The sequence below is a fragment of the Uruburuella suis genome, assembly GCF_004341385.1.
GTDB lineage: Bacteria > Pseudomonadota > Gammaproteobacteria > Burkholderiales > Neisseriaceae > Neisseria > Neisseria suis.
The window spans coordinates 2,943-60,613 of the sequence record NZ_SLXE01000013.1; the positions used below are offsets into that span (position 1 = coordinate 2,943).

Sequence of the window (57,671 nt, forward strand, 5' to 3'; positions counted from 1 at the left end):
TCTGAAGGTTTGGCCGTCTGAAGGTTTGGCCGTCTGAAGGTTTGGCCGTCTGAAGGTTTGGCCGTCTGAAGGTTTGGCCGTCTGAAGGTTTGGCCGTCTGAAGGTTTGGCCGTCTGAAAACGCGCGTTGCTTGTTTTCAGACGGCCGAGAAAAAAGCACGGTTGCCCGTGCTTTTTGCGATAAGGCGGCTGCCTTATTTGTTTTTTTGTCCGCGAATATAATCCAGCGTTTTGAGTTGGGCGATGGCGGCGGCCAGTGCTGCTTGGGCTTTGGCCAATGCTTCATCGTCCTGTGCTTGGGAAATGCGGGCTTCTGCGGCTTTTTTGGCTTCTTCGGCGCGCGCCTGATCCATCTCGGCGCTGCGCACGGCCACGTCGGCCAGCAGGGTAAGCTTATCGGGCTGCACTTCCAAAACACCGCCGGATACGGCCACCAGCACTTCTTCGGCAGAATCGGGCGTGGTCAAACGCAACACACCCGGTCGCACCAAACTCATAATCGGCTCATGTCGCGGATAAATACCGAGCTCGCCCATTTGGGTCGGCACCACCACAAAGCTGGCTTCGCCCGAAAAAATGTGCTGCTCGTTACTGACCACTTCAACTTGCATGATGTCCATGCTGGCCTCCTTAGTTTACGGTTTTCGCTTTCTCTACCGCTTCTTCGATACCGCCAACCATATAGAACGCCTGCTCGGGCAGATGATCGTATTCGCCGTTCAAAATCGCTTTAAAGCCGGCAATGGTGTCGCGCAGTGAAACGTATTTGCCCGGCGAGCCGGTAAACACTTCTGCCACGTGGAAGGGCTGCGACAGGAAGCGCTGGATTTTACGCGCACGCATCACGGTCATTTTGTCTTCGTCAGACAATTCATCCATACCCAAAATGGCGATAATGTCGCGCAATTCTTTGTATTTCTGCAAAGTAGATTGCACGCCGCGTGCCACATCGTAATGCTCTTGACCCAACACCATCGGGTCGAGCTGGCGCGAGGTTGAATCCAGCGGATCCACGGCCGGGTAAATACCCAAAGAGGCGATATCGCGGCTCAACACCACGGTGGCGTCCAAGTGGGCAAATGTGGTAGCAGGCGACGGGTCAGTCAAGTCATCCGCAGGTACATACACGGCTTGGATGGAAGTAATCGAACCGGTTTGGGTCGAGGTAATACGCTCTTGCAAACGACCCATTTCTTCGGCCAAAGTCGGCTGATAGCCTACAGCTGAGGGCATACGACCCAACAGCGCAGACACTTCAGTACCGGCAAGGGTATAGCGGTAGATATTGTCCACAAAAAACAACACGTCGCGGCCTTTGCCGTTTTCGTCTTTTTCATCGCGGAAATATTCGGCCATGGTCAAGCCGGTGAGCGCCACGCGCAGGCGGTTGCCCGGCGGTTCGTTCATCTGGCCGTATACCATCGCCACTTTATCCAACACGTTGGAATCTTTCATCTCGTGGTAAAAGTCGTTACCTTCACGGGTACGCTCGCCCACACCGGCAAACACAGACAAACCGCTGTGCGCTTTGGCGATGTTGTTGATCAATTCCATCATGTTAACGGTTTTGCCCACACCGGCGCCGCCAAACAAGCCCACTTTACCGCCTTTGGCAAACGGGCAGAGCAAGTCAATCACTTTAATGCCGGTTTCCAGCAATTCCGTGGCCGCAGAGAGCTCGTCGAATTTCGGCGCGGGTTGGTGAATGGCGCGGCTGTGTTTGGCACCGACCGGGCCTGCTTCATCCACCGGATTGCCCAACACGTCCATGATGCGGCCGAGAGTTTCCGTGCCCACCGGCACAGTAATTGCCGCACCGGTGTTGATCACGCTCATGCCGCGTTTGAGGCCGTCTGAACTGCCCATCGCGATGGTACGCACCACACCGTCGCCCAGAAGTTGTTGCACTTCCAGCGTCAGGTCGGTATCAACCAGTTTCAGGGCGTCATACACGTGCGGCAGGGTATCGCGCGGAAATTCCACGTCGACCACCGCACCAATGATTTGTACGATTTTGCCTTGGCTCATTTCGTATCCTATTTTAACGTGCACATGCGCAGCCTTATACGGCTGCGGCACCTGCTACAATTTCTGACAACTCTGTGGTAATCGCGGCTTGGCGTGATTTGTTGTAAACCAAACGCAGCTCTTTGATGGCATTGCCGGCATTATCGGTAGCAGCTTTCATCGCTACCATGCGCGCGGCTTGTTCGGATGCCATGTTGTCGCTCAACGCCTGATACACCACAGACTCTAAATAACGGCGGACTAAGTATTCCAATACAGCGGTGGGGCTGGGCTCATAGCGGTAATCCCAGCTATAGTCGCTGCTTTCACTCACGCCTTCCAATGCACTTTCACCAATCGGCAACAAAGTTTCCAAACGCGGTTCTTGACGCATGGTGTTGACGAAGCCGGAATAAACCAAATGAATCACATCCAGCTGGTGCTTTTGATAGCTTTGGAAAAGCTCGGTCAAAGGGCCTACCAAGGTTTCCAGCCTGGGCGTGTCGCCCAGATTGGTGGCACTGGCAACCACATTCAAACCGATGCGCTGGCAAGCGGCCAAACCTTTGCTGCCCAAACACACCACGTCCACCTCAATGCCTTGGCTTCGATATTCCTGCACCTGCGCCAGGAATTTTTTCAAAACGTTGGCATTCAAACCGCCGCACAAGCCTTTGTCGGTGGTCATCAAAATAAAGCCGGCACGCCGCACGCTGCGGTGCGGCTCCAGCAATTTGATGCCGTGGTCGGAATGGGTTTGCGCCAGATGGCTCATCACCAAACGCACTTTTTCGGCGTACGGACGCGCCAGGCGCATCCGCTCTTGAGTCTTCCGCATTTTAGAGGTTGACACCATCTGCATCGCTTTAGTGATCTTTTGGGTATTCTGAACACTGCGGATTTTGGTGAGAATCTCTTTTCCTACTGCCATTTCAGACTCCTTGCTCTCTCACGCTTACGCTTGGTAGCTGTAAGAAGATTTAAAGGACTTCATCGCTGCGGCCAGTGCCTGCTCGTTTTCATCAGACATGGCGCCCGAAGCGTTGATGGCATCCAAAACGGCCGGCAGTTGCGTGCGCACATGACCCAAGAATTCGTGCTCGAAAGCCAGCGCTTTCGATACCGGCACGTCTTCGTAAGAGCCGTTGTTGATCGCCCACAACGTCAGCGCCATTTCGGCGGTGTTCAGCGTGCTGAATTGCTTTTGCTTCATCAATTCGGTAACCACTTCGCCGTGTTGCAGCTGCTTACGGGTGGCTTCATCCAAATCGGAAGCAAATTGCGAGAAAGCCGCCAGCTCACGATATTGCGCCAATGCCAAACGGATACCGCCGCCAAGCTTTTTAATCACCTTGGTTTGCGCCGCACCACCTACGCGCGATACGGAAATACCGGCGTTGATTGCAGGGCGGATACCGGAGTTGAAGAGGTCGGTTTCCAAGAAGATTTGGCCATCGGTAATCGAAATCACGTTGGTCGGTACGAATGCAGATACGTCGCCGGCTTGGGTTTCGATAATCGGCAGAGCGGTTAATGAGCCGGTTTTGCCTTTTACTTCGCCATTGGTCAGCTTTTCTACTTCATGAGCATTCACACGGGCGGCACGTTCCAACAGGCGGCTGTGCAAATAGAATACATCACCCGGGTAGGCTTCGCGGCCGGGCGGGCGGCGCAGCAGCAGGGAAATCTGACGGTAAGCCACGGCTTGTTTGGACAAGTCGTCATACACAATCAGCGCATCTTCACCGCGGTCGCGGAAAAATTCACCCATGGTGCAGCCGGCATAAGGCGCGATATATTGCAGTGCCGCTGCTTCTGATGCGGTGGCTGCCACCACAATGGTGTGATCCATTGCGCCGTGCTCTTCCAGCTTGCGCACCACGTTGGCAATCGATGATGCTTTTTGGCCGACAGCAACGTAGATACAAACCACGCCGGTGTCTTTTTGGTTGACAATCGCATCCAACGCCACTGCGGTTTTACCGGTTTGGCGGTCACCAATAATCAGCTCACGCTGACCGCGGCCGATCGGCACCATAGAGTCGATCGCTTTCAAGCCGGTTTGCATCGGTTGATCCACCGATTGGCGGGCAATCACGCCGGGCGCGATTTTTTCGATCGGCGCAGTAGTGGTAGCGTTGATGGGGCCTTTGCCGTCAATCGGACGACCCAGCGAATCCACCACGCGGCCAATCAGCTCGCGGCCGACCGGCACTTCCAAAATGCGGCCGGTACAGGTAACGGTGTCACCTTCTTTAATGTGTTCGTATTCACCCAACACCACGGCGCCCACGGAGTCACGCTCCAAGTTCATGGCCAAGCCGAATGTGTTGCCGGGGAATTCGAGCATTTCACCTTGCATTACGTCTGACAAGCCGTGAATGCGAACAATACCGTCGGTTACGGAAATCACGGTACCACGGGTACGGACTTCTGCATCTACCGACAGATTCTCGATCTTGGCTTTAATCAAATCGCTAATTTCAGCAGGATTAAGCTGCATGAAAACTCTCCTAATTTGTCATGGCCGCATACAAAGCATTTAATTTGCCTTGCAGCGACAAGTCCAATACCTGGTCACCGATTTCTACTTTTACGCCGCCGATCAAATCGGGGTCGACTTCGGTGCGAATCTCCAACGTGCTGCCAAAGCGCTGTTGCAGCTCTGCAGTCAAATCGGCCAATTGCGCCGCATTGAGTGCATAAGCGCTGCGGATCAGGGCTCGTTTGGTATGATTCAATGCCAGGGTTAAGTCTTGGTATTGCGCATAAATTTCAGGCAAAACCAAAAGGCGCTTCTGCTCGGCCAATATCGACACGAAATTTTTCAATTTCGCATCACCCAAACCGACCAATTCAATCAGCATGAGGGCTTTTTCGGCAGAAGTGCTTTCGGGTTGCTCAATCAGCGCAGCCACTTTGGGTTGCTGCACTGCCGTTGCCAGTTGTTTCAGTCCGCCCAACCAAGACTCAATTTGGTTTTGCTCTTGCGCCACACCGAATAATGCTTTCGCATACGGTCTGGCAATGGTTGCGAACTCTGCCATAAGATTACAGCTCCTGTTTCAGGGCGCTGAGCATTTGTGCGTGTTTTTCAGCATTCACTTCGCTGCGCAAAATAGACTCCGCACCTTTTACCGCCAAAGCTGCCACTTGTTCGCGCAAAGCTTCGCGGGCGCGATTGGCTTCTTGCTCAACATCGGCTTTGGCTTGTGCCGTAATACGGGCAGCCTCGGTGGAAGCCTGTGTTTTGGCTTCTTCAACGATTTGCGCTGCACGTTTTTCTGCGTTGGCCACCATTTCGGTAACCTGATGACGTCCTTCGGCTAAGAGTTCTGCAACTTTCTTTTCAGCCTGTTCAAAATCGTTTTTACCGCGCTCGGCCGCAGCCAAGCCTTCGGCGATTTTGTCGGCGCGCTCGTCAAGTGCTTTTGCAATCGGCGGCCACACGAATCGCATGGTGAACCACACCAGAATGAAAAAGACGATTAACTGCGCAAATAGGGTCGCATTTAAATTCACTTTACTTAACCTTCGTATTAGGGTTAATCAAACAAACGACGTTTCGTTTGGTTAGACTTAGCCTGCAAACGGGTTAACGAAAGCGAACAGCAGAGCGATGGCCACACCGATCAAGAATGCGGCATCAATCAAACCGGCAATCAAGAACAATTTGGTTTGCAGCGGGCCGATCAGCTCAGGTTGACGGGCAGAAGATTCCAGATATTTAGAACCTACCATGCCGATACCGATAGCAGCACCCATCGCACCGAAAGCGACGATCAAACCACAAGCGATAGCAATTAAACCACCCATTTCAAAACTCCTTAAATTAAAAACAAAGGTTAAAGAACTACAGTTAAAAACAAACTACTCAAAAACTTTTAGTGATGATCATGTGCCTGGCCGATATAAACAAACGCCAGCGCCATGAAGATAAAGGCTTGCAGGGTAATAATCAGAATATGGAAAATCGCCCATGCCACACCTGCCAGAATATGCAGGACAAACAAAATCGGATCCATCACGCCGATGCTGCCGGAAGCCGCCCAAGCGCCACCCAAAAGGGCAATCAGCAAGAACACCAGCTCGCCCGCATACATATTGCCGAACAGCCGCATGCCGTGCGATACGGTTTTCGACAGGAATTCGAGAATATTCATAATGAAGTTGAAAGGTGCCAGCATCGGGCCGAACGGCGCGCTGAACATTTCATGCATCCAGCCGCCCAAGCCTTTGATTTTCACGCTGTAATAAAGGCAAATCAGCAGCACACCGATGGCCAAAGCCAGCGAAGTATTCAAATCGGCGGTGGGCACGACACGCAGTAAAGCATGATGGTCACCGGTGACGGCCTGCCAAGTCATCGGCAGCAAATCCACCGGCAGCAAGTCCATCGCATTCATCAGGAAAATCCACACAAACACAGTCAAACCCAAAGGGGCGACTGCTTTGCGCGACTGCTCGTTGTGCACGATGCTTTTGCACATATCATCTACGAATTCAAACAGCAACTCCACCGCAGCCTGAAAGCGACCGGGCACACCCGGCGTGGCTTTGCGGGCGGCACGCCACAGCAGGAAGCTGCCCAGCGCACCCAGCAACACCGCGAAGAAAACGGCATCTAGGTTGATATAAGAGAAATCGGCGATGTTTTTCAGGCCTTGGCCTTGGGTGACATCCGACAGACTGGTCAAGCTTTGTAAGTGGTGCTTGATGTAGTCGGCAGCGCTCATTGCTTCACTACTTGCCATAATGTTGAACTCTCAAAAATGCTAAAAAAACCAGATGACTGACTGTAAACAACCCCAATAAAAACGGGATAAACACCAATGTTTCGTGCCAGATGGCAAACACCACCAGCATCAACACCAGCGACAGCATGACTTTTAAACCTTCTCCGAGCAAAAAGCCTTTACCTGCCCAAGCAGGATGCGGCTTGAAAAGCCTTAAAAGTAATACCGCAGCGGCCGAGGGCAACAAATAACACAATCCGCCCAGCCATGCCGACCAAAACGCGGGCAAACCGCTCACCAGCAAACACAACAGCGCCACCACTGCCAGCGCCGCCAACTGTAAAATCAGAATCTTCGTCATACAACACGCAGCTACAGACAATTTAAGCCAAGCCACTATAATAAAGATGCGTTTACGCGTCAAGATAATTTGTTAATCTTTGTGAATGGGCAGGTTTTATCAAAGGGGCTTTTTATGCTTGCAAACAGCCCTATTCTCACTTATTTGAGTGCTTTTTACGCTCAAATATCCCAATTCAATGCTTTTTTTTCGGCTCTTTTCCGGCGAAGCCCGCACTACACACTACTACACGACTTACAAAATAAAGCGCCCGATTCGTTGCATTATCCGTCGCAATCTTCACTTGCCATTGTAATATATCGCCGTTTTTTTTGAAAACCCGAGGCCGTCTGAAACTGTTTCAGACGGCCTTTTCAGGCACGATTAATTTTAATTCGGCAAATCCACACCGAGCTGCTTGAGCAAAGCTTCGAGCGTTTCGGGTGAATCGAAATGCAGCACGATTCTGCCTTTTTTCTGATTACTGCTGTGCACTTCGGCGTTAACGCCCAGCGTTTCGGTGAGCGCTTCGCTCAGGCGGCGGATGTCGGGATTGTCGCGCTTGGGCGCTTCGGCAGGCTTGCCTTGCTGCGCCATTTGGCTGCGCCGCTCCACTTCGCGCACCGACCAGCCGTTTTTCACGGCTTTTTGTGCCAGCTCCAGCTGCGTGACCACGGGCAGAGTGAGCAGCGCGCGGGCATGCCCCATTTCGAGGCGGCGGGCATAAAGCATTTCCTGCACGGGCTCGGGCAAGGCGAGCAGGCGCAGGCTGTTGGAAATGGCGCTGCGGCTTTTGCCGACGGCTTTGGCAATGGTTTCGTGGGTGAGGCTGAATTCATCGGCCAGGCGCTTCAAGCCGCGTGCTTCTTCAATCGGGTTGAGGTTTTCGCGTTGCAGGTTTTCAATCAAGCCCATGGCCAGCGCGGTTTCATCGCTGATGCTTTTCACCACCACCGGCATTTCGGTGAGGCCGGCCAATTGGCTGGCGCGCCAGCGGCGCTCGCCGGCAATCAATTCGTAGCCGTTGAGGCCTTGTTCGCGCACAATCACCGGCTGGATGACGCCTTGCGCCTTGATGGATTCGGCCAGCTCCTGCAAGGCTTCGTCATCCATCTGCACGCGCGGCTGATAGCGCCCGGGGCGGATATCGCCGATCGGCACGGTGGTGAGGCGGTCGTTGCCGCCGTCGTCCAGATTATGGGAAATCAGTGAATCCAGGCCGCGGCCGAGGCCGCCTTTGGGTTTTGCCATATCGTTACTTTCTGAAGCGCGCAAAAAATCAGCGCTTATTTTATCGGATTTTCAGACGGCATGCTGGCTTTTAGAGCCTGTTTACGCTCTTTTTTGCAGCCGGCTTACGCAGCCATAGGGTTTCATACCAATTCAAAAAAGTAAGCTAACAAGGCGGCGAGCCGCAGACAGTACAGATAGTACGGCAAGGCGAGACAACGAAGTTAGGTTATTTTTTTGGATTGGTATCAGACGGCCTTGCGCTACAATAAGGCTTTTCAATTGCCCGGGCGGCTTGATGACAACTTTTTTCGATACCGTGATAATCGGCGCCGGGGCGGCCGGCATGATGTGCGCCGCCCGCATAGGCCAAAAAGGGCAAAGCGTGGCGCTGCTTGACCATGCGGCCAAAATCGGCGAAAAAATCCGCATTTCGGGCGGCGGCCGCTGCAATTTCACCAACCGCCATCTCAACGGCCACGATGGCGCGCCTTATTTTGTGTCGCAGCAGCCGCGTTTTGTGCGCCATGCTTTATCGCGCTACACCAGCACCGATTTCACCGCTCTGCTCGAGCACCACGGCATACCCTATCACGAAAAGCACAAAGGCCAGCTTTTTTGCGACCGCAGCGCGCAAGACATTATTAATATGCTGCAAAACGAATGCGCAAAAGGCCGTGTGCAATGGCACACCGAATGCGTGATTGAAAGTGTAGAGCCCATTCAGACGGCCTCTGCTGCGCGCTTTGAACTGCGCACCAACCAAGGCCGCTTTTCCTGCCGCAACCTGGTGGTGGCCACCGGCGGCTTGGCGGTGCCTGCCATCGGCGCCAGCCCGTTTGGCTACGAATTGGCCAAACAGTTCGGCCACAGCATCGTTACGCCTGCCGCCGCGCTGGTGCCGCTGCGCTTCGAGCATTGGGCGGAATCGGGCTACGATGCGCTCGCCGGCATCGCCCTGCCCGTGCGCATTGCCACCGGCAGCGGCAAAGCAGCCATGCAGTTTGACGAAGATTTATTGTTTCGCCACAAAGGTTTGAGCGGGCCTGCGATTTTGCAGATTTCCAGTTATTGGCAGCCCGGGCAGGCCATTATCATTAATTTGGCACCCGATGCCGAGCTGCCCCATGCTTTATGCAGCGGCAAACACGGCCAAAAAATCCAGCTCAACACCGCACTCGCACAGCTTTGCCCGCACCTGCCCTCGCGGCTGCTGGATTTTTGGCTGGCACAACCCGAATGGGCGCCGCTTGCCGCACACAAATGGGCCGACACGCCCGATGCCGCTTTGGCCGCTTTGGGGCAGAGCCTTAATCAATGGGCGCTGCTGCCCAGCGGTTCAGACGGCCACAAAAAAGCCGAAGCCACCCGCGGCGGCGTGGATGTGCGCGAAATCGATGCCAAAACCATGCAGAGCAAGCTCGCGCCCGGGCTTTATTTTATCGGCGAAGTGATGGACATCACCGGCTGGCTCGGCGGCTATAATTTCCAATGGGCATGGGCTTCGGCGGTGTGTGCGGCCGCAGCCATAACAGATGGGGCGACACAACAGGCCGTCTGAAACGGCGCGGCTTCAGACGACCTGTTGCTTTCAAACGGCCTTGATTTCTATTTATTATATTGATTTCAAAAGAAATGGCTTAAAGCCTGTTGATGCGCTCAATAGCAGCGCCATAAAATATGGTAAACAGGCTTTTGAAATGGAAAGGCCGTCTGAAAGATTACCTTTCGCAACTTTTCTTTGCCTGTCACAAAAGCAAATAAGCTAGACCTGCCTCCGCTTTCTCACTAAGATAGGCCTGCATCGTGCTTGCCGCGGCAACGTTTTGCCGCCCTGCTCCGCAGGCCTTCCGCACTTATCAAACCACACAATCACAATAATTCCTGCACACATTCAAGGACAACGCCAACCTAAACCCACAAGGAGCGTATGCAATATGCAGGCCCATCAAACCCAACATATCCGGGACGTGCTGGCGCATGTTTACGGCAGCACCCGCCGACCGGCTGCTGCTTTCGAGCCTAAAATCATCGAATCGTGGCAGCGCTGCGTGCATCAACACGGCCTCAATCCCGAAGTGATGCAGGAGGCGCTGATTCTGCCGCAACACAATCTGGCCGAGCACGTGGACGCCATGGACGGCCTCAACGCCGTGGCCCGCCACGGCTTGCAGGTGCTGGCCAGGCAAATCCGCGACATGGGCTATGTGGTGCTGCTGGCCGATGCACACGGTGTGGTGGTGGAAGCATTTGGCGCTGAAAATCAGGTGCGCGATTTCAGGCAGGCGGGGCTGCACACCGGCGCGCTGTGGTGCGAGCGTGCCAACGGCACCAGCGCCGTGGCCGTGGTAGCGGCCACCGGCCAGGCCGCCATCGTGCACCGCACCGACCATTTCGACGCCACCCACATCGGCCTGACCTGCACCGCCGCACCGGTGTTTGATTCGCAAAACCGCCTGCGTGCCGTGCTTGATGTGTCTGCCCTCGCCCCCTTGCCCGAGCGGCAAAGCCAATACGGCGTGTTGCATTTGGTACAGCATTTTGCCACGCTGATTGAAACCGCCGCGCTGATTCAGGCGCACCGCCGCCATTGGCTGGTGCGTTTGGGGCAAGCGGCGGCTTTTTTGGATGTAACCCCCGAATTCATTATTGCCGTTGACGATGCCGGCAAAATTGCCGGTGCCAATCATGCTTTTCACCAATGGGCGGCGCAACAGCTCGAATTGCCCGAGCGCGATTTAACCGGCTGCCTGTTTGAGCCACTTTTCGGCCAGAGCCTGCTCAGTGTGTACAGCGCCACGCGCGCCAAACCGGCCGTGCTGATAGGCGGCCGGCATTTGTTTGCCTCTGTGTCGCCGCCGGCCGACCAACACGCCGCACCACCGACCGGCAGCCTGCCGCTGCCGCCCGAGCTCGACAAACTCTACAGCCCCAAAAGCCGCCAACGCCGCAGCCTGCAACGCATCGCCGTGCTGGCCGACACGCAAGTGCCGGTGCTGATCAACGGCGAAACCGGCTCGGGCAAAGAATTTCTCGCCCGCGCCATTCATCTTTCAGGCAGCCGCGCCGATGCACCTTTTATTGCGGTAAACTGCGCCGCCATTCCCGAAAATCTGATTGAAAGCGAGCTTTACGGCTATGCCCCGGGCAGCTTTTCCGGCGCCGAGCGCAAAGGCAAAATCGGCCTGATTCAGGCGGCCGACGGCGGCACGCTTTTTCTCGATGAAATCGGCGATATGCCGCTTTATCTGCAATCGCGGCTCTTGCGCGTGCTCTCCGAGCGCGAAGTGTTGCCGGTGGGCAGCACCCGCGCGGTGAAAGTGGATATCCGCATTATTTCGGCCACCCATTTCGATTTGCAGGCGCGCATCGCCGAGGGCAAATTCCGCGAAGATCTGTATTACCGCCTCAACGGCATTCAGGCGCTGCTGCCGCCTGTGCGCGAGCGTGATGATTTCGACTATATCGTGCGCGTTTTGCTGCAACGGGCGGCCGAGAAAACCGCCATGCCGGTGAAAGCGCTCTCAGCGCACGCGCTCGACATTCTGCGCGCCTATGGCTGGCCGGGCAATTTGCGCCAGCTGGCCAACGTGCTCGAAGTGGCGCTGCTCACCGCCAACGATGCGCGCATCGAGGCCGATGATCTGCCCGACTACATCAAAACCGCCGCGCGCCCTTTTTTCAGCCCGCACACCGCCGAGCCTGCCGCCTGTGGCAAATCGGTGTTGGCCGATGCGCAGCAATTGCAAGCCGCACTGCAATCGCACCGGGGCAATGTGTCGGCTTTTGCCAAAGCCATCGGCGTGAGCCGCATGACGGTTTACCGTTATTTGAAAAAATACAATCTGCCCGATTAAAAACCTGCCCGCATTTCATCTGGCCGTCTGAAAAATCAAGCTTTCAGACGGCCTTAATTTTTCCCTAATCTTTCGGCCGCAACCGCGCAGCTCGTCGGTCGGATTCTTGAATCCGACATTTGGCCATCGGCCAAAGCGATGTGTGTGCCTTGTTCTACGAACAAGTGTCGGATTCAAGAATCCGACCTACTGCTGTCCGCATTTCATCTGGCCATCTGAAAAATCAAGGTTTCAGACGGCCTGAGGCTTTGCAAACTTGTGACAGCTGTCACATGCGGCTGTCACACCGTATCGTTACACAGTGTTACATCCGTCATACCACCCAGGCCGTCTGAAAAAATTTTCTCTTATTATTCAATCATTAATATTAAAATCCAACCATTAGCACAATGTTTGCTAGGCATCCAACAACCCTTTCCGCTTCTGGAGCGCCGCCATGTCTGCCCCGATTCGCGTCGGCATTATTGCCAATCCCGTTTCCGCCCGCGATATCCGCCGCGTGATGTCGCATGCGGCCGGTTTGCCGCTGGCCGAGCGCGCCAATATGGTGTTGCGCATTGTGCAGGCGCTGGCCGCTTGCGGTGTGGATGAAGTGTGGCTGATGCCGGAAACAGAGGGCTTGCGCACGCATTTGGCGCGCCTGCTGCCTGCTGCGGCGGCCGAATCGGCTTATCCGCTGCCCGAATTGGTGTGGGCCGATATGCCGGTGCGCAGCTGCACGCAAGATTCCACCCGCACCGCCGAAATCATGCATGCCGCCGGTGTGCGCGCCATTATCGTGCTCGGCGGCGACGGCACTCATCGCGCGGTGGTGAAAGGCTGCGGCCGCACACCCATCGCCGGCATTTCCACCGGCACCAACAATGCGTTTCCGCCGATGCGCGAAGCAACGGTAACAGCATTTGCCACCGGCCTTTATGCCGTCGGCAAAATTCCCGCCGCCACGGCGCTGGCCGCCAACAAATGCCTACACATCCGCCGCCTGAATGCCGCAGGCGATTTGGTGCAGCAAGACATCGCGCTGATTGATGCGGCCATACTCAACGAGCGCATACTCGGCGCCAAAGCCATCGGCGATGCCGACACCTTGCGCACAATTATCGTGACCCAAGCTTCGGTGGAAGCGGTCGGCTTATCGGCCATTGCCGCCATGTTGCAGCCTGTGCCGCGCCATGCCGAAGGCGGCTTGCTGGTGGAATTGGTGCCACTTGAGGGTGCGCATGCTCCGCGCGCCGATGCCGCCTGCCGCCTGCAAGCGGTGATGGCGCCGGGCACGGTGGCCAGCGTGAACATAGCCGCTTACCGGCGTTTGTTTTCAGACGGCCTCTACACTTTAAGCGGCCAAAACGGCCTGATTGCGCTCGACGGCGAACGCGAAATCGCGTTTCGCACGGGCGACAGCATTGAAATCAGCTTGCAAGAGCAGGCTTTTTACACGGTTGACGTGGGCGCCGCGCTGCAATATGCCGCCGAGCACCACCTCACCGCCCACCCCGTTTCACAAGGAGAAACATCATGAGCCAAACCGCATTAAACAAAAACGAGCTGCTCGACGTTTACCGCAAGATGAAAACCATCCGCGAATTCGAAGAACGGCTGCACATCGACTTTTCACGCGGCGACATTCCCGGCTTTGTGCACCTTTATGCCGGTGAAGAAGCCACCGCCGTGGGCGTGATGCAAAGCCTCAGCGACAACGACCGCATCGCCAGCACCCACCGCGGCCACGGCCACTGCATCGCCAAAGGCGTGGATGTGATCGGCATGATGAAAGAGATTTACGGCCGCCAAGACGGCGTGTGCCACGGCAAAGGCGGCTCGATGCACATTGCCGATTTATCCAAAGGCATGATGGGCGCCAACGGCATTCTCGGCGCGGGCGCACCGCTGATTTGCGGCGCGGCGCTGGCGGCCAAATATCGTGGCGACGGCGGCGTGGCCGTAACTTTCTGCGGCGACGGCGGCGCCAACCAAGGCACGGTGCTCGAAAGCCTCAACTTGGCGGCGGTGTGGAATCTGCCGGTGATTTTTGTGATTGAAAACAACGGCTATGCCGAATCCACCGGCCGCGATTATGCCACCGCTTCCAGCAGCTATGTCGACCGCGGCATCGGCTTCGGCGTGCCTGGGGTAACGGTGGACGGCAACGACTTTTTCGCCGTGTATGAAGCGGCCGGCGAAGTGATCCGCCGCGCCCGCAACGGCGGCGGCCCGGCGCTGCTCGAATGCAAAACCAATCGCTTCTACGGCCACTTTGAGGGCGACGCGCAAACCTACCGCCCCGCCGGCGAAGTGGAAAACCTGCGCGCCCACCACGATTGCCTGAAAATCTTCCGCCAGCGCGTAACGGAAGCCGGCATGCTCACCGATGCCGAATTGGATGCCGTGGACAGCGATGTGGCCGAATTAATCGAGCGTTCGGTGCAAGAGGCCAAAGCCGCGCCGCAGCCGCCGGTGGAAGCGCTGCTTGCCGATGTGTATGTGTCTTATTGATTAAAGGCCGTCTGAAAAAATAAACAAATAAACGAAGGAGCAACATCATGGAACGAAGAATCACCTTAAAGCAGGCCATCAACGAGGCCATCGATTTGGAAATGGCGCGTGATGAGCGCGTGATTATGATTGGTGAAGACATCGTCGGCGGCTTCGGTGCCGATGGCGAAAAAGATGCCTGGGGCGGCGTGCTCGGCGCCACCAAAGGTTTGTATGGCAAATACGGCGACCGCCTGCTCGATGCGCCGCTCTCGGAAGCCGCCTATGTGGGCGCGGCCATCGGCGCGGCCACTTGCGGCATGCGCCCGATTGCCGAATTGATGTTTATCGACTTTGTGGGCGTGTGTTTCGACCAAATTTTGAACCAAGCCGCCAAATTCCGCTATATGTTCGGCGGCAAAGCCGAAACGCCGGTGGTGATCCGCGCGCTGGTGGGCGCAGGCTTCAGCGCCGCCGCCCAGCACAGCCAAATGCTCACGCCGATGTTTACCCACATTCCGGGCCTGAAAGTGGTGTGTCCTTCCACCCCTGCCGATGCCAAAGGCCTGCTCGCCCAAGCCGTGCGCGACAACGACCCGGTGATTTTCTGCGAACACAAAGCGCTCTACAGCGTGAAAGGCGAAGTGCCCGAAGGTGAATATGTGATTCCGTTCGGCCAGGCCAATATCGTGCGCGAAGGCAAAGACGCCACCATCGTGACCTACGGCATGATGGTGCACCGCAGCCTCGAAGCGGCCAAACTGCTGGAAAAAGAAGGCGTGGATGTGGAAGTAATCGATTTGCGCACGCTCTCGCCGCTCGACATCAACACTGTGTTCCGATCGGTGGAAAAAACCGGCCGCCTGGTGGTGGTGGACGAAGCCAGCCCGCGCTGCAACATCGCCACCGACATTTCGGCGCAAGTGTGCCAAGAAATGTTTGGCAAGCTGAAATCCGGCATCCGCATGGTTTCCCCGCCGCACACGCCCGTGCCGTTTTCAGCGCCGCTGGAAAAAGCCTACCTGCCCAACGGCAAAGGCATTGCCGAAACTGTGCGCCAAACACTTTAATGAAATAAAAAGGAGAACAACATGAGCAAAATCACCCCGATTATCATGCCCAAATGGGGCCTCACCATGGAAGAAGGCACCGTCGGCGCTTGGCTGGTGGAAGTCGGCACCCAAATCGAAGTGGGCATGCCGATTCTGGATGTGGAAACCGAAAAGCTCACCAACGCGGTGGAAGCCACCGATGCCGGCCTGCTGCGCCGCCAATTTGCCCAAGCCGGCGAAACCCTGCCGGTGAAATCGCTGCTGGGCATTATGGCCGATGAGGGCGTGAGCGATGCCGAAATCGAGCAATTTATCGCCAACTGGGTGCCGCCCTCCGCCGATGAGCTGGACGATTAAATACCCGCCGCCCGCAAACAAAAATTTGCGGGCGGTTTTGATGGTTGTTTGATACCAATTCAAAAAAGTAAGCGAACAAGGCGGCGAGCCGCAGACAGTACAACTAGTGCGTAGGTACGATTAGCGCAGCGTAATCGTACGCATGCGAAAGGCCGTCTGAACACCATTAAGCACATCGCCAACCAATTGGTTTTCAAATATATTTACCACATATTCCGCATATATTCCTAGGGTCTGTTCACAATTCATCCGCGAGTAAGATTTTGAGCGCGAAAGCGTGGCTACAAGGCGAAAAGCACAGCAAGGTTGAACACCTTGCGAGCATTTTCAACGCAGCAGCGCGTAGGTACGATTAGCGCAGCGTAATCGTACGCATGCGAAAGGTCGTCTGAACACCATTAAGCACATCGCCAACTAATTGGTTTCAAACGAAATTTACCGCACATTCCGCATATATTCCCAGCAGAACACACCCCGCCTTTGCCCACAGAAAGCCGCCATGCCCGCCCTTTTGCCGCCCTTCACCCTCATGCCCGCCGACACCTTCGATTTATCCGCCCGCTCTTGGGCCGACAACGAACGCGCCTTGCTGGCCGCTATCCCCGCCGCCGAACAAGGCATTGCGCTAATACACGAAGGCGGCGACGGCATCGTGGTGCCGCGCAGCTACCAACAAGGCAAACCCGCTTTTCAAACGGCCTGCCAAACGCTGGCTGCCGAAGGTTTGCAGGTGCATGTGCGCCTCTCCGGCGGCGGCGTGGTGCCGCAAGGCGCAGGCGTGGTGAACCTGCATTTGGGCTACATCGTCGACACGTCCAACCCGCTCTTGGTGGCCGAAGCGCATTATCAGGCGCTGTGCGGCTTATTGACTGATTTGTTTGAACATTTCGGCATTCGCACCAGCGCCCAAACCGTGCAAGGCTCGTTTTGCGACGGCCGCTACAATCTGGCCGCCGCCGGCCGCAAAATCGCCGGCACCGCCCAACATTGGCAACGCGACCCAAGCGCGCCCAACCGCTACCGCGTGCTCTCGCATGCCGTGATTCTCGCCGCCGACCCCGCCACGCTCACCGAGCGCGCCAACCGCTTCGAGCAGGCGCTGGGCAGCGACACCCGCTACCGTGCCGACAAAACCACTTCGCTGCTGGAATTGGCCGGCGCAAACGGCGCAGCAAGCTTGGCCGCCTTGCAGGCCATCATCAAAACGCATTGCACAATCAATTAACTTGGCAACAGATGTTTTTCTAAAAAGGCCGTCTGAAAGGTTTCAGACGGCCTTTGTGCACCATGCGTACGATTACGCTTTGTTTGCACAAAGCTAATCGTACCTACGCCGGTTTTCAGACGGCCTATCTCATCATTCGATAAACATTTCAACGGCTTGAATCATTGCTAACAAAGGCCGTCTGAAAAAAAGGCCGTCTGAAAGGTTTCAGACGGCATCTGTGCGCCATGCGTACGATTACGCTTTGCTTACACAAAACTAATCGTACCTACGTTGGTTTTCAGACGGCCTATCCCATCATTCGATAAAAATTTCAATGGCTTAAATAATAAAAGCACCAATCCGCCCGGCTCCGCCGCAACGCCGCATGCGCCCGCTGCCGCTTTGATGGTTGCCCTAGAGCAATAAATCCAGTATGTTAGGCTACAAGACACTACATCCGCCACAAGGCCGCATCAATAAACCAAGCCCGGCAAAGTAGTGCGCACATAATAGCGAAAACCGAACAATCCATAACAGGAAAATTCCATCATGAGCCCCATCGACGCCTTAATCAATCAATTGCAACAATTGGCCGAAAACCAAGGCCTGCCTGCCGGCTTTGCCCAATTTCTGCAATATTATTATGAAGATGCCGATATCGACGATTTAAACCATTATGCCTTGCCGCAGCTTTTGGCCGGCGCGCTGAGCCATTATCACTTTGCCGGCGAGCCGCGCCGGCGCGGGCAGGCGCGTTTGCGCTGCCTGCAGCAAGACACCGAAGCGGCTTTTGCGCCCGGCAATATGGTGATTGAAATCGTTACCGACGACATGCCTTTTTTGATTGATTCCACCATTTTGAATATCAACAACCACGATGGCCATCTCAATTGGATTGTGCACCCGGTGATCACCGCCCAGCGCAACGAAGCGGGCGAAATCAAGCAATGGCTGCGCAGCAAAAACAGCGACCCAAACAAAGAATCGCTGATTCAAATCAGCCTGCAAGCCCTGCCCGAGCAGCAGGCGCAGGCGCTCAGCGATGCTTTGCAAACCATGCTGGGCAATCTGCACGCGGTGGTAGACGATGAAGCGGCCATGCGTGAAAAAATCCGCCACATCCAAGGACAAATCATTGCCGAAGGCCGCACCGAGCAAGCCGAAGTGGTGGCCTTTTTAGAATGGATGGCCAACAACCATTATCTCTTCATGGGCTTTTGCGAATACGACCTCATCACCGATGCGGCAGGCGAAGCCCAGCTGCAAGTGGTGGAAGGCAGCGGCTTGGGCATCTTGGCCCACCGGCGCGCGCCCGCTTATTCTTCGGGCTTTGCCGCTCTGAATGCGGCCGACAAAAAAACCTGGTTGGAGGGTGAGCGGCTGATTCTGAACAAATCGCAGCGCCGCGCCAATCTGCACCGCAATGCTTATTATGATTTGGTGGGCATTCAAAAGCTGGATGCTTTGGGCAATGTGGTGGGGCAATGGCGCTTCACCGGCCTCTACACCGCCCAGGCTTATTTATCCAGCGTGTGGGATATTCCCATTCTGCGCCAGAAAAGCCAATATGTGGTCGAGCAGTGCGACTTTATCCGCGGCGGCTATAAAGACAAAATGCTGCATTTTGTGTTGCAGGCTTATCCGCGCGACGAATTGTTTGAAATCGCCGCACCGGCGCTGGCCGACACCGCCGAGGGCATGGTGTCGCTCAACGAGCGCCCGCGCGTGCGCCTGTTTACCCGCACCGATGATTTCAAGCGCTATGTGAGCGCCATTGTTTACCTGCCGCGCGAGCCATTCAACACCGAGCTGCGCCAGCGCGTGCGCCGCCATCTGGCCGAAGCTTTTGCCGCCACCGAAAGCGATTTTGCGGTGCAGCTTTTGGGCGAAAGCCCGCTGGCGCGGCTGCATTTTGTGTTTCGCACCCACGCTTCCACCCTGCCCGATTTCAACACCGCCGCGCTGGAGCAAGACATTCACACCATGGTGCGCGGCTGGCACAGCGATTGGCAGCAGCTGGCCGCCCAGCAAGGCCTGAGCGCCGAGCAAACCGGCCCTTATGAGCAGGCTTTTTCTGCGGGCTATCGAGAAAATTTCAGCCCCGCCCAAGCGCTGGAAGATATCCGCGCCATCCAAGTTTTGGATCAACAAGACAACACCGCCATGCGCATGGGCTTGCAGCCGGGCAACCCCGCTGCGCCTTATTGGCTGAAAATGTATTTCAACGGCACAAGCCCCAGCCTGTCGAAAACCCTGCCCATCATCGAAAACCTCGGCTTGTCGGTGTATGCCGAAGAGCCCTACCGCATCCGCCGCAGCGGCGCTGAAGTGGGCTTGAGCCATTTCAGCCTCTCTTTGCCCGAAGGCCTGAGCGCCGACTTTATCAATCAAGAAAGCACGCGCAGCAATATGCTCGCGCTTCTTGATGCCGTGTGGCAAGGCCGGGTGGAAAACGACCGCTTCAACGCCTTGGTGGCGGCCGCCGGCATCACTTGGCGCAGCAGCGTGCTGATGCGCGCCTTGGCCAAATTCCTCAAGCAGGCCACGCTGCCTTTCGGCCAGCCTTATGTGGAGCAATGCTTAATGCGCCACGGCGCGATTGTGGCCAACTTAGTGGCGCTGTTTCACGCCCGCCTGCATCCCGTCGACGCCGACGAGGCTCGCGCCCAAGCGCTTCAAGCGGCCATCAAAACGCAGCTGGCCGATGTGCCCAGCCTCGATGAAGACCGCATTCTCAACGCTTTCATGACAGTGATTCTGGCGATTGAGCGCACCAATTTCTGGCAGCCCGATGCCTCAGGCAAGCCCAAGCAAGACATCAGCTTTAAAATCCGCTCGGCGCAAATCGACTTTCTGCCCAAGCCGCACCCCTTGTTTGAAATCTGGGTATACAGCCCGCGCGTGGAAGGCACGCATTTGCGCGGCGCCAAAGTGGCGCGCGGCGGCCTGCGCTGGTCGGACCGCATGGAAGACTTCCGCACCGAAGTGCTGGGCTTGGTAAAAGCGCAAATGGTGAAAAATGCCGTGATTGTGCCGCACGGCTCCAAAGGCGGCTTTGTGTGCAAACAATTGCCGCCGCCCAGCGAGCGCGAAGCCTATGCCGCCGAAGGCGTGGCCTGCTATCAGATTTTCATCAACGCGCTGCTCGATCTCACCGACAACCTCAAACAAGGCGATATTATCGCGCCGGCCGATGTGAAGCGCCGCGATGAAGACGACCCCTATTTGGTGGTGGCCGCCGACAAAGGCACCGCCCGCTTCTCCGATGTGGCCAACGGCATTGCGCAGGCGCACGGCTTTTGGCTTGATGATGCCTTCGCTTCCGGCGGCTCCGCCGGCTACGACCACAAAGGCATGGGCATCACCGCCCGTGGCGCGTGGGAATCGGTGAAACGCCATTTCCGCCACTTGGGCAAAAACATCCAAACCGAAGATTTCACCGTGGTGGGCATCGGCGACATGGGCGGCGATGTGTTTGGCAACGGCATGCTGCTCTCGCGCCACATCCGCCTTAAAGCCGCCTTCAACCACCGCCACATCTTTATCGACCCCAATCCCGATGCCGCCACGAGCTTTGCCGAGCGCCAGCGCCTGTTTAACGCCGTGGCCGGCTGGGATCAATACGACAGCGCCCTGATTTCCGAGGGCGGCGGCGTGTATGAGCGCAATGTGAAAAGCATCAAGCTCAGCCCCGAAGTGAAAGCCTGGCTGGGCACCGATGCCGAGAGCCTGCCGCCCAGCGTGCTGATTCACGAACTGCTCAAAGCCGATGTGGAGCTGCTCTACAACGGCGGCATCGGCACTTATATCAAAGCCAGCACCGAAGCCCACGCCCAAGCGCAAGACCGTGCCAACGACGATTTGCGCGTAGACGGGCGCGACATCAAAGCCAAAGTGTTGGGCGAAGGCGGCAACCTCGGCGCCACCCAGCTTGGCCGCATCGAATATTGGCAGGCAGGCGGGCGCTGCTGCACCGATGCCATCGACAATTCCGCCGGCGTCGATTGCTCCGACCACGAAGTGAACATCAAAATCCTGCTCGGCGCCCAAGTGCAGCAAGGCCGCCTCACCCTGCCCGAGCGCAACGAATTGCTCAAGGAAATGACCGACAACGTGGCCGCCTTGGTGCTGCGCGACAACTACCTGCAAACGCAGATTCTCGCCATGAACCAGCTCAATCCGCACGCCTTTTTACACGCCCATGCCGATTTGATTATGTTTTTGCGCGAACACGCAGGCTTGAGCCGCAAGCTCGAATTTCTGCCCAACGATGCCGAAATCAAGCAGCGCGACCAAGCGCAGCAAGGGCTGGCCAATCCCGAAGTGGCGGTGTTGCTCTCCTACAGCAAAATCCATTGCCAAAGCGAATTGCTCGCAAGCGATTTGCCCGACGATGCCAACTTTCTGCCCGTGCTCACCCAATATTTCCCCGCCGCCCTGCAACAGCGCTATGCCGACCAAATGAGCAGCCATTACCTCAAGCGCGAAATCATCGCCAACCAGCTGGCCAACCGCGTGGTCAACCGCATGGGCATCAGCTTTGTGCAGCGCTTCAGCACCGAAATGGATGCCAGCGTGGCCGATGTGGTGCGCGCCTATTGGATAGCCAGCGAATTGTTTGACGGCGAAGCGCGTTTTGCCCAAATCGAAGCGCTCGACAACCGCATGCCCGCGCGCGAGCAAATGCAGCTCATGGCCGCCTTCGCCCGCCTGCTCAACCGCGTGGCACGCCAATTGCTGCGCCACAAGCAGCCCTTTGGCGACATCGGCGCCTTTATCGAACGCTACCGCGCCCCCGTGCAGCAATTGCTGCAACAGCTGCCACAATGGGTGCGCGCCGAGCAACACCCCGGCGTGCAGAAAGAAGAAGCCAAATTGCAGCGCTTCGGCGTGTTTGACGATGCCGACACCGCCTTCTTGGCGCGGCTGCCCTATGCCGAAAACAGCATCGCCATTCTCGACTTGGCGCAGCAGCAGCAACGCGGCCTCGCCGAAGTGGGCGCAGCCTACTTTGCCCTATCGGAAAAGCTGAGCATGGGCTGGCTCTACCGCGCCATTGCCGCCCTGCCGCGCCACAACCAATGGCAAAACCAAGCCTGCTTAGCCGTGCGCGAAGACATCCAAACCCTGCATCTGCTCGCCACCGAAAAATGGCTCACCAGCGATGGCAACGCCGAAGCACGCGCCGGGCTCGAAAGCATTTTGGAAAAAGCCGGCCAGCAAATCAGCGCCATGCAGGCCTATGAGCAAACCGATCTGGCCATGCTCTCCGCCCTCGCCCGCAGCCTGCTCAGATTACTGGCTTAATGCAACATCCGCTTGAAAGCAAAGGCCGTCTGAAACTTTCAGACGGCCTTTATTGACAAAATCACAAACCCGCCAAACGCGTGCGTGCCTATGGCACACACCCTACACACGAATCAAGAAACCGCCGCTCGACGGTAGGGTGTGTGGCGCAAGCCACGCACGCGTTTGGCGGGGAAATGGTTTATGCCCCCATGCCGTCTGAAAAAGAAAAGGCCGTCTGAAAGAAAAGTTTCAGACGGCCTTTAAATCAAAAACCTTAAACCCGAAAAACGCGTGCGTGCCTATGGCACACACCCTACACACAAATCAAGAAACCGCCGCTCGACGGTAGGGTGTGTGGCGCAAGCCACGCACGCGTTCTCAAATATAAACGCCAATCCCTATTCCCCCAAATTCATCACCGAGCTTTCCTTACTTCCGCCCCAATCCAACGCAAACAAGCCTCGCCGGACATCACGGTGGAATGAAGAAAACGGCCACTCTTTCACGCTATTCACCAAGCCATGTTTCACCGGGTTGAAATACACATAATCCACACACCGCCGCAAATCAGCATCATCGCATACCGTATGTTCATAAAAGCGCCGTTGCCAAATCCCTTTTTCCCGCCGCCGCTTCTTACTTGCAGAAATATTTTCAAGCGATTCGAATGCATCGGAAAATTTCGTTTTCAACAAACGCCAGCGCAGCGAATAATCATCATCGCCATCAGGCAAAGCCCAAACCGCATGAATATGATTCGGCAACACACAAACCGCCACCGTTTCAAAAGCATAACGTTGTTGCACAAAAGCATAAGCTTCACGCAGCAAATCAATTTGCTCGACCAGCAGGCAGGATTTTGAATTTGCCAATTTTACCGTAAAGAAAAACGTGCCGCCCGCAAGATAATTCCGACGATAATGAGACATTTATTTCCCTTGTTATTATTTGTTCGTTTCAATCATAGCAAAGCGCTTAGAAAAGAAAAGCCCGTCTGAAAGAAAAGTTTCAGACGGCCTTTATTTCCAAAATCAAAAACCCGAAAAACGCGTGCGTGCCTGTGGCACACACCCTACACACAAATCAAGAAACCACCGCCCAACGGTAGGGTGTGTGGCGCAAGCCACGCACGCGTTTAGCGGGTGGAATGGGTTATGCAGGCTACGCTGGCTTGTTATTAGTTACTCGTTTCAATCATAGCAAAGCGCTTAGAAAAGAAAAGGCCGTCTGAAAGAAAAATTTCAGACGGCCTTTGTTTCCAAAATCACAAACCCGAAAAACGCGTGCGTGCCTGTGGCACACACCCTACACACAAACCAAAAAACCGCCGCCCGACGGTAGGGTGTGTGGCGCAAGCCACGCACGCGTTTGGCGGGTGGAATGGGTTATGCAGGCTACGCTGGCTTGTTATTATTTGTTCGTTTCAATCATAGCAAAGCGCTTAGAAAAGAAAAGGCCGTCTGAAAGAAAAATTTCAGACGGCCTTTATTTCCCAAATCACAAACCCGAAAAACGCGTGCGTGCCTGTGGCACACACCCTACACACAAATCAAGAAACCACCGCCCAACGGTAGGGTGTGTGGCGCAAGCCACCACGCGTTTGGCGGGTGGAATGGGTTATGCAGGCTACGCCGTCTGAAAAAGAAAAGCCCGTCTGAAAGAAAAGTTTCAGACGGGCTTTATTTCCAAAATCAAAAACCCGAAAAACGCGTGCGTGCCTGTGGCACACACCCTACACACGAATCAAAAAACCGCCGCCCAACGGTAGGGAGTGTGGCGCAAGCCACGCACGCGTTTGACGGGTGGAATGGGTTATGCCCCCATGCCGTCTGAAAAAGAAAAGCCCGTCTGAAAGAAAAGTTTCAGACGGCCTTTATTTCCAAAATCAAAAACCCGAAAAACGCGTGCGTGCCTGTGGCACACACCCTACACACGAATCAAAAAACCACCGCACGACGGTAGGGTGTGTGGCGCAAGCCACGCACGCGTTTGGCGGGTGGAATGGGTTATGCAGGCTACGCTGGCTAATCGTACCTACGGAAACGAACGCAAACCGCGTAGGTACGATTAGCGCAGCGTAATCGTACGCATGAAACTCACCGCACACCCAAAAACCAAACAAGCCGTCTGAATAGCCAAGTTTCAGACGGCTTGTGAGGTTTTCATCAACTTAACGCCGATAGCGTGCGCGATGTGTGCGATGCATGCGTACGATTACGCCGCCTTTGGGCGGCGTGCGTACCTACGGCGCTGCATTCAAAGCGACATCCGACGTAGGTACGATTAGCTTTGTCAAAACAAAGCGTAATCGTACGCATGAAACTCACCGCACACCCAAAAACCAAACAAGCCGTCTGAATAGCCAAGTTTCAGACGGCTTGTGAGGTTTTCATCAACTTAACGCCGATAGCGTGCGCGATGTGCGAAACGCATGCGTACGATTACGCCGCCTTTGGGCGGCGTGCGTACCTACGGCGCTACGGCGCTGGCTACGGCGCTTTCATGGTGCAATTGTTCACATCCAACCCGGTGTTGGCGGCGGCGGCGGGCAGGGTGATTTCACATTGCCATGCGCCATCGGTGTTGCGCAGCATTTGGATGGTGGCGCCGTTTAGCACGGAAGCCACGTCGCCGCCCATCTCGCCTTCGAGCCCTTGGAATGTGCCGCCGCTGCCGCTGATGGTGGCCAGGCGGATGATGTTGGAAGCGGGATTGCTGCCGTTGAGGCCGATGTATTCGTAGGTTTTGCCGTTATCGCCGGTTTGGCCGTCCTGGCTTTCGTCCACGGTGGGGAAGCCACCGCGCAGTAAGATGGTTTCGATGGCAACGCGGGTGGAATTCAGCTCATACACGGCGCGGGTGAGCTGGGTTTTGGCCACATATTGCTGGTAAAGCGGCAAGGCAACAGCGGCAAGAATGCCGATAATCGCAATAGTGATCATCAGCTCAATCAGGGTGAAGCCGCGAATAAGGCGGCTTGGCGGAAATTCATGTGCATACATAGTCGTGCCTTTGGCTATGTTGGGATTTTCTTATTATTCAGGGGCGGTCATCCGAGCGGAAACCGCTTATAAAAACGCACCGCAGATTAAGCGGTGCGTTGATTTAAGTTACTACTTATTAGCTGGCAGTCTTAGTGCAGCCAGCCGGTCGGTATTTCTCATCAGCATCGGTAGAGCAAGCCCAAGAACCATCGGCAGAACGGGTCCAAATAACTTTTTTGCCGGCAATCGCAGTAGCAGCGCTGTCACCAAAAATACCGGTAATAGTTGCAGCAGTACCATCCATTTTTACAGAGGGAATCTCAGTCATCAAGTTCGATTTGGTTGCACCTAACTGGCAGTTACCGGCGGCAGTACCAGCAGCAGTACCAGCAGCAGTACCAGCAGCAGTAACAACAGTAGTACGACCATTCAACATACAAGTTTCTACTATAGTTTTCAGTGAACCGGTTTCACCAACCACGCGGGTTACTTGCGAGCTGGCAATATAGTTTTGATACAGCGGCAGCGCGATTGCTGCCAAGATGCCGATAATCGCCACAACGATCATCAACTCGATCAGGGTAAAACCTTTTTGAATAGCTTTCATGTGTTTGAACTCCAGTTAAAATGTGAATAGTTTGTTATGAAAAAAAATCCCGTAATGTGCTTGGCACGTTTTTTTATGGTTACTGCTAATACTGCTCAGGGTACAACAATGAAGAAGGAATACTGCACCGTTTGGGCTTGGCTGCCGCTGCTCTGTTTCGGCTGCGGCCTTGGCGGTTGATTTTAGTTAAGCATTCGGTGTGCCAGATTTTGGATTTTGTGAAATTAAATTATTATTTTGTTGATTTTATTTGCGTTTATTTTTATTTTTGGGGGAATATTTGCGGTGAAAATCGGGGGCTTGGGGCTGCCGCAGATTGTTAGGCTGACAAAATTTGTCATTTTTTTGCCATTTTCGGGAACTTTTTTCGGCATGGTGCGCTTTTGCGGCGTGCGTACGCATGAAATCTTCGGTTTTTATAAAACAAACACAGGCCGTCTGAAGAAGAGGTTTCAGACGGCCTGTGTGCCATGCGTACGATTACGCTGCGCTAATCGTACCTACGCCTTGCTGATTCTCGAATCCGACATTTGGCCGCAAGGCCGAATAGGCGCGATATGCTTGCTCTTCGAGCAAGTGTCGGATTCGAGCATCCGGCCTATGCCCTGCATCGCCCGCCAAACGCGTGCGTGGCTTGCGCCACACACCCTACCGTCGGGCGGCGGTTTCTTGGTTTGTGTGTAGGGTGTGTGCCACCGGCACGCACGCGTTTTTCGGGTTTAAGGTTTTTGATTTAAAGGCCGCCTGAAACTTTTCTTTCAGACGGCTTTTTCTTTTCAGACGGCATGGGGGCATAAACCATTCCACCCGCCAAACGCGTGCGTGGCTTGCGCCACACACCCTACCGTCGGGCGGTGGCTTCTTGGTTCGTGTGTAGGGTGTGTGCCACAGGCACGCACGCGTTTTTCGGGTTTAAGGTTTTTGATTTAAAGGCCGTCTGAAACATTTTTTCAGACGGCCTTGATGTTTCTTTAAGCGCGGGCGCGTTATAATGCGGCTTTTGTTATCACGCTGATTTTAAACGCTATGCTTACTTTATCTTTTGCCCGCCCTGCCCGCCGCGCTTTTTTATATGCTGCTGCGGCGCTTTTTTTGGCCGCTTGCGGCAGCACGCAGGCGCCGGCGCCCAAGCCGCAGCCTGCGGCCAAGCCGGTGGTGGCGCTGGCGCTGGGCGGCGGGGCTTCTAAGGGCTTTGCCCATATCGGCGTGATCAAGGTGTTGCGCCAAAACAATATTCCGATTGATATGGTGACGGGCACGAGCGCGGGCGCGGTGGTGGGCAGCCTTTATGCTTCGGGCATGAGCCCCGACCGGCTGGAATTGGAAGCGGAAATTTTGGAAAAAGCCGATGTGGTGGATTTAACTTTATCCACCACGGGCTTTATCAAGGGGCAAAAGCTGCAAGATTATATCAACCGCAAGGTGGGCGGTCGCGCGATTCAGGATTTGCCGGTGAAATTTGCGGCGGTGGCCACGGATTTTTCGAGCGGCAAGATGGTGGCGTTTAACCGGGGCAACACGGGCCAGGCGGTGCGCGCTTCGGTGAGCATTCCGAATGTGTTTCAGCCGGCGGTAATCGGCGGGCATAAATATGTGGACGGCGGCCTCTCGGCGCCGGTGCCGGTAACGGCGGCGCGCAATATGGGCGCGAATGTGGTGATTGCGGTGGATATTTCCGCCCGCCCGGCCAAGCTTTCGGATTCGGGCTTTTTCTCTTATTTGGATCAGAGCCTGAATATTATGAGCGTGTCGGCGCTGAATCAGGAATTGAGCAAGGCCACGGTGGTGATTAAGCCCAAGGTGCAGCAATTGGGCGCGGTGGGCGGCTTTGATCAGAAGCACCAGGCCATCAAGCTCGGCGAAGAAGCAGCGCGCGCGGCTTTGCCGCAGATTCGGGCGGCGCTGGCGAAATATCCGGCGCGCTGATTTTTGCGGGGTGGTGTTTAATGGTTATTCACATTAATCGGTTGTGATTGAATACGATGCCGTCTGAAAGATTTTTCAGACGGCCTTTTTTAAATTTAAGTTTTCATAGGCCGGATACTTGTATCCAACATTCACCGCAGCGCTGATGCTTGTTCTGCGAACAAGTGTCGGATTCGAGAATCCGACCTACGCCTGCTGATGATTGCATGTGACGCAAACCGCCGTAGAGGCCGTAGTACGCATGGCGCACAGGCCGTCTGAAACTCTTTTCCAGACGGCCTGCGACCTTTGCAAAATGCCCGTTCCGTCGCTCCTGCGCAGGCAGGAGCCCAGCCTGAAGCGCAGCTTCAGTTGTCGGGCAAATAGTCGCCACCAATACGAAAACAATCAAATATTTGATTTTATAAAGAATTTATTCTTTTTAAGAATGCATGAGGCAAGCAAAGCGCTGCTTTGCACCGGGCACCCGCCTGCGCGGGTGCGACAGATATCTGGTTTTGCAAAGATCTCAGGCCGTCTGAAAAATGTTTTTATGTGTTCAGACGGCCTGGTTGGGTTTTGGGTGTGGTGCAAGCGCCATGCGTACGATTACGCTGCGCTAATCGTACCTACGCAGGTTCTACGCAGTTTCGCCGTTTCCGCAGGTCGGATTCGAGAATCCGGCCTGCGCGGTTGCGCTGCCCCAAAGTTTTAAAAATCCAGTACAATACTCGGTTGAATTCGATAGCGAAAAGAAGATCATGGAAGCAGAAGCCATCAACCAGCTCAACAATACTTTATCCGACCTTGAGGGCCGCAGCGCGGATATCCGCGTGTATCTCGATTATGCGGGCAAAAAAGAGCGCCTTGAAGAGGTGGTCGGCCTCTCGGAAGACCCCGAGCTTTGGAACGACCCGAAAAAAGCGCAGGAAATCGGCAAAGAGCGCAAAATGCTCGAGGGCATTGTGCTCACGCTCGAGCACATCGCCACGGGCATCGACGACAACCGCATGTTGATTGAAATGGCGGTGGAAGAAGCCGACGAAGCGGGCTTTGCGGCGGTGGAGCAAGATGTGGCCGCGCTCGAGGCGCAAATGGCCGATTTGGAATTCAAGCGCATGTTCAACCAGCCGGCCGACCCCAACAATTGCTTTATCGACATCACCGCCGGCGCCGGCGGCACCGAGGCGGAAGATTGGGCGGGCATGCTTTTGCGCATGTATTTGCGCTATGCCGAGCGCAAAGGCTTTAAAGTGGACGTGCTCGAGCAGGACGACGGCGAAATCGCAGGCGTAAACCGCGCCACCATCCGCTTAGAGGGCGAATATGCCTACGGGCTTTTGCGCACCGAAACCGGCGTGCACCGCTTGGTGCGCTATTCGCCTTTTGATTCGAATAATAAGCGCCACACTTCGTTTTCATCGGTGTTTGTTTACCCCGAGGTAGACGACAGCATTGAAATCGACATCAACCCGGCCGATTTGCGCATCGACACTTATCGCGCTTCCGGCGCGGGCGGCCAACACATCAACAAAACCGATTCGGCCGTGCGCATCACCCACGAGCCCAGCGGTATTGTGGTGCAATGCCAAAACGACCGCTCGCAACACGCCAATAAAGCGGCCGCCATGGAAATGCTGCGCTCGAAATTGTTTGAGCTGGAAATGCGCAAGCGCAACGAGGAAAAGCAGGCGCTCGAAGAGGGCAAAAGCGATGTGGGCTGGGGCAGCCAAATCCGCTCTTATGTGCTCGATTCTTCGCGCATCAAAGATTTGCGCACCGGCCACGAAGTGGGCAACACCAAAGCCGTGCTCGACGGCGATTTGGACGGCTTTATCGAAGCGAGCTTGAAACAGGGCGTGTGATGCAGAAGGCCGTCTGAAAGAAACTGCGGCTGTCTGGAACTTTTCAGGTTTCAGACGGCCTTTTTATTATCTTTAAAATATGACATTGGAGATAATAAAATGGATTGGGGCGCGGCAAGTGAATGGGCAAATGCCTTTATTGCAACCGTGGCGCTTTTTTTAGCCTGGAAAGCAGGCACACGCGCCAAGCAGCTTTATGAAGACGGTAAAAATAATGAAAAAATGCAAGAGCAGCTGCGCCGTCGCAGTGAGCCGGCCAAGCTTTCGGTGTGGTTTGCAGCACAAAAACAAGGTACTTATGCTTGGGGGCTGGTATTGAACAATGTGGCCGAGCGCCCTTTTTACGACTTGTTGATTGAGGGCGAATATTGCGCCACCACGCCTACCGTCCATTTCAGCTATCAATATGTGAAAGTGATTCCGCCGGGCAGGTTTTTCGTGCCCTATAAACATAAGGAACCGGAGGGCCAATATCTTTTCGATCACCCAAAAGACTACGATGACGGGCTGCTCACCCCATTACTAACCAGTAAAAAACACATTATCCACCGCATCAGCTTTACCGACAGCGATGGTTTTCAATGGGAAAGCGACGGCTTGGGCAATTTACGGGAAAAATCAAACCCCGCAATTTCAATTTAAACCGCGCAAAACAGCTGTAGGTCGGATTCTCAAATCCGACATTTGGCCGCAAGGCCGAATACGCGCGATATGCTTGCTCTTTAAGCAAGTGTCGGATTCGAGAATCCGATCTACGTGCTGCAAAGGCCGTCTGAAAAAAGTATTCAGACGGCCTTTTTATCATTATTGCCACATAAAAACCACGCAATAATAATGAATACAAACCGTATTGGCGGTGGAAAAGTCGTGCTATGATGAAAATGTTTTGAGGCCGTCTGAAAAAAACCAAACACATTCCTCTGCCAAAAGCAGCCTTTCATCGGCTGCTATGTTGCATCTGGACCCCAACAATCCCAACCAAAAATACGCCACCAGCTCGCCTAACAGCTGGTCCACCGCCAGCGCCGATGAAAAGCTGGGGCTGGCCTATTTCCCGATGGGCAACCGCACGCCCGACCAATTGGGCATGTATCGCAGCCCCGCCGAAGAGAAATATTCCTCATCAGTGGTGGCGCTTGATTTGAAAACCGGCCAAGCGCGCTGGGTGCAGCAATTTGTGCACCATGATTTGTGGGATATGGACACGCCCGCCCAGCCCAGCCTGGTCGACATCACCACCGCCAAAGGCGTGGAGCCGGGTTTGGTCGTGCCCACCAAGCAGGGCGATGTGTATGTGCTCAACCGCGCCACGGGCGAAGCGATTATCCCCATCGGCCAAGTGGCTGCCGGCTCCACCCAAACCATACCCGAAGATTGGGCTTCGCCCGTGCAGCCCGTGTCGGGCTTGAGCTTCAACCCCGAGCCGCTGAGTGAGAAAAAAATGTGGGGCGCGAGCCTCGTGGATCAAATGCTTTGCCGCATCGAATTTAACAAGCTCAATTATTCCGGCCGCTACACCCCGCCCTCGCTGGAAGGCACCATTGTGTATCCCGGCAATTTCGGCGTGTTTAACTGGGGCTCGATTGCGGTTGACCCGAAAAAGCAAGTGATGTTCGGCATGCCGCTGCATTTGGCCTTTGTGTCTAAGCTGATTCCGCAAAGTGAAATCAACAAAGGCGGCGGCGTCAACACCGGCGAGCATGGTGTAAACGCCAATGCCGGCGCGCCCTACGGCATCAGCCTCACCCCCTTCCTCTCACCCATCGGCGTGCCCTGCCAGCAGCCGCCCTGGGGCTTTGTGGCCGCCGCCAGCCTGCAAAACGGCAAGATTTACTATCAGCGCAAAAACGGCACCATCCGCAATATGAACCCGCTGGGGCTGGCCATTAAAATGGGCGTGCCCGGCATCGGCGGCCCGATGATTACCGGCAGCGGCGTGGTGTTTATGGCAGCCGCCGTCGACAACAATTTCCGCGCTTATGATCTCGACAGCGGCGATGTGTTGTGGAATGTGGAAATCCCCGCCGGCGGCCAAGCCACACCGATGACTTACCTCAACAGCCAAGGCGAGCAAATGGTGGTGCTGGTGGCCGGCGGCCACGGCTCGGTGGGCACCACGCTGGGCGATTATGTGCTGGCTTATAAGCTGGAAGCACAATAACCGCAAGAGTTGGCAAGCGAAGGCCGTCTGAAGTCATAGTAGGTACGATTAGCGCAGCGTAATCGTACGCACGCATTCTCCCAATTGCGCGCAAGCAAAGGCCGTCTGAAACTTTAATCTTCAGACGGCCTTTAACATTCTGTGCAAGTGATTCAACCCCAGCCGCACGCCAACCATGGCGCGTAGCTTGGGTTGCCAAACCCAACATTTCAAGCGGTTTGAGGGATTGGTTGGGTTTCCAACCCAACCTACGCGCCGGAAGCACAATAACCGCAAGAGTTGGCAAGCGAAGGCCGTCTGAAGTCACAGTAGGTACGATTAACGCAGCGTAATCGTACGCACGCATTCTCCCAATTGCGTGCAAGCGAAGGCCGTCTGAAACTTTAATCTTCAGACGGCCTTTAATATTCTGTGCGGATGATTCAAATTATACCAATCCAAAAAAATAACCTAACTTCGTTGTCTCGCCTTGCCGTACTAGTTGTACTGTCTGCGGCTCGCCGCCTTGTTAGCTTACTTTTTTGAATTGGTATTAAGCCAAACCCAGCAAACCGCCGCGGCTGGATTTAGCCGCCGCTTCGCTATATACTGATTCGCATATCCATCCACACCACGAGCATCATCATGACCGTTCCCATTTTGGCCGTTACCAGCGGCGAGCCGGCCGGCATCGGCCCCGATATCTGCCTGGATTTGCCCGAAGCCGATTTGCCCTGCCGCTGCGTGGTGCTGGGCGACAAAACCTTATTGCAGGCGCGCGCCCAAGCGCTGGGCAAAAGCGTGCAGCTGCAAGACTACGATGCCGCGCGCGCACCGGCCGCCGGCGTGCTCGAAGTGTTGCATATTCCCCTGCGCACGCCTTGCGAAGCCGGCCGCTTGAGCACAGAAAACGCGCCTTATGTGCTGCAACTGCTCGACCGCGCCTATGAGGGCGTGCAGGCGGGCGAATTTGCCGCTCTGGTGACCGCGCCGCTGCACAAAGGCATTCTCAACGATGCAGGCATTGCCTTTACCGGCCACACCGAATACTTGGCCGAAAAAAGCGGCACCGACCAAGTGGTGATGATGCTCGCCGGCGGCGGCTTGCGTGTGGCGCTGGCCACCACCCACCTGCCGCTTAAAGACATCGCCGCCGCCATCAACCGGCCGCTGATCGAATCGGTGGCTACCATTCTCGCGCAAGATTTGCGCAGCAAATTCGGCGTGAAAAACCCGAATATCCTCGTTACCGGCCTCAACCCGCATGCCGGCGAAGGCGGCCATTTGGGGCATGAAGAAATCGACATCATCATCCCCGCGCTGGAAGCATTGCGCGCCGGCGGCATGAATATCCACGGCCCTTATCCGGCCGACACGCTTTTCCAGCCCTTTATGCTGCAAGGCGCCGATGCCGTGTTGGCCATGTACCACGACCAAGGTTTGCCGGTGTTGAAATACGCCAGCTTCGGTAAAGGCGTCAACATCACCTTGGGGCTGCCCTTTGTGCGCACCTCGGTGGATCACGGCACCGCACTCACGCTGGCCGGCAGCGGCAAAGCCGATTCCGGCAGCCTAATTGTGGCGGTAGACACCGCCCTGGCCATGGCGCAGCACCACCGCGCCTGAAGCCGGATTTTCACGAAAAAAGGAGCACAAGATGAGCCTGTTTAAAAAAAGCCCGCCCGATTTGGGCAAAATCAAGCCGCAGCCTTATGAAAGCTTTGAAGAAGCCGAGCAAAAGCGCGAGCAAGATGCCGTGGCCGTCAACCCGCCGCTCACCGAGCAGCAGCAAGCCGTGGTGCGCGAGCAGGCCGGTATCAATCCGGTAACGCAGCTGGTGGGCGATGTGGTTAAGCCCACCGATCACAGCGTGCCGGACGCCGGCGACAAGCCCGATTAAGCAGATGCACAAAGGCCGTCTGAAACCTTTCAGACGGCCTTTTGCTGTGCTATCAAAATCAAATGCAAAATCAAATACGCCGCGCCAATTCCTCGGCTTTGCCCACATAAAGCGCGGGGGTGAGTGCGTGCAATTGCGCTTTGGCTTCGGCGGGAATCTCCAGCGCGTTGATAAACACCGTGAGCACTTGCGGCGTGATGCCTTCTTTGCCGCGCGTGAGGTCTTTGAGTTTTTCATACGGATTGGCCACGCCATAGCGGCGCATCACCGTTTGAATCGGCTCGGCCAGCAATTCCCAAGTGGCATCCAAATCGGCGGCCAGCGCGGCGGGGTTGGCTTCGAGCTTGTTCAGGCCGCGCAGGTGCGATACCAGCCCCAAAATGGTGTAGCCCGTGCCCACGCCCATATTGCGCAACACGGTGCTGTCGGTGAGGTCGCGCTGCCAGCGCGAGAGCGGCAGCTTTTCGGCCAAAAAGCCCAACACCGCATTGGCCATGCCCAAATTGCCTTCTGAATTTTCAAAATCAATCGGGTTTACCTTATGCGGCATGGTGGAAGAGCCCACTTCGCCCGCTTTCACTTTCTGTTTGAAATAGCCCAGCGAAATATAGCCCCACACATCGCGGTTGAAATCAATCAAAATGGTGTTGATGCGCGCGATGGTTTGGAAAAATTCCGCCATATAATCATGCGGCTCGATTTGGATGGTGTAGGGGTTGAACGTGAGCCCCAGGCCGCGCTCGACAAAAGCTTGGCAGTGCGCTTCCCAATCCACATCGGGATAAGCCACCATGTGCGCATTGTAATTGCCCACCGCGCCGTTGATTTTGCCCAAAAATTCCTGCGCCTCGATTTGGCGGATTTGGCGCTGCAAGCGATAAAGCACATTGGCGATTTCCTTGCCCAGCGTGGTGGGTGTGGCCGGCTGGCCGTGGGTGCGGCTCATCATCGGCACCGCGGCCAAATCGTGCGCCAGCGTTTGCAGCTTGGCGGTGATTTCGGCCAGATGCGGCAGCAGCACCTGCTCGCGCGCCTCTTGCAGCATCAGCGCGTGGGAAAGGTTGTTGATGTCTTCGCTGGTGCAGGCAAAATGAATGAATTCGCTGGCATCGGCCACTTCGGGCACACCTGAAAAGCGCTCTTTGAGCCAATATTCGATGGCTTTCACATCGTGGTTGGTGGTGGCTTCGATGGCTTTCACCGCCGCTGCATCATCGAGCGAAAAATCGGCGGCCACTTTGTCGATTTCGGCAATGGTGAAATCGCTGAATGCGGGCACTTCCACAATTTTCGGCTCGGCCGCCAGCGCTTTGAGCCAGTTTAATTCCACTTTCACACGCGCCCGCATCAGGCCGTATTCAGAGAAAATCGGGCGCAGCGCTTCAACAGATTTCGCATAGCGGCCGTCGAGCGGCGATAAGGCGGCAATAGTATTGATCATTTTCGTTTTCCTGTGGTGGGCAGCCAAAAGGCACAATGCCGCCGATTATACCTCAAGCCGCCGGCGGCGGGCGCATGGGTGGCGCGATTTTTGGGCGGCGGAGCGTGAAAGCAGGGCGGGGGAAATCCCATAAGCAAGGTCAAACTTGAAAATAACGAAATGAAAGCTTTAATTAAAAAGGCCGTCTGAAACTTTGATGTTCAGACGACCTGCTTGGGTTTGTGGATACAAGTTTTATGCATTCCACGATTAAGTGCGCACCTATGCGGCTAGGCGTAGGTCGGATTCGAGAATCCGACGTTTGGCCATCAGCCAAAGTGATATGCGTGCCTTGTTCTGCGAACAAGTGTCGGATTCAAGAATCCGACCTACGGTTGCTTTCTACAATCAAAAATGCCGTCTGAAAACTTTCAGACGGCATTTGAACTGCATATAAGCCGTAGGGTTTCATGCGTACGATTGCGCCGTAAAAAGCGCGGCGTGCGCACTATGCCCTATTGCTTATTTGGCAGCCAATTCGGCGCGCAGCTTTTTGGTTACTTCCATCATCACTTTCAGCTGCTCGATGGTTTCCGGCCAACCGCGGGTTTTGAGGCCGCAGTCGGGGTTGACCCACAAGCGCTCAACCGGCACCACGTCCATCGCTTTGCGCAGCAAATGCTCCACTTCGGCGGCGGTGGGCACGCGCGGGCTGTGAATGTCGTACACGCCGGGGCCGATGTCGTTCGGGTATTTGAAATCGCCGAAGGCGGTGAGCAAATCCATATCCGAGCGTGAAGTTTCGATGGTGATCACATCGGCATCCATTGAAGCAATGGCGGGCAGAATGTCGTTAAATTCCGAGTAGCACATATGGGTGTGGATTTGGGTGCTGTCTTCCGCGCCGGTGCTGGAAAGGCGGAATGATTCGCACGCCCAGGCCAAGTATTCATCCCATTGCGCTTTTTTCAGCGGCATGGCTTCGCGAATGGCCGGCTCATCGATTTGAATCACTTTGATGCCGGCTTTTTCCAAATCCAGCACTTCATCATTCAAGGCCAGCGCAATTTGTTTGGCCACCACGCTCAAGGGCACATCATCGCGCACGAACGACCATTTAAACATGGTTACCGGGCCGGTGAGCATGCCTTTCATCGGGCGGCTGGTGAGCGTTTGCGCGAAAGAAGACCAATAAACCGTCATCGGATTGGGGCGGGAAACGTCGCCGAAAATAATCGGCGGTTTCACGCAGCGGCTGCCGTAGCTTTGCACCCAGCCGAATTGGCTGAAGCAATAGCCGGCCAATTGCTCGCCGAAATATTCCACCATATCGTTGCGCTCGGCTTCGCCGTGCACCGGCACATCGATTTGCAGCTTTTCCTGCTCTTCCACGCAATAAGCGATTTCTTTTTTCATCGCCGCATCGTAATCGGCCGCGCTCAATTCGCCTTTTTTAAAGGCCGCGCGCGCTTGGCGGATTTCGGTGGTTTGCGGGAATGAGCCGATGGTGGTGGTGGGCAGAATCGGCAATTTCATCCATTCTTGCTGCGCTTTGATGCGCTCGGCAAACGGCGATTTGCGCTGATCGGCGCCTTTGGGCAGATCGGCCACACGCTTTTGCACCGCTTCGTTGTGGATCAGCTTGTTGGTGGCGCGGTCAGCCGCGGCGGCATCAGATGCGGCAATGGCTTCTTTCACGCTCTCTTTGCCGTGTGCCAGGGCTTGTTTCACTGCGCCCAGCTCAACCAATTTTTGGGCGGCAAACGCCATCCAAGATTTGATTTCGGCATCGAGCTTTTCTTCCACCGCCAAATCTTGCGGGCTGTGCAAGAGCGAGCAGCTCGGCGCAATCCACAAATTATTGCCCAATTTGGCCGCCACCGGTGCCAAAGTGTCAATCACTTTGCTCAAATTGGCGCGCCACACGTTGCGGCCATCAATCAAGCCCACCGACAACACTTTGTTTTCCGGCCAAGCATCGGCAAACACCGCCACGCTTTCGGGCGCGCGCACGGCATCGATGTGCACACCGTGCACCGGCAGGTTTTTCAGCAGATTCAGATGCTCGGCCACTGAAGCAAAATAAGTGCCGATAATAATGCGCACGCCGGTGTTGGCCAGCTCTTTATACACAGCCGGGAAAGCATCGAGATAAGGCTTGGGCGCATCCACCGCCAAAATCGGCTCGTCGATTTGAATCCAATCCACACCCTCGGCGGCCAATTCGCGCAGCAATTGCGCATAAGCGGGCAAGAGCTTCGGCAGCAGGGTTGCCACGCGGCAGCCAAATTCTTCTTTCTTTTTACCCAGCCACAAAAGGGTGAGCGGGCCCACCAGCGTGGGCTTGATATCGTGGCCCAGCGCGCGCGCTTCTTTGATTTGGGCAATCAGATTGGCAGAATGCGCGGCAAATTCGGTGTCGGCATGCCATTCGGGCACGATATAGTGATAGTTGGTGTCAAACCATTTGGTCATTTCCATCGCAAACTGCGTGGCATTACCGCGCGCCAGCTGGAAATATTCGGGCAGGCTCAGATTGGCCGCATCAAAACCGAAGCGCTTGGGAATGCAGCCCAGCGCCACTTGCGTGTCGAGCACTTGGTCGTAAAACGAAAAATCGCCCACCGGCAGCAAATCGGCACCGGCCGCTTTTTGCGCCGCCCAGTTCAAACGGCGGATTTCAGCCGCCACCGCCTGTAACTCAGCCTCGCTTTTCGCGCCTTTCCAAAAAGCCTCTACGGCAAATTTCAACTCGCGCTTCGCGCCGATGCGGGGATAGCCGCTCAAATGGAATGTGTTCATATGGGTTTCCTGTTGGGTATAAGGGGATAAATCTTTCGATGCTGCTATATTGAATAACTTTTTTCAAGGAAGCAAACGCTTAATTTGCATGGTTTCATGAATTTTAATCATGGGCTTTGCGAGGCCGTCTGAAAGGTTTCAGACGGCCTTATACCAATTCAAAAAAGTAAGCTAACAAGGCGGCGAGCCGCAGACAGTACAGATAGTACGGCAAGGCGAGACAACGAAGTTAGGTTATTTTTTTGGATTGGTATTAGCCGGTTTTAAATCGTTTGTTTGCTTAAGGCCGGATGAGTGCAGTTTACAATGGCATTGGTTTTGGTTAGCGGTGTCGCCGGGATTAAAGATGCCGTCTGAAAGCAAGCGTAATTCGCATGTAGAATGTGTGCCATAGGCATACTCGCTTTTTCTCATTGAGCAGCAAGGGAGCAACAAGGCCGTCTGAAAGATTAATGTTTCAGACGGCCTTGAGTTTCTTGCCATCAAAAGCTGTGAAGAATAAGCCTGTTAAGATGCGTGCGTGCCTATGGCACACATTCTACACACAGGACACAGGCTACGCTTGCTTGACTACCTTTACGCTTGCTGTCCCAACTCAAAAATATATTTCTATTAAAATAACATATTGATTAAATGAAATTATCATGTTCATTTACATTAATTACTTCACTATACAAAGCCTTTGGAATTTCCATTTCCCAGTGGAATGCCAAAATAACGCCCATAGCCAGGCTTCTAATTTCTTGCCATTCAGAATCATCCAAGCTACTATTTTCAAGCCATAAATAAGCATATTTTTCTCCACTTTTACCTGAGATGTAAGCATCTAAATCTCTTAACAAGACTAATTGCTTTTCTGTAATATCTATATATTCATGTATTCTCTCTAAATTTTCTCCAACCGCTTCTTCATACTCTAAAACAATTTCTTCTCCAACCATGGAATTTTCCGGAAGTAAGTTTTTTTGAACACAAGATGATGATGCCAATGCCATTAAAGACCATTTGAACTTATCAAAATAATATTGTTTTAAGCTGATCATATTAATTTTTCCTTACTTGTAAATAATTGTTGCCTTCTCACCTGGCGTAGCAACATATGTCTTTTTATCTACCACTTTCACAATCCCTTTATTTGTTGTAGAGAGCTTGTAATAAGCACCTGCATGTCGCCCACCTCCCGGATGTAGTTGAATTTGTGATATTGAAGGATGGCCTTTAATTTCAAGAATAGTGGCTTTCCCGCTACCTTTACTGCTAGACCTGATAGTTGTCGAATACCCTGCCCGTTCAAACTGTTTGGCAATATCCACCGCAGATTTCCCCCATACTGTTTTGGGGTTTTTCACAAAATTTACGGTGATTAATCGTGTAGCATTCCATGCCTGAAAAGTTTTTGCCGCATCCGCTGTCCACTTAATTCCTCGAACACTTCCTCCCGTAATCGGGTATAAAGTTGCTGCAAATGCCGCAATATCCAAGGTTTCCAAATCTGCATCTTGGAAAGCTTTTTGCCATTGTTGCCGTTCTGACGGACTGAGTGAATTCATAAATTCATCATGCCGATGCACTTCTAAAATCAACTCTTCTCTTAAAGTATTATTCTCCACAGCCACCTTGGCCGCATCCGCCGCCACATTCACATCGCCGCCGGTCAACCCCGCAGCCGTACCCGCGACCAAGCGCGAGTAAGCAATTATCTTCGCTTCTTCTGCAGCACGCTCTGCTGCAGGCAGTTTGCTAAGGTCTCTACCGCCCAGCAATTTCTCTCCCACAATCTCGCCTACGGCCGCGCCAATCGCACCATCTTGGCATTTGCCCTTATTAGCCGCCGCTGCGGCACAACCTGCTACGGCATGGGCAACTTTATGGGCGATATAGTGATTATCCAAATCTTTTATCTTGCTCGCCGCTGCACCATGTGCCGTCTGAACCAGCGCGGACAATATGGCGCTTTCCAGGCTGTCTTGCAGGCTGCCACCATTGATGGCGGTGCCAATCACGGCGCTGCTGCCGGCGTTGGCAAGGTTGACGCTGAGGTTGTTTACCCATTCGGTGTTGCTGGTGCTGTTGAGTGCGGAGGTGGCGCCGATTTTGTCGGCCACACCAGCGGTGATCACGGCGGTGGCGAGGTTTTTAACGGTGCTGCTTCTGCCCAGCTCTTTAAAGGTTTTGCCAAGGTTGCCTTTGTTGTTGACCAAGCTGATAGAGGCTTGGGTGGCCAGCGACAGAAAGGCGGCGTTTGCCATGGCGGCGGAAGTGCCGGTGACGGCCGTGCCGCTCGGTAAGTGCAGATGCATAGGCACGCACACGTTTTTTCATTTAACAGCAAGGCCGTCTGAAAGATTAATTTTTCAGACGGCCTTGAGTTTTTTATCATCGAAAGTTAGAAGAACAAGCAGGTTAAGACGCGTGCGTGCCTATGGCATACAGGCTACGTCTGCTATGGCTTGCACCCTACGCACAGGCTATGCTTGTTAAAAACAATTTACTCTAAACATTTTTCTATTCTGATCATTACTGAATCTAGTGTCCGTTTTTTCTTCAAGAATACAATTTTGATCCGAAGGTAAAATAATTTTTCCTGAATAGGGACTGAACCATCCATCACCAGGGAAATTATTTAAATTGGAGTTACTAAAATGAGGATCTCGAGTAACGGCATCCCTTAAGGCAGCCTGCTCTGCTAATGCAATCTGTTCAGTGCTTATTCGAGAAGCACAGGCAGTCAAAAAAATACAATATAAAAAAATCAAATTTTTCATTGAAAATTCCTTGAAATTATCTTTATGGTTTAAACGTATAACTATTATTATTAATATTAATTATATAATTTCCATCCTTACCAGCTGGAATCAATATTTGTTTGGGATCAAAAATATGGATAAGCCCCGTTGGTGTACTCTGAACATCACCAACATTCACTCCAAATATTTGCTTTTTATTTTCATCAAAATATATTCTTGAATATTTCTTACCATTAATTTCAGCGCTATCAGCAATTATTATAATATCTTTTATCATGCCAACTTCTTTAGCTATTGCATCATTATGTGATTCAGCATAATAGTGATCTTCCTTTCCTTGGAAAGGAGCTAACCCTAATTTATTTTTCGACAATTGCTCATTGAATTCATGGGCAATAAGCGCATTACCAGATAATATAATCTTGTTGGCATCTAATTTTTCCATATCAGCAACATCAAATCGCCCTGTTATCCAAGAGCCACCGGCCGTTAATTTATCATTATAAACTAGAGTAATCTGGGCTGTTCCCGTTTTATCCTGAATAACATTATTCAGCATATTATAGAATGACAACTGTTTGGCATTTAAACTCGCCGTGGTTGCATTGCCCACCGGCACAAGCACCATAATCTCATAGCCCAAGCTGTTGAATTTTCCTGTACCTTTCAATTCAAATTTTCCGCCTAATTCACTTTCTACTTTATCCGCAAATCGTCTTTTGGCTTTCGGGTCACTCTTCGGATTAAATGCCAAAAGATTATTTTGTACAGCAGTTTTCGCCGCATCCGCCGCCACATTTACATCGCCACCAGCCAAACCCGCAGCCGTACCCGCGACCAAGCGCGAGTAAGCAATTATCTTCGCCTCTTCTGCAGCACGCTCTGCTGCAGGCAGTTTGCTAAGGTCTCTACCGCCCAGCAATTTCTCTCCCATAATCTCACCCACTGCCGCGCCAATCGCGCCATCTTGGCATTTGCCCTTATTTGCCGCCGCTGCGGCACAACCTGCCACGGCATGGGCAACTTTATGGGCGATATAGTGATTATCCAAATCTTTTATCTTGCTCGCCGCTGCGCCATGCGCCGTCTGAACCAGCGCGGACAATATGGCGCTTTCCAGGCTGTCTTGCAGGCTGCCACCATTGATATTGATGGCGGTGCCGATCACGGCGCTGCTGCCGGCGTTGGCAAGGTTGACGCTGAGGTTGTTTACCCATTCGGTGTTGCTGGTGCTGTTGAGTGCGGAGGTGGCGCCGATTTTGTCGGCCACGCCGGCGGTGATCACGGCGGTGGCGAGGTTTTTAACGGTGCTGCTGCTGCCCAGCTCTTTAAAGGTTTTGCCAAGGTTGCCTTTGTTGTTGACCAAGCTGATAGAGGCTTGGGTGGCCAGCGACAGAAAGGCGGCGTTTGCCATGGCCGCGGAAGTGCCGGTGACGACCGTGCCGCTTGGTAAGTGCAAATGCATAGGCACGCACACGTTTTTTCATTTAACAGTAAGGCCGTCTGAAAGGTTAATGTTTCAGACGGCCTTAAGTTTTTTTATCATCGAAAGTTAGAAGAACAAGCAGGTTAAGACGCGTGCGTGCCTATGGCATACACCCTACACACAGGCTACGCTTGCTGGCTTCGAATGCGGTAGTAATGCATAACGGCTTGGTGTTTGAAGTCTACGGTATATTTGTTCATAAGAAAACTGCACCTTTTGGGTTGGATGGTGGGTGTCCAACTTTTGGGGTGCAGTTCAAGGTTCAGACGGCCTTGAGCTTTTTTACCATCAAAATCCAGAAAAACAAGCCGGAGAAGACGCGCGCGTGCCTAGGGCACATACCCTACATGCAGGCTACGCTTGCTATGACGTATATTCTACACACAGGCTACGCTTGCTACACTTACGCAAATTATTCATTTACATCAATAACCATACTATATAACGGTTTCGGTTTCTCAAGCACCCACCCGAAAATTTCAATAGCTTTTTTCGAAAGCTTACGAATAATCTGCCATTCTTCCCCATCTAATTGTTCATTATCTAACCAAATATGTTCAAACTCCACACCACATTTGCTCACTATATATGCGTGCAGTTCTTTTAATGCATCAGTTTGCTGAAGCGATAGAAATCCATATTGAATAACAGGATCTAAATCAACTAAAACAGCAGCTTCATATTCAGAAAAAAGTTCATCACCAACTAGAGAATCAGGAGGAAATAGGCTTAATTGTTCCTCAGAGGACTGAGCCATTGCCATTAAAATCCATTTAATTTTATTGTAATAAAATAAGTCGCGCTCATTCATTTCATTCTTTCCTATTTATAAATAATTTGTGCTTTTTCCCCAACAGTAGGAATATAAGTTCCCTTATCCACAACTTTCACGACCCCTTTATTTGTGGTTGACAACTTATAATATGCCCCGGCGTGCCGGCCTCCTCCTGGGTGAATTTGGATCTGTTGAATGGAGGGGTGCCCTTTTATTTCAACAATCTTAGCTAGACTTCCCTGTCTATTGCTAGACCTGATAGTTGTCGAATACCCTGCCCGTTCAAACTGTTTGGCAATATCCACCGCAGATTTCCCCCATACTGTTTTGGGGTTTTTCACAAAATTTACGGTGATTAATCGTGTAGCATTCCATGCCTGAAAAGTTTTTGCCGCATCCGCTGTCCACTTAATTCCTCGAACACTTCCTCCCGTAATCGGGTATAAAGTTGCTGCAAATGCCGCAATATCCAAGGTTTCCAAATCTGCATCTTGGAAAGCTTTTTGCCATTGTTGCCGTTCTGACGGACTGAGTGAATTCATAAATTCATCATGCCGATGCACTTCTAAAATCAACTCTTCTCTTAAAGTATTATTCTCCACCGCCACCTTGGCCGCATCCGCCGCCACATTCACATCGCCGCCGGTCAACCCTGCAGCCGTACCCGCGACCAAGCGCGAGTAAGCAATTATCTTCGCCTCTTCTGCAGCACGCTCTGCTGCAGGCAGTTTGCTAAGGTCTCTACCGCCCAGCAATTTCTCTCCCACAATCTCACCCACTGCCGCGCCAATCGCGCCATCTTGGCATTTGCCCTTATTTGCCGCCGCTGCGGCACAACCTGCCACGGCATGGGCAACTTTATGGGCGATATAGTGATTATCCAAATCTTTTATCTTGCTCGCCGCTGCACCATGCGCCGTCTGAACCAGCGCGGACAATATGGCGCTTTCCAGGCTATCTTGCAGGCTGCCGCCATTGATGGCGGTGCTGATCACGGCGCTGCTGCCGGCGGTGGCAAGGTTGACGCTGAGGTTGTTTACCCATTCGGTGTTGCTGACGTTGTTGAGTGCGGAGGTGGCGCCGATTTTGTCGGCCACGCCGGCGGTGAGCACGGCGGTGGCGAGGTTTTTAACGGTGCTGCTTCTGCCCAGCTCTTTAAAGGTTTTGCCAAGGTTGCCTTTGTTGTTGACCAAGCTGATAGAGGCTTGGGTGGCCAGCGACAGGAAGGCGGCGTTTGCCATGGCCGCGGAAGTGCCGGTGACGACCGTGCCGCTTGGTAAGTGCAGATGCATAGGCACGCACACGTTTTTTCATTTAACAACAAGGCCGTCTGAAAGATTAATTTTTCAGACGGCCTTAAGTTTTTTTATCATCGAAAGCTAGAAGCACAAGCTGGTTAAGACGCGTACGTGTCTATGGCATATATCCTATGCACAGGCTACTCTTGTTCAATGTTTTTTGCATTTTTCTGCAGGATTTCGCCATTGAAGAAACACTTTCTGATACATCCCCTCATCTGTGTAATAATCACTATCCAAGCCGATTCCTTCTGTTCCCCGACATAAATATTTATCACTAAAGCCAAGATCTACCACTCTTGCCCGAATATCCTGCATTTCAATTGGCTCATTATTTTTACCTTTGATTTCAAAAGCCATCCCAGCTATACCAGCCCTAAAACCTTCTCCCTTCAATATTATTTGATACTGATCAGAAAATTGCATAATTTCTGATTGAATTTTCAATTTTTGTGCATCTAGTCCTTTTGTTTTACTGTTGTAAATCGGCCCATTGGGTGATGAAAGCCACATCATCAATATTGCCGTTAACAGAAACAATGCAATTCCAATTAGATGTTTGATTATATTTTGATATTTAATTATTTTTCCCATTTCCAATTCCATTTCCCATTTTGATATTCCACTTGCCCTATTCTTGCTACTTTTTCAACCCCTAATGAAATGCTAGGCGTGCCTAAACCTAGTTCTGCTGAGTATTTTACCGTGTCTCCACCTATTGTTTTTGCTCCTCCGCCACATATTAAATAAATACAAATTTGTCCTCCATTAGAAGTCCCTTGCAATGCTGCCGTAATTGTTTTATCAATATTAATTTTTTCCAAATCCGAGGTATTTAGAATGCTTCCCATAACAATATTAAACCCTCCTGATTTAAAACTTTTTATAGATACATCTGAAATATTTTTAAAATTTGATGAACCGGCAACAGAAATGAATACTTCTCCTGTTCGAGTATTTACAATTACTCTACTTCCATACCCCAATCCTAAAATCTCTGGGCTATTCAAATTAATTGCAACATATTGCCCTATAGGTACTTGTTTCCATGCAGTATCAAGATATTTCAATGTTGTTGCATCTGGCACATAAAAATCCTTAATAGATATACTGCTATTCTTTAAATCTCCAGAGAATTTTTTATTCTCTTTATACTTATCAATCATTTGATTCGTAATTTCAGTGGAAAGGTTGGCATCTTTCAATTTAGTTTTACATGAATTACTATCTGGATCAGCACGGCATACATTTAATAATTCATTGTTTCTTTTACGGCTTAATTCAACTAGCTCTTTTTTTGCATTATCTACACACTTCTTATCCGTACCACAACTATTCAGTTTTTTATCATAATCATCCCAATCTTTGCGAAGTAAATAATTATTCCTCACCGCCGTTTCTGCAATATTGGCAGCGGTATTGGCATCTCCGCCTGCAAGCGTAGCTGCGGAAGCGGCGGCCACCTTGAAAAGCGTGAGCAATTTGGCCTCTTCCGTTGCATTGGCAGGCTTACCGTAAACTTCTGCCACAATCTCACCTACTGCCGCGCCAATGGCGCCATCTTGGCATTTGCCCCTATTTGCCGCCGCTGCGGCGCAGCCGGCCACGGCATGTGCCACTTTATGGGCGACTTGCTGATAAAACTGTACATTGTCGCCTGCCGTGATGCCTTTGATTTTGCTTGCAGCTGCACCATGACCGGTTTGAACCAGTGCGGCTAATATTGATTTTTCCAAGCTGTCGCTCAGGCTGCCGCCATTAATGGCGGTGTAGGTGGCTGCGGCGCTGCTTGTGTTAATCAGGTTGGTGGTGAAGGTGCCTGTCCAATCATAGCCGGTGGCGCTGCTGGCTTGGTTGCCCGCTGCGGTGGCAATGCCGCTCAGTTCGCTCAACACGCCTGCGGTGGCGGCGGCTGTTAGCACTTGTTTGACGGTGTCGCTGCGGCCGAGATCTTTCAGGGCTTTGCCCACATTGCCTTTGTTGTTGATCACGGCAATGGCCGCTTGGCTGTAGAGGCTGTTCAAAGCTGCTGCTTGCATGGCTGCTGCGGTAGTGGTAGCCGTGGTGGCTGTTGTGGCCGCGGCTGCACCTGCCGCACCGCTTCCTGCTGCTGCGCCACCGCCTGCCGCTCCGGCTGCTGCGCCGGTGCCGGCACCGTAGGTCAGCACGGTAACGATAATCACGATAATGGCTGCGCCTGCGCCGGTGAGGCCTTCTTGCTTATAATCCCATTTGTCGTAAGCCAGCTTAACCTGATTCCAGTCGACATCTTTGGAAAGCTGCAATTGCTTCAAATAGGCATATTCGGGCTGGCGGGCGAGCTTTTCGATTTCGGTTTTGAGCTGGCCTTTGGGGATATCGACAATATAGCCGCCGGGCGCGCTGAGCTTGGGCGGGGTGGGGCCTTCGAATTTGGGCAGGGCGAGGGTTTCCACCATGCTGCCGCTGCCGGCCATGCTTTGCCACACCACGGCGTTGGATTCGCTGCTTTCTTCTTTTTGCACCGTGGTTTTGATGCCTTGCAGGATGATTTTGGCATCTTTACGGGCATTTTCGCCTACGCCGGCTTGGATAGTGGCACCTTCGAGTGAAGTTTTAAAAATAGTGCCCTGTAATAAGGTATCCCAGCCTGATTGAGTATCAGCTTTTTCAGCTTGTAAAGTAGCAGGAAGCATCTCATTAACATAGGCTGTTGATTTATTAGAAGAGCTTCCCACCTTGATAAAGCTCAAAAATTTCCTGCTAGAATTGCTGCTATTTTGTTCACGAAATACTTTATCAACCGCAAATAAGGATAAAGCTTTGCCTGCTGCAATATTGATACTACCTCTAGGAGCATCAAACTCTGTTGCATATGCGGCAATATTTTGTCCAGCTTTAAGTTCTATGCCTTTATCTCCTTTCATTTTGACAATTGAAGGTCTGATTTCCTCTCGGATATTGGTATGACTATGATGTTTTTTACTCCAGAAAGAGCTGGTTGTATATTCACCATGATGGTAAGAATAGAACCCTTCTTGATTGTATCTCAAGAGAATATCCCCATAAGATTGCAATTTAATCTTACCTCGTTCAGAATTAATTTCTGAAGCATTTATTATCAAATGGCTGTTGGCACTGTCATTGGGCGCAATAATATTTACATTACCGACTGCAGAAATTTTACTTGGCTTATTGAACATCGCATATTTATAGTCATTGCCATTTTCTTTACCATATTCATAGAATTCAGATAAACCATTAATCATAATTGACGCTTGCCGTTCCCCTTTTATCGCCGCTGCCGATGAAGAAGGTAATAACCCTGCTGCTTGCAAATCAACTTGTTGGGCAGCAGTAAGCGTAGCAGCCTCCATATTGATACCTTGCGCTGAAAGCAGATTAATATTTCTTCCATTCAGCTCACTACCTAAATATTCATGACCATTGCCTTTTTGAGAAGATAGCTCCAACATCAAATCCAGATATTCTTTATACTCACGAATAGGCTTAACAGGTGCATCGTGCTTAGCAAATCTTTTCTTTGCCATATCCAACAATAAATTCTCAAATGCATCATCACGATACATTTTTGGCATTTCCATCTTCATTTTATACGAGCTAATAGCTGCTTCATACGCCATTTTCTCTCCAGCGTATTTAGGATTATTGGTTAGTCTTTCCAATTCTTTAGCTAAAGGCTCTATTTGTTGATTTAATTCTTGCACTTTCTTAATGGATATGTAATCACTAAATTCATTTTTTAATGCTGTGATATTCAACTGCCCTTTAGTCGTGCCCACGGTCAAATCTTTCCCTGCCGCAATCTTGGCCGCCTGAATATCGGCTTCGCCAGCGATCAGCTTGATGTCGCCTTTGGCGCTGAGCGTGGAAGTGGTGCCGCTGGGGTTGCCTTTGTTGCCGCTTTTGCCGGCAAGGGTGAGCTTGTTGCCGGCTTTGAGGTGGAAGTTGCCATCGGCGGCAACGGTATAGCCGGGCTGGATATACACATCGCTTTTGGCTTCGATATTGATGCTGCCATCAAGGCTTTTCAGCTTGGCATCGTTTTTCAGCACCGGGTTGCTCAGGGCTTTCAGGCTGCTGTTGCCGCTGCCGAGGTTGAGGTTGCTGCCGTTGGATTTCAGGTGCACGGCGCCGCCCTGCATATGGCTGTTGTTGGCGTGGTGCAGCCAGTCACTGTGAATAGAGAGCACGCCGTTGGCTTTGAGGGTGTTGGCGGTGCTTTGTTTGTCGTTTTGCAGAATTTGGTTGTTGCGGCTGCTGATGGCCATATGCTGCCCGGCGCTGGCATTTACCTGATTCAAATGCACTTTGCCGGCATCGGCGGCGATGGTGGTGTTTTGCGATGAGGTGGCGGCCACTTGGTTAAGCGTTAAATCTTGTTTGGCTTCGAGCTGGATTGCGCCGCGGGTGGCGCTGATTTTAGCCTGATTGATGCTGAGGGCGCCGTTGCTGCTTTGGGCTTGGATATGGCGGGCGAGCAAGGTGTTTTGCTGCTTACCGTTGCCGATAATCATGTCTGCGCCGGACACCAAGCGGATATCGCCTTCGGCAGCAGTGATGTCGGTGTTGTCGGTTTTCAGACGGCCTTTGCCCACCGAGCCGAGCGCCACGCCGGTTTTGCCGCTGAGTTTGGCGGCGGCGGTGCCGATGCTCAGCAAGTCAACGCGGCCGTTGGCCATGATGCTGAGGTGGCCGTTGGCGGCGGTGGCGTTTAGGCCGTCTGAAACAATATTGCCTTGCAAGGCGGCGGCTTCGATATTTTGGCCGGCATTTAATTGGGTGTTGGGGGCAAGGCCGAGGTCGCCGCTTTGGGCGCTTAGGCTGAGGTTGCCGCTGCCGGCTTTAAGATTCAATCTTTCCACGGTGATGCTGCCGGCGGCAATGCTCAAATCTTTGGCTGCATTCAGATTTTTCGGCGAAGCGGCACCGATTAAGGCTTTTTCGCCGGCTTTCAGGCTCACGTTTTGCGTGGCGGCGGGCAGCTCTGCGCCCACGGTGAGATTAAGGTTTTTACCGGCATGCAGGTAAACGGCTTCGGCGGCTTTGATGGTGGTGGTGGCGCTGATGTCGTTATCGGCCAGCGCCACGATGTTTTTGGCGGCGCTGAGGCTGCCGCCGCTGATATTAGCATTGGCGGGCGCCGGGTTGGCGGCAAGTGAGGCAGGCTTGGCGGCTTCAAGGTGGATGCTGCCTGCGCTGCTGGCCAGATGGCCGGCATTGAGTTGCACATTGCCGTTGGCCAAGATGCTGATGTCTTGCTTGGCGCTGAGGGTGCTGTTGTTTTGCAGGTGGTTGCTGCCTTGGGCGGCGGTGTAGATTTGGCCGCTGCTGCCAAGCTTGGCGTCGTTTATCGTAATGTTGCCGCCGGCGGCTGCGCTGATGGCGCCGCTGCCGCTGTTGGTGAGCGCGGCTTTTTTGTTGATTTGGATATGGCGGCCGGCATCGAGAATGATGGCGGAGGCCGTCTGAACGTTGCTTTGATTGAGCGCGGTGTTGCTGAGCACCAAATCGCGACCGGCATCGACCACCATCAGGCCTTTGCTCTCGATTTTGCCGGCGGTGGAATCAATATCGCCGTTGCCGCTGTTGGCCGCTTGGTCGGTGGTGGTGAGGCTCAAATAAGTGGGCGCGGCTTCGGTTGCGGCGGATGTGGTGCGGATTTGGCCGCTGTTTTCAATTTTGCCGGCCGAGGTGAGCACCAATTGGCGCTCGGCCTGCAAGGTGCCGGCGTTTTTCACGCCCAAGCCTTTTTCGTTGGCAATCAGGGTGATGCTGCCTGCATACATGCTGCCTAAGGCGGCGGTGTCGATGGCAAGCGCAGGCTTGGTGCCGGCGGCGCTGCCGCTGCTGATTTCGCCGCTTGCATAATCGATTTTTTGCGCGCCGGTGGCGATGGTGAGCTGATTGGCTTGGATTTTGCCTTGCACGGTGGCGGCGCGGCTGAGGATTTCGGTGTAGCCCGCGCCGGTGCTGCCTGCATCGTTGAGGCCGCCCGCGCCGATGGCAACCGTGCCTTGGCGGATGTCGAGCTGGTGCAGCGCGCCCTCTTTAATCACCGGTGCGCCGGTGGTGAGCACGGCGCGGTTGGCGTTTTTAAAGCCGCCGCCGTTTACCTGAATGCCGGCCGGGTTGGCGATAATCACGTCTGCCTTGCTGCCTTCCACGCTGATGATGCCGGCAAGCTTGCTGGGGCTGGTGCTGCGGATTTCGTTGAGAATCACTTTGGCACTGCCTTTGGCCAAATTCGGGTTGGCTGTGCGGCTGTTGTTGAGCACGGCGCCTTTGTTGTCGACATCGAATTGGGTGTAGCGGTTGTGGCTGAGGCCTTTGGCGGTGGGGGTTTGGATGTTTACCAACGGTGCGCCGCTGCTGTGTTTCAACACGGCGGCCTGCTGATTGGCGGGGGCGGATTTGTCGGCAATGATTTGCGCTTGGGCAAAGCCGATGCCGCCGAGCAACACGCCGCAAGCGGCCAGCATGGGCATGCCGGCTTGCAGGGTGAAGCCGGCGCGCGCGGAGCTGTCTTGCGTGGATTTGCCTTCGCGGGCGGCATGCTCGGCCACGGCCATCATGCAGCCGCGCTTTTTGTTGAAAATGATTTTATGCAGGTGCTTGTTCATTTATATTTCCCTTGGATTAAATATTTTCAGACGGCCTTGGTTTAAAAGCTGTAGTTGAGGTTAAAGCCGTAAGTAGTGCGCTCGGTTTGAAAATGGGCGGGTTTGCTTAAGGGCTTGCCGATAAACACGTCGTAGCTCAGCAGGCCGCCCAAGGCTTGCGCGCCTTTGAGGCCGATCACGGCGCCGGCCAATTTTTGCGCGGGCAAGCCGCGAGTGCTCAAGCCGGACACGCGGCCGTAATCAAGGCCGAGATAGGCTTGATGCTCGGGCAGATAATGCCAATTGAGGTTATTTTGCCCATACCAGCCGCGCTCGCCACTGAGATTGCGCTCGCCATCAAAGCCGCGCACGGTGTAGCGGCTGCCGATGGCCAAATGGTCTTGCGACACCAAGGGTGATTTGTTCCATTGGGCGAATATTTCGCCATCGTAAGAAAAATAATGGCGGCCGATTTGAAACGGCACAGCCGCACCCAGCGTGGCATGGATGATTTTCATGCGCGAAGTGCCGGGAATGATGTCGTTTTCTTCGTTGAACTCTTCCGGCGCTTTAAGGCTGCCGCGCATGCCGGTGCCGCGCTTGTAGGCCAAGCTGCCGTAAAGGCTGCCCCAGCCGAGCTGCGCCCGATGGTCGATATCGGCCGCCCAGCCGGCGGTGCGGCGGCGCTGCACTTCGATTTCATTGTTATCGTAGTATTTTTGGCTTTGCTGCTGCCACAGCTTGGCGCCAAGCGTGGTTTTGTGGCGCGCATTGCGAAACACTACCCTGCTCGCGCTGATGTTGCTGTGATGGCTTTTGCCGTTGTAATCGAGGTTGGTGTGGATGCCTTCCACAGCTTCGTGATAGCGGTAGCCGTTGTGGTTCCATGCAAAAAGCCAATGGCCGACCGGCACGGAATAATGCAGGCTGTAGCCGCGGGTGCCGCTGCCGGTGGTGATGCCTTCGGCATCGGTGTAGGACGCTTTATGGCCTAAATCATGGCTGTAGCTGGCGTAAAACAAATCGCTCAAGCCCAAAGGATTATCAAGCGAAAGCGCCAGGCTACCCTGATATTTGCCGGTGGTTTTGCTGCCGGCATCGTTTGCATTGATGTTGAAACGCAGCGGCCGCGGCTGCTGCCAGCTCACCACAATATCGCTCTGCCCTTCCATTTCACCCGGCTCAATGCGGATATCGGCGGCCACGCTGGGCAGGCGGCGCAGGTTTTCCAAGCCCTGCTCTAAATCGCGCAGATTCAGAATATCGCCGCTTTGGTTGGGAAATTTATTGGCAAAGGCGGAAATGCGGCCAACGCTGGCGGCATCGCCCTGATTTTCTTCGTAGCGTATGCTGCCGAGCCGACCCGGCTCTACGCTGAGTTTCAGACGGCCTGAAGCCAAATCTTGCGGCGCGATATACACTTGGCTGGTGAGAAAGCCCTTGGCAATGGCGATGTTTTGCGCCAGCGTTTGCAAATGTTGCAGGCGCTTGCTGCCCAAACACATGCCTGGGATGAAGCCGGATTGCTTCACCAGCGTGGGCACAATAAAGGCGAATTCGTCGGGCGCATCATTGAGGGTAATTTCCTGCACCGCCATACACGGGCTTTCGGGTGCGCCTAATTTGAACGGGGCGCGAGCCGGCAAATCGCCGCCCAAGCGCACGTCAACATCAGGAATCAAGCGATTGTCGAGCTGCTGCTGGCGCTGCTGGTTGCGGTTGAATTCGGTGTCGGCGTCGTTGGCCGATGCGGCATGAGGATAGACAAGAAACGTAAAAACAGCAGCGTATTTGATTACATTTGTTATTAAGTGCATTGATATTTGCAATATTTGTATGAATATGTAAATATGAATTTTACATTAATATGAAAATACATGACAAATATTTTGATTGGCTGCACATGCAAAGAGGCCGTCTGAAAGCTTTCAGACGGCCTCTTTGCATGCTTATCCCCGCTTATGGCTCGCGGCTGTTTTCTTCTTCCTGCTGGCGCTGCTCTTCATATTGCGCCTGCTGCGCCAGCACCGAGCCTTCGGGCGCTTCTGAGGTTTCGCCCTGCTCCCACGGAGCGCTTTCGGGCAGGGCTTCGATGTGGATGGTTTTGAGCGAATAATCGGGCTGATAGTGCAAATCGTATTTCGCGGCTTTGATGGTGGAGAGCATAATCAGGCTCATAATCAGCAAGAGTGGCGCGCCGGCGAAAATCGAGGCCGTCTGAAGGGTGGAGAGGCCGCCGATAAACATCAGCGCGGCGGGCATCAGGCAAAGGGTGAATGCCCAGAATAGGCGGTTCCAGCGGTGCGGCTCGTCGTCCACTTCGTGCTGCACCACCGAGGCGAGAATATAGGAGATGCTGTCGAAAGTGGTGGCGGTAAAAATCACAGCAAGCAAGGTAAACACGGCAATCACGAGCTTGGCCATCGGCAGGGTGCCCAGTATGGCGAATATGGTGGCGGTGGGGCTTTGTGTGTTTAAGATATTCACCACATCAAGCGCGCCGCTGAGTTGCAGATAAAGGCCGTAGTTGCCCAGCACAATGAAAAACGCGGCACAGCCGAGCGAGCCGAAAAAGATGGCACCCACGGCCATTTGGCGGATGGTGCGGCCTTTGGAGATTTTGGCGATAAATAAGCCGATGGTGGGCGCAAACACGAGCCACCACGCCCAGTAAAACACGGTCCAGTCTTGCGGGAAATGCGTGCGCTTGAAGCCGTGTTGCTCGAATTGGCCGAAGGCTTCCGTCCAAGTCATCATGCGCACCATTTCGGTCACGGAGCGGCCGATGCTCTCGAGGCCGGTGTTGAGAATAAACACGGTGGGGCCGGCCAGCAGCACGAAAATCAAAAAAGCCATGGCCAGATAAAAATTGATGTTGGATAAAAATTGAATGCCGTTTTTCAAGCCTTGATAGGCGCTGTAGGCAAAAATCATGGTGGTGAGCAGCAACACGCCCAGCTGCATGGAAAGGCTGTTGGGCGTGCCCAATAATTCATATAAGCCCTCGGTGATCATCGGCGAAGCCAAGCCCAGCGTGGTGGCGCCGCCGCCTATCATGCCGAACACGAAAAACACATCCACAAGCTTGCCCCAATTGCTGCGGGTGAATTTTTCACCGAAAAGCGGCATCAGGCTTTGGCTCACTTTGAGCACGGGCGAATTGCGCACATGGGCGAAATAGGCAATCGACACCGCCGGCACCAAATAAATCGCCCAGGCCACCGGCCCCCAGTGAAACAGGCCGTAAGTGGAGGCCCAGCGCACCGCATCGGGCGAGCCTGCCGCAATGCCGAAAGGCGGCCCCTGATAATAATAAGCCCATTCCAACACGCCCCAATAAAGAATGCTCGCGCCGATGCCGCCGCAAAACATCATCGCCGCCCACGAGCCGGTTTTGAATTCCACCTCGTCGGCCGGCTTGCCCAGCTTGATGTTGCCGATATCGGAAGCCGCGATATACACCACAAACACCACCGCCAACACGCCGAAAGCCAGATAAGCGCCGCCGAAAGTGTTGGTCACAAAAGCCTTGGTGTGCGCCACCCAATCGGCGCCCTGCTCGGGAAAAAGCACCAGCGGCAGGGTAACGCCGAGCAAAATCAGCAACACGCCGAAAAAAGTGAATTTGTCGATGCGCGTGTCGGGCGTGGCCGAGGCGCGCGGCTGGAAATTTTTATCCGCATCAAACATGCCCAAATGGCGGTAAGAAGCGGCTCGAGTGGCCGGCTTGTATTGCAAAGCGGTCTTTTTGGGATTTTGGGGCTGATGAACAGACAATGTTGGCTCCTTAGTTGGTTATTCGTGAGTGTCATGTCGGTTTTCAAATGCAAAACAAAAAATAGAGAATAATGAATCACATATCAAATAAATGAAAACGGCTCATTATAACATATTAACAATACATTGATTTATAAACAGATTTCCAAAGAGGCCGTCTGAAAGCCTAGGCGCGCCCCACGCAAATCGCTATAATGAACGAAATTCATAATCACACACAAATCATTCATGGAATCCATCATCGAATTGCGCCACCTCAAAACCCTGCTGGCGCTGGAAGAAACCGGCACCGTGTCGCAGGCCGCCAAGCGCGTGTTTCTCACCCAATCGGCTTTGTCGCACCAAATCCGCGCGCTCGAAAATTATTACGAAACGCCGCTTTTCGAGCGCAAATCCAGCCCGCTGCGTTTCACCCCCGCCGGCGAGCGCCTGCTGCAACTGGCGCGCGACCTGATGCCGCAAGTGGTGGCCGCCGAGCGCGACATGGCGCAGATTATCGAGGGCGAAGCGGGCGAATTGCGGCTGGCCGTGGAATGCCACACCTGCTTCGATTGGCTGATGCCGGCCATGGGCGTGTTCCGCCCGCTGTGGCCGCAAGTGGAGCTCGATATCGTGTCGGGCTTTCAGGCCGACCCGGTGGGCTTGTTGCTCAGCCACCGCGCCGATTTGGCCATTGTGTCTGAAGCCGTGCCGCAAACCGGTATCATTTATCAGCCGCTGTTTGCTTATGAAATGGTGGGCATTTGCGCCAAAGACCACCCCTTGGCCGGCAAAGCCGTGTGGCAGGCCGAAGATTTTACCGATGAAACCCTGATTACCTATCCCGTGCCCGACGATATGCTCGATTTGCTGCGCAAAGTGCTGCTGCCGGCGGGCATCAACCCGCCGCGCCGCCACAGCGAGCTCACCATCGCCATCATCCAGCTTGTGGCCAGCCGCCGCGGCATTGCCGCACTGCCTTATTGGACGGTGATGCCTTATCTCGAAAAAGATTATGTGATTTCCCGCCCCATCACCTCAAACGGCCTGCAAAGCGAGCTCTACGCCGCCATGCGCGCCGAAGATGCCGGCAAAAGCTATCTCGACAACTTCTGCCAAATCGTGCGCGAGCGCGGCTTTGCCGATTTGCCGGGCTTGAGCGTGCTGAATATGCAGCCGGATAAAAAAGCCTGAGTCGGATAAATAACCAACAGGCCGTCTGAAAACGTTCAGACGGCCTGAGCTTTTTGCAACATGCTGCTATAAGTTATACCATTTCCTGATTACGATGTTTTAAAAAAGCGTAATCGTTCACACGATTACGCTTTTGCAGCCACATAAGCCGCCCATCAATCCAACAACGCATCCACAAACGCGCGTGCGTCAAACGGGCGCAAGTCGTCGATTTTTTCGCCCACGCCGATATAGCGCACGGGAATCGGGCGGCTGGAAGCGAGCGCGGCGAGTACGCCGCCTTTGGCGGTGCCGTCGAGCTTGGTGACAATCAGGCCGGTGAGGCCGAGTGCGTCATCGAAGGCCACCACTTGGTTGACGGCGTTTTGGCCGATATTGGCATCGAGCACCACAATGATTTCATGCGGCGCGTCGGGCAGTGATTTTTGCAGCACGCGCTTCACTTTTTTGATTTCTTCCATCAGGTGAAGCTGCGTGGGCAGGCGGCCGGCGGTGTCGGCCAGCACAATATCGATGCCGCGCGCTTTGGCCGCTTCCACCGCATCGAAGCACACGGCGGCCGAATCGCCCGAGGCTTGCGAAATCACGGTCACGTTGTTGCGCGCACCCCATTCCTGCAATTGCTCGCGCGCAGCGGCGCGGAAGGTGTCGCCCGCGGCCAGCAGCACCGACTTGCCTTGGCTTTGGAAATATTTGGCCAATTTGCCGATAGAGGTGGTTTTGCCCGCGCCGTTGATGCCGGCGAGCATAATCACAAACGGCTCCTTGCGTGCGGGAATCTCCAGCGGCTGCTCCAAGGGCTTGATGAGCTCGTAAATGGCATCTTTGAGCGCGCCGCGCAATTCGTTGCCGTCTTTAAGGCCTTTGAGGCTCACGCGTTTGCGCACGTCTTTCATCAGATAATCGGTGGCTTCGATGCCCATATCGCTGGTGATCAGCACGGTTTCGAGCTCTTCATACAAATCTTCGTCGATTTGGCCGCCGCCAAACACGCCGGCCAGCGATTTGGCCATTTGGTCGCGCGATTTGGTGAGGCCTTGTTTGAGGCGCGCCGCCCAGCCGGGTTTGGCCGGCTCTTCGGCAGCGGCTTGCTCGGCTGCGGCCGCTGCGGCGGCAACCGGCACGGCGGCGGCCACGGTGGCGATGCTGTCGGCCTGTTTGAGCGCATCGGCTGCGGCATGGCCGCTCAATTCGGCAGGCGCGGCTTCGGGCGCGGGCTGCGGCACATGAATTCTGCCCACCGGCGCTTCGGGGTCGAACTGCTCGGGCAGCTTGTCGCTGCCCCCCACCACATCGGCCACCAATTGGCTCACAGGGTGGCCGGCGGCATCTTCGGCCACGGCTTCGCGGGCATGTTCGCTCAAAGGCTGCGGCTGCTCGAATTCGGCCACGGCCACGGAAATATGGCCGGGCTCGGTGTGTATGTCCACATACGGGGCAATGGCCGGCGTGGCTTCGGTTTCAGACGGCCTCTCGGTCGTTTCGGGGGCGGCTTCGGTCGCATCCGGCGCCAAGGTTTCGGCCGGATGGGATTCGGAGTGGGCGATGTCGTGGGCAAAGCGGCTCAACGGATGCGTGGCGGCATCGGCGGCCACGGTTTCGCGCGCGTGCTCGCTCAAAGGCTGCGGCTGCTCGAATTCGGCC

38 protein-coding genes and 3 pseudogenes (1 of these 41 only partly in view) are annotated in these 57,671 nt (G+C 53.8%); 15 read left to right on the forward strand and 26 right to left on the reverse strand.

Going from position 1 to position 57,671, the window contains the following annotated elements; genetic code table 11:
- Positions 1–193 precede the first annotated feature (193 nt).
- The 10 genes from EV680_RS05955 to EV680_RS06000 form a co-directional block, all read right to left on the reverse strand.
- Positions 194–619 carry a F0F1 ATP synthase subunit epsilon gene (locus tag EV680_RS05955; protein WP_132953830.1) on the reverse strand — a complete coding sequence of 142 codons (426 nt, stop codon included), beginning with the start codon at positions 617–619 and terminating at the stop codon, positions 194–196.
- Positions 620–629: 10 nt separating this feature from the next.
- Positions 630–2,027 carry a F0F1 ATP synthase subunit beta gene (gene atpD / locus EV680_RS05960; RefSeq protein ID WP_132953831.1) on the reverse strand — a complete coding sequence of 466 codons (1,398 nt, stop codon included), beginning with the start codon at positions 2,025–2,027 and terminating at the stop codon, positions 630–632.
- A 34-nt stretch (positions 2,028–2,061) separates the two neighbouring features.
- Positions 2,062–2,937: a F0F1 ATP synthase subunit gamma gene (gene atpG / locus EV680_RS05965; RefSeq protein WP_132953832.1), complete on the reverse strand. Its 876-nt coding sequence runs from the start codon at positions 2,935–2,937 to the stop codon at positions 2,062–2,064.
- A 24-nt stretch (positions 2,938–2,961) separates the two neighbouring features.
- Positions 2,962–4,509: a F0F1 ATP synthase subunit alpha gene (gene atpA / locus EV680_RS05970; protein ID WP_132953833.1), complete on the reverse strand. Its 1,548-nt coding sequence runs from the start codon at positions 4,507–4,509 to the stop codon at positions 2,962–2,964.
- Between the two features lie 10 nt (positions 4,510–4,519).
- Positions 4,520–5,053, reverse strand: a complete 534-nt coding sequence (locus EV680_RS05975) for a F0F1 ATP synthase subunit delta (RefSeq protein ID WP_132953834.1) — start codon at positions 5,051–5,053, stop codon at positions 4,520–4,522.
- A 4-nt stretch (positions 5,054–5,057) separates the two neighbouring features.
- A complete protein-coding gene (locus EV680_RS05980) occupies positions 5,058–5,528 on the reverse strand; it encodes a F0F1 ATP synthase subunit B (RefSeq protein WP_132953835.1) in 471 nt (156 codons plus the stop codon).
- A 57-nt stretch (positions 5,529–5,585) separates the two neighbouring features.
- A complete protein-coding gene (gene atpE, locus EV680_RS05985; protein ID WP_009175074.1) occupies positions 5,586–5,822 on the reverse strand; it encodes a F0F1 ATP synthase subunit C in 237 nt (78 codons plus the stop codon).
- 68 nt (positions 5,823–5,890) lie between these two features.
- Positions 5,891–6,760 carry a F0F1 ATP synthase subunit A gene (gene atpB / locus EV680_RS05990; protein WP_424580114.1) on the reverse strand — a complete coding sequence of 290 codons (870 nt, stop codon included), beginning with the start codon at positions 6,758–6,760 and terminating at the stop codon, positions 5,891–5,893.
- The gene (locus tag EV680_RS05995; RefSeq protein ID WP_132953877.1) at positions 6,750–7,103 is read right to left on the reverse strand and encodes an ATP synthase subunit I; all 354 of its coding nucleotides are present in this window, start codon (positions 7,101–7,103) and stop codon (positions 6,750–6,752) included. Before EV680_RS05995 ends, atpB begins: the two co-directional genes overlap by 11 nt.
- A 369-nt stretch (positions 7,104–7,472) precedes the next feature.
- Positions 7,473–8,333, reverse strand: coding sequence for a ParB/RepB/Spo0J family partition protein (locus tag EV680_RS06000; RefSeq protein ID WP_132953837.1), 861 nt, complete (start codon positions 8,331–8,333; stop codon positions 7,473–7,475).
- Positions 8,334–8,610: 277 nt separating this feature from the next.
- On the opposite strand from EV680_RS06000, the gene EV680_RS06005 reads away from it, so the two are divergent.
- From EV680_RS06005 to EV680_RS06040, 8 genes are all read left to right on the forward strand, one after another.
- On the forward strand, positions 8,611–9,873 hold the full coding sequence (locus tag EV680_RS06005) for a BaiN/RdsA family NAD(P)/FAD-dependent oxidoreductase (RefSeq protein WP_165870916.1): 1,263 nt from the start codon (positions 8,611–8,613) through the stop codon (positions 9,871–9,873).
- 376 nt (positions 9,874–10,249) lie between these two features.
- Positions 10,250–12,169: a sigma-54-dependent Fis family transcriptional regulator gene (locus EV680_RS06010; RefSeq protein WP_132953839.1), complete on the forward strand. Its 1,920-nt coding sequence runs from the start codon at positions 10,250–10,252 to the stop codon at positions 12,167–12,169.
- A 436-nt stretch (positions 12,170–12,605) separates the two neighbouring features.
- On the forward strand, positions 12,606–13,688 hold the full coding sequence (locus EV680_RS06015) for an NAD(+)/NADH kinase (RefSeq protein WP_132953840.1): 1,083 nt from the start codon (positions 12,606–12,608) through the stop codon (positions 13,686–13,688).
- Entirely contained in the window at positions 13,685–14,662 is a 978-nt protein-coding gene (locus EV680_RS06020) for a thiamine pyrophosphate-dependent dehydrogenase E1 component subunit alpha (protein WP_132953841.1), read from the forward strand. Before EV680_RS06015 ends, EV680_RS06020 begins: the two co-directional genes overlap by 4 nt.
- A gap of 47 nt (positions 14,663–14,709) precedes the next feature.
- Positions 14,710–15,711, forward strand: coding sequence for an alpha-ketoacid dehydrogenase subunit beta (locus EV680_RS06025; RefSeq protein ID WP_132953842.1), 1,002 nt, complete (start codon positions 14,710–14,712; stop codon positions 15,709–15,711).
- Positions 15,712–15,732: 21 nt separating this feature from the next.
- Entirely contained in the window at positions 15,733–16,050 is a 318-nt protein-coding gene (locus EV680_RS06030) for a biotin/lipoyl-containing protein (RefSeq protein ID WP_132953843.1), read from the forward strand.
- A 499-nt stretch (positions 16,051–16,549) separates the two neighbouring features.
- Complete coding sequence (locus EV680_RS06035; protein WP_132953844.1) at positions 16,550–17,275, forward strand: lipoyl protein ligase domain-containing protein; 726 nt, start codon at positions 16,550–16,552, stop codon at positions 17,273–17,275.
- A gap of 531 nt (positions 17,276–17,806) precedes the next feature.
- Positions 17,807–22,564 (forward strand): NAD-glutamate dehydrogenase, encoded by a 4,758-nt coding sequence (locus EV680_RS06040; protein WP_132953845.1) that lies wholly within the window; start codon positions 17,807–17,809, stop codon positions 22,562–22,564.
- Positions 22,565–22,944: 380 nt separating this feature from the next.
- Here EV680_RS06040 and EV680_RS06045 read toward each other — a convergent pair whose 3' ends face one another.
- From EV680_RS06045 to EV680_RS12180, 3 genes are all read right to left on the reverse strand, one after another.
- Entirely contained in the window at positions 22,945–23,475 is a 531-nt protein-coding gene (locus EV680_RS06045) for an REP-associated tyrosine transposase (RefSeq protein ID WP_132953846.1), read from the reverse strand.
- A gap of 1,560 nt (positions 23,476–25,035) precedes the next feature.
- Positions 25,036–25,548, reverse strand: a complete 513-nt coding sequence (locus EV680_RS06050) for a pilin (RefSeq protein WP_132953847.1) — start codon at positions 25,546–25,548, stop codon at positions 25,036–25,038.
- 118 nt (positions 25,549–25,666) lie between these two features.
- Entirely contained in the window at positions 25,667–26,137 is a 471-nt protein-coding gene (locus EV680_RS12180; RefSeq protein WP_132953848.1) for a pilin, read from the reverse strand.
- Positions 26,138–27,163: 1,026 nt separating this feature from the next.
- Between EV680_RS12180 and EV680_RS06060 the strand changes: the two genes are divergently transcribed.
- The 6 genes from EV680_RS06060 (at position 27,164) to EV680_RS06085 (ending at position 33,947) form a co-directional block, all read left to right on the forward strand.
- On the forward strand, positions 27,164–28,063 hold the full coding sequence (locus EV680_RS06060) for a patatin-like phospholipase family protein (protein ID WP_132953849.1): 900 nt from the start codon (positions 27,164–27,166) through the stop codon (positions 28,061–28,063).
- Between the two features lie 740 nt (positions 28,064–28,803).
- Positions 28,804–29,907, forward strand: coding sequence for a peptide chain release factor 2 (prfB, locus tag EV680_RS06065; protein ID WP_132953850.1), 1,104 nt, complete (start codon positions 28,804–28,806; stop codon positions 29,905–29,907).
- Between the two features lie 99 nt (positions 29,908–30,006).
- A complete protein-coding gene (locus EV680_RS06070) occupies positions 30,007–30,549 on the forward strand; it encodes a hypothetical protein (RefSeq protein ID WP_132953851.1) in 543 nt (180 codons plus the stop codon).
- A gap of 307 nt (positions 30,550–30,856) precedes the next feature.
- Positions 30,857–32,068 carry a PQQ-binding-like beta-propeller repeat protein gene (locus EV680_RS06075; RefSeq protein WP_132953852.1) on the forward strand — a complete coding sequence of 404 codons (1,212 nt, stop codon included), beginning with the start codon at positions 30,857–30,859 and terminating at the stop codon, positions 32,066–32,068.
- A 624-nt stretch (positions 32,069–32,692) separates the two neighbouring features.
- A complete protein-coding gene (pdxA, locus tag EV680_RS06080) occupies positions 32,693–33,673 on the forward strand; it encodes a 4-hydroxythreonine-4-phosphate dehydrogenase PdxA (protein WP_132953853.1) in 981 nt (326 codons plus the stop codon).
- A 31-nt stretch (positions 33,674–33,704) separates the two neighbouring features.
- Positions 33,705–33,947, forward strand: a complete 243-nt coding sequence (locus tag EV680_RS06085) for a cytochrome-c oxidase (protein WP_132953854.1) — start codon at positions 33,705–33,707, stop codon at positions 33,945–33,947.
- Between the two features lie 70 nt (positions 33,948–34,017).
- Here the strand turns inward: EV680_RS06085 and purB are convergent, their stop codons facing one another.
- The 12 genes and pseudogenes from purB to EV680_RS06150 all read right to left on the reverse strand — a co-directional run bounded on the left by purB (position 34,018) and on the right by EV680_RS06150 (position 54,815).
- The gene (purB, locus tag EV680_RS06090; protein ID WP_132953855.1) at positions 34,018–35,388 is read right to left on the reverse strand and encodes an adenylosuccinate lyase; all 1,371 of its coding nucleotides are present in this window, start codon (positions 35,386–35,388) and stop codon (positions 34,018–34,020) included.
- A 501-nt stretch (positions 35,389–35,889) separates the two neighbouring features.
- Positions 35,890–38,169: a 5-methyltetrahydropteroyltriglutamate--homocysteine S-methyltransferase gene (gene metE, locus EV680_RS06095; RefSeq protein ID WP_132953856.1), complete on the reverse strand. Its 2,280-nt coding sequence runs from the start codon at positions 38,167–38,169 to the stop codon at positions 35,890–35,892.
- Between the two features lie 629 nt (positions 38,170–38,798).
- Positions 38,799–39,212: a hypothetical protein gene (locus EV680_RS06100; protein ID WP_132953857.1), complete on the reverse strand. Its 414-nt coding sequence runs from the start codon at positions 39,210–39,212 to the stop codon at positions 38,799–38,801.
- 471 nt (positions 39,213–39,683) lie between these two features.
- Positions 39,684–40,439 (reverse strand): annotated as a pseudogene (locus tag EV680_RS12105) (DUF637 domain-containing protein); the annotation flags it as partial.
- 207 nt (positions 40,440–40,646) lie between these two features.
- A complete protein-coding gene (locus tag EV680_RS06110; RefSeq protein WP_132953859.1) occupies positions 40,647–40,934 on the reverse strand; it encodes a hypothetical protein in 288 nt (95 codons plus the stop codon).
- 733 nt (positions 40,935–41,667) lie between these two features.
- Positions 41,668–42,351: pseudogene (locus EV680_RS12110) on the reverse strand (DUF637 domain-containing protein); the annotation flags it as partial.
- A 463-nt stretch (positions 42,352–42,814) separates the two neighbouring features.
- Positions 42,815–43,213, reverse strand: a complete 399-nt coding sequence (locus tag EV680_RS06125; protein WP_132953861.1) for a hypothetical protein — start codon at positions 43,211–43,213, stop codon at positions 42,815–42,817.
- Between the two features lie 470 nt (positions 43,214–43,683).
- Positions 43,684–44,439, reverse strand: a pseudogene (locus EV680_RS12115) (DUF637 domain-containing protein); the annotation flags it as partial.
- 186 nt (positions 44,440–44,625) lie between these two features.
- Positions 44,626–45,069, reverse strand: a complete 444-nt coding sequence (locus tag EV680_RS06135; RefSeq protein WP_132953863.1) for a hypothetical protein — start codon at positions 45,067–45,069, stop codon at positions 44,626–44,628.
- Positions 45,057–51,098: a two-partner secretion domain-containing protein gene (locus tag EV680_RS06140; protein WP_132953864.1), complete on the reverse strand. Its 6,042-nt coding sequence runs from the start codon at positions 51,096–51,098 to the stop codon at positions 45,057–45,059. The genes EV680_RS06135 and EV680_RS06140 overlap by 13 nt, the downstream gene beginning before the upstream one ends.
- A 41-nt stretch (positions 51,099–51,139) precedes the next feature.
- Positions 51,140–52,894, reverse strand: a complete 1,755-nt coding sequence (locus EV680_RS06145) for a ShlB/FhaC/HecB family hemolysin secretion/activation protein (protein WP_132953865.1) — start codon at positions 52,892–52,894, stop codon at positions 51,140–51,142.
- A 142-nt stretch (positions 52,895–53,036) separates the two neighbouring features.
- The gene (locus EV680_RS06150; RefSeq protein ID WP_243650344.1) at positions 53,037–54,815 is read right to left on the reverse strand and encodes a BCCT family transporter; all 1,779 of its coding nucleotides are present in this window, start codon (positions 54,813–54,815) and stop codon (positions 53,037–53,039) included.
- A gap of 267 nt (positions 54,816–55,082) precedes the next feature.
- Between EV680_RS06150 and EV680_RS06155 the strand changes: the two genes are divergently transcribed.
- Positions 55,083–56,027 carry a LysR family transcriptional regulator gene (locus EV680_RS06155; RefSeq protein WP_132953866.1) on the forward strand — a complete coding sequence of 315 codons (945 nt, stop codon included), beginning with the start codon at positions 55,083–55,085 and terminating at the stop codon, positions 56,025–56,027.
- A 155-nt stretch (positions 56,028–56,182) separates the two neighbouring features.
- On the opposite strand, the gene ftsY is transcribed toward EV680_RS06155, so the two are convergent.
- Positions 56,183–57,671: the 3' portion of a signal recognition particle-docking protein FtsY gene (gene ftsY / locus EV680_RS06160; RefSeq protein WP_132953867.1), read on the reverse strand. 152 nt of this gene lie beyond the right edge of the window; 1,489 of the gene's 1,641 nt are visible here — the last part of the coding sequence; its start codon lies off the right edge, out of view — the gene reads right to left on this strand; its stop codon occupies positions 56,183–56,185.

What these genes read in the sequence shown, in the direction of transcription:
- EV680_RS05955 (WP_132953830.1), bottom strand. Translation starts at nt 619, where the DNA reads ATGGACATCATGCAAGTTGAAGTGGTCAGTAACGAGCAGCACATTTTT.
- atpD (WP_132953831.1), bottom strand. Translation starts at nt 2,027, where the DNA reads ATGAGCCAAGGCAAAATCGTACAAATCATTGGTGCGGTGGTCGACGTG.
- atpG (WP_132953832.1), bottom strand. Translation starts at nt 2,937, where the DNA reads ATGGCAGTAGGAAAAGAGATTCTCACCAAAATCCGCAGTGTTCAGAAT.
- atpA (WP_132953833.1), bottom strand. Translation starts at nt 4,509, where the DNA reads ATGCAGCTTAATCCTGCTGAAATTAGCGATTTGATTAAAGCCAAGATC.
- EV680_RS05975 (WP_132953834.1), bottom strand. Translation starts at nt 5,053, where the DNA reads ATGGCAGAGTTCGCAACCATTGCCAGACCGTATGCGAAAGCATTATTC.
- atpE (WP_009175074.1), bottom strand. Translation starts at nt 5,822, where the DNA reads ATGGGTGGTTTAATTGCTATCGCTTGTGGTTTGATCGTCGCTTTCGGT.
- atpB (WP_424580114.1), bottom strand. Translation starts at nt 6,760, where the DNA reads ATGGCAAGTAGTGAAGCAATGAGCGCTGCCGACTACATCAAGCACCAC.
- EV680_RS05995 (WP_132953877.1), bottom strand. Translation starts at nt 7,103, where the DNA reads ATGACGAAGATTCTGATTTTACAGTTGGCGGCGCTGGCAGTGGTGGCG.
- EV680_RS06000 (WP_132953837.1), bottom strand. Translation starts at nt 8,333, where the DNA reads ATGGCAAAACCCAAAGGCGGCCTCGGCCGCGGCCTGGATTCACTGATT.
- EV680_RS06005 (WP_165870916.1), top strand. Translation starts at nt 8,611, where the DNA reads ATGACAACTTTTTTCGATACCGTGATAATCGGCGCCGGGGCGGCCGGC.
- EV680_RS06010 (WP_132953839.1), top strand. Translation starts at nt 10,250, where the DNA reads ATGCAGGCCCATCAAACCCAACATATCCGGGACGTGCTGGCGCATGTT.
- EV680_RS06015 (WP_132953840.1), top strand. Translation starts at nt 12,606, where the DNA reads ATGTCTGCCCCGATTCGCGTCGGCATTATTGCCAATCCCGTTTCCGCC.
- EV680_RS06020 (WP_132953841.1), top strand. Translation starts at nt 13,685, where the DNA reads ATGAGCCAAACCGCATTAAACAAAAACGAGCTGCTCGACGTTTACCGC.
- EV680_RS06025 (WP_132953842.1), top strand. Translation starts at nt 14,710, where the DNA reads ATGGAACGAAGAATCACCTTAAAGCAGGCCATCAACGAGGCCATCGAT.
- EV680_RS06030 (WP_132953843.1), top strand. Translation starts at nt 15,733, where the DNA reads ATGAGCAAAATCACCCCGATTATCATGCCCAAATGGGGCCTCACCATG.
- EV680_RS06035 (WP_132953844.1), top strand. Translation starts at nt 16,550, where the DNA reads ATGCCCGCCCTTTTGCCGCCCTTCACCCTCATGCCCGCCGACACCTTC.
- EV680_RS06040 (WP_132953845.1), top strand. Translation starts at nt 17,807, where the DNA reads ATGAGCCCCATCGACGCCTTAATCAATCAATTGCAACAATTGGCCGAA.
- EV680_RS06045 (WP_132953846.1), bottom strand. Translation starts at nt 23,475, where the DNA reads ATGTCTCATTATCGTCGGAATTATCTTGCGGGCGGCACGTTTTTCTTT.
- EV680_RS06050 (WP_132953847.1), bottom strand. Translation starts at nt 25,548, where the DNA reads ATGTATGCACATGAATTTCCGCCAAGCCGCCTTATTCGCGGCTTCACC.
- EV680_RS12180 (WP_132953848.1), bottom strand. Translation starts at nt 26,137, where the DNA reads ATGAAAGCTATTCAAAAAGGTTTTACCCTGATCGAGTTGATGATCGTT.
- EV680_RS06060 (WP_132953849.1), top strand. Translation starts at nt 27,164, where the DNA reads ATGCTTACTTTATCTTTTGCCCGCCCTGCCCGCCGCGCTTTTTTATAT.
- prfB (WP_132953850.1), top strand. Translation starts at nt 28,804, where the DNA reads ATGGAAGCAGAAGCCATCAACCAGCTCAACAATACTTTATCCGACCTT.
- EV680_RS06070 (WP_132953851.1), top strand. Translation starts at nt 30,007, where the DNA reads ATGGATTGGGGCGCGGCAAGTGAATGGGCAAATGCCTTTATTGCAACC.
- EV680_RS06075 (WP_132953852.1), top strand. Translation starts at nt 30,857, where the DNA reads ATGTTGCATCTGGACCCCAACAATCCCAACCAAAAATACGCCACCAGC.
- pdxA (WP_132953853.1), top strand. Translation starts at nt 32,693, where the DNA reads ATGACCGTTCCCATTTTGGCCGTTACCAGCGGCGAGCCGGCCGGCATC.
- EV680_RS06085 (WP_132953854.1), top strand. Translation starts at nt 33,705, where the DNA reads ATGAGCCTGTTTAAAAAAAGCCCGCCCGATTTGGGCAAAATCAAGCCG.
- purB (WP_132953855.1), bottom strand. Translation starts at nt 35,388, where the DNA reads ATGATCAATACTATTGCCGCCTTATCGCCGCTCGACGGCCGCTATGCG.
- metE (WP_132953856.1), bottom strand. Translation starts at nt 38,169, where the DNA reads ATGAACACATTCCATTTGAGCGGCTATCCCCGCATCGGCGCGAAGCGC.
- EV680_RS06100 (WP_132953857.1), bottom strand. Translation starts at nt 39,212, where the DNA reads ATGATCAGCTTAAAACAATATTATTTTGATAAGTTCAAATGGTCTTTA.
- EV680_RS06110 (WP_132953859.1), bottom strand. Translation starts at nt 40,934, where the DNA reads ATGAAAAATTTGATTTTTTTATATTGTATTTTTTTGACTGCCTGTGCT.
- EV680_RS06125 (WP_132953861.1), bottom strand. Translation starts at nt 43,213, where the DNA reads ATGAATGAGCGCGACTTATTTTATTACAATAAAATTAAATGGATTTTA.
- EV680_RS06135 (WP_132953863.1), bottom strand. Translation starts at nt 45,069, where the DNA reads ATGGGAAAAATAATTAAATATCAAAATATAATCAAACATCTAATTGGA.
- EV680_RS06140 (WP_132953864.1), bottom strand. Translation starts at nt 51,098, where the DNA reads ATGAACAAGCACCTGCATAAAATCATTTTCAACAAAAAGCGCGGCTGC.
- EV680_RS06145 (WP_132953865.1), bottom strand. Translation starts at nt 52,894, where the DNA reads ATGCACTTAATAACAAATGTAATCAAATACGCTGCTGTTTTTACGTTT.
- EV680_RS06155 (WP_132953866.1), top strand. Translation starts at nt 55,083, where the DNA reads ATGGAATCCATCATCGAATTGCGCCACCTCAAAACCCTGCTGGCGCTG.